General features: G+C 44.7%; 43 protein-coding genes, 1 pseudogene and 1 riboswitch. Of the genes and pseudogenes, 24 read left to right on the top strand and 20 right to left on the bottom strand.

Annotation, left to right across the window (positions count from 1 at the left end; all coding sequences use genetic code 11):
- Nucleotides 1-432: 432 nt before the first annotated feature.
- The 3 genes from AB4517_RS14635 (at nucleotide 433) to AB4517_RS14625 (ending at nucleotide 3,024) form a co-directional block, all read left to right on the top strand.
- Complete coding sequence (locus tag AB4517_RS14635; RefSeq protein WP_017069793.1) at nucleotides 433-1,668, top strand: MerR family transcriptional regulator; 1,236 nt, start codon at nucleotides 433-435, stop codon at nucleotides 1,666-1,668.
- Complete coding sequence (locus AB4517_RS14630; protein WP_017064937.1) at nucleotides 1,669-2,238, top strand: GNAT family N-acetyltransferase; 570 nt, start codon at nucleotides 1,669-1,671, stop codon at nucleotides 2,236-2,238.
- A 237-nt stretch (nucleotides 2,239-2,475) separates the two neighbouring features.
- Nucleotides 2,476-3,024 carry a carboxymuconolactone decarboxylase family protein gene (locus AB4517_RS14625; RefSeq protein WP_372148522.1) on the top strand — a complete coding sequence of 183 codons (549 nt, stop codon included), beginning with the start codon at nucleotides 2,476-2,478 and terminating at the stop codon, nucleotides 3,022-3,024.
- 114 nt (nucleotides 3,025-3,138) lie between these two features.
- Here AB4517_RS14625 and AB4517_RS14620 read toward each other — a convergent pair whose 3' ends face one another.
- Nucleotides 3,139-4,566, bottom strand: coding sequence for a PLP-dependent aminotransferase family protein (locus tag AB4517_RS14620; RefSeq protein WP_372148521.1), 1,428 nt, complete (start codon nucleotides 4,564-4,566; stop codon nucleotides 3,139-3,141).
- Between the two features lie 124 nt (nucleotides 4,567-4,690).
- Here AB4517_RS14620 and AB4517_RS14615 point away from each other — a divergent pair, with 124 nt between their 5' ends.
- Nucleotides 4,691-5,590: a DMT family transporter gene (locus AB4517_RS14615; RefSeq protein ID WP_372148520.1), complete on the top strand. Its 900-nt coding sequence runs from the start codon at nucleotides 4,691-4,693 to the stop codon at nucleotides 5,588-5,590.
- A 104-nt stretch (nucleotides 5,591-5,694) separates the two neighbouring features.
- Here the strand turns inward: AB4517_RS14615 and AB4517_RS14610 are convergent, their stop codons facing one another.
- Nucleotides 5,695-6,120: a DUF3010 family protein gene (locus tag AB4517_RS14610; protein ID WP_017071370.1), complete on the bottom strand. Its 426-nt coding sequence runs from the start codon at nucleotides 6,118-6,120 to the stop codon at nucleotides 5,695-5,697.
- A 259-nt stretch (nucleotides 6,121-6,379) separates the two neighbouring features.
- Between AB4517_RS14610 and AB4517_RS14605 the strand changes: the two genes are divergently transcribed.
- On the top strand, nucleotides 6,380-8,017 hold the full coding sequence (locus AB4517_RS14605; RefSeq protein WP_372148523.1) for a methyl-accepting chemotaxis protein: 1,638 nt from the start codon (nucleotides 6,380-6,382) through the stop codon (nucleotides 8,015-8,017).
- 174 nt (nucleotides 8,018-8,191) lie between these two features.
- On the opposite strand, the gene AB4517_RS14600 is transcribed toward AB4517_RS14605, so the two are convergent.
- Entirely contained in the window at nucleotides 8,192-8,539 is a 348-nt protein-coding gene (locus AB4517_RS14600; protein ID WP_017064934.1) for a DUF3316 domain-containing protein, read from the bottom strand.
- Nucleotides 8,540-8,748: 209 nt separating this feature from the next.
- On the opposite strand from AB4517_RS14600, the gene AB4517_RS14595 reads away from it, so the two are divergent.
- Nucleotides 8,749-9,618, top strand: coding sequence for a LysR family transcriptional regulator (locus AB4517_RS14595; RefSeq protein WP_372148519.1), 870 nt, complete (start codon nucleotides 8,749-8,751; stop codon nucleotides 9,616-9,618).
- 114 nt (nucleotides 9,619-9,732) lie between these two features.
- Here AB4517_RS14595 and AB4517_RS14590 read toward each other — a convergent pair whose 3' ends face one another.
- A complete protein-coding gene (locus AB4517_RS14590; RefSeq protein WP_372148518.1) occupies nucleotides 9,733-11,394 on the bottom strand; it encodes a methyl-accepting chemotaxis protein in 1,662 nt (553 codons plus the stop codon).
- A gap of 275 nt (nucleotides 11,395-11,669) precedes the next feature.
- Between AB4517_RS14590 and AB4517_RS14585 the strand changes: the two genes are divergently transcribed.
- From AB4517_RS14585 to dgcA, 5 genes are all read left to right on the top strand, one after another.
- Nucleotides 11,670-12,182 carry an RNA methyltransferase gene (locus AB4517_RS14585; protein ID WP_017061674.1) on the top strand — a complete coding sequence of 171 codons (513 nt, stop codon included), beginning with the start codon at nucleotides 11,670-11,672 and terminating at the stop codon, nucleotides 12,180-12,182.
- Nucleotides 12,183-12,269: 87 nt separating this feature from the next.
- Nucleotides 12,270-13,106, top strand: a complete 837-nt coding sequence (locus AB4517_RS14580) for an SGNH/GDSL hydrolase family protein (RefSeq protein WP_017061675.1) — start codon at nucleotides 12,270-12,272, stop codon at nucleotides 13,104-13,106.
- Between the two features lie 95 nt (nucleotides 13,107-13,201).
- Nucleotides 13,202-14,107: a LysR family transcriptional regulator gene (locus AB4517_RS14575; RefSeq protein WP_102320893.1), complete on the top strand. Its 906-nt coding sequence runs from the start codon at nucleotides 13,202-13,204 to the stop codon at nucleotides 14,105-14,107.
- 91 nt (nucleotides 14,108-14,198) lie between these two features.
- Nucleotides 14,199-15,206, top strand: coding sequence for an N-acetyltransferase DgcN (dgcN, locus tag AB4517_RS14570; protein WP_017061677.1), 1,008 nt, complete (start codon nucleotides 14,199-14,201; stop codon nucleotides 15,204-15,206).
- A 57-nt stretch (nucleotides 15,207-15,263) separates the two neighbouring features.
- Nucleotides 15,264-16,250: an N-acetyl-D-Glu racemase DgcA gene (dgcA, locus tag AB4517_RS14565; protein WP_017066889.1), complete on the top strand. Its 987-nt coding sequence runs from the start codon at nucleotides 15,264-15,266 to the stop codon at nucleotides 16,248-16,250.
- A 94-nt stretch (nucleotides 16,251-16,344) separates the two neighbouring features.
- Here dgcA and AB4517_RS14560 read toward each other — a convergent pair whose 3' ends face one another.
- The 4 genes from AB4517_RS14560 to AB4517_RS14545 all read right to left on the bottom strand — a co-directional run bounded on the left by AB4517_RS14560 (nucleotide 16,345) and on the right by AB4517_RS14545 (nucleotide 18,496).
- Entirely contained in the window at nucleotides 16,345-17,133 is a 789-nt protein-coding gene (locus AB4517_RS14560; protein ID WP_372148517.1) for an HAD-IIB family hydrolase, read from the bottom strand.
- Nucleotides 17,134-17,211: 78 nt separating this feature from the next.
- The gene (locus AB4517_RS14555; RefSeq protein WP_017061679.1) at nucleotides 17,212-17,367 is read right to left on the bottom strand and encodes a DUF3012 domain-containing protein; all 156 of its coding nucleotides are present in this window, start codon (nucleotides 17,365-17,367) and stop codon (nucleotides 17,212-17,214) included.
- Nucleotides 17,368-17,607: 240 nt separating this feature from the next.
- Nucleotides 17,608-17,964 carry a ribosome hibernation-promoting factor, HPF/YfiA family gene (hpf, locus tag AB4517_RS14550; RefSeq protein ID WP_017061680.1) on the bottom strand — a complete coding sequence of 119 codons (357 nt, stop codon included), beginning with the start codon at nucleotides 17,962-17,964 and terminating at the stop codon, nucleotides 17,608-17,610.
- 337 nt (nucleotides 17,965-18,301) lie between these two features.
- A complete protein-coding gene (locus AB4517_RS14545) occupies nucleotides 18,302-18,496 on the bottom strand; it encodes a hypothetical protein (RefSeq protein ID WP_372148516.1) in 195 nt (64 codons plus the stop codon).
- Nucleotides 18,497-18,616: 120 nt separating this feature from the next.
- Between AB4517_RS14545 and AB4517_RS14540 the strand changes: the two are divergent.
- Together AB4517_RS14540 and AB4517_RS14535 are read left to right on the top strand one after the other, a co-directional pair.
- A pseudogene (locus AB4517_RS14540) lies at nucleotides 18,617-18,844 on the top strand (hypothetical protein); the annotation flags it as partial.
- Nucleotides 18,845-19,258: 414 nt separating this feature from the next.
- Nucleotides 19,259-20,689, top strand: coding sequence for a YfcC family protein (locus tag AB4517_RS14535; RefSeq protein ID WP_102320897.1), 1,431 nt, complete (start codon nucleotides 19,259-19,261; stop codon nucleotides 20,687-20,689).
- 121 nt (nucleotides 20,690-20,810) lie between these two features.
- On the opposite strand, the gene glgC is transcribed toward AB4517_RS14535, so the two are convergent.
- Nucleotides 20,811-22,031 carry a glucose-1-phosphate adenylyltransferase gene (glgC, locus tag AB4517_RS14530; protein ID WP_017064925.1) on the bottom strand — a complete coding sequence of 407 codons (1,221 nt, stop codon included), beginning with the start codon at nucleotides 22,029-22,031 and terminating at the stop codon, nucleotides 20,811-20,813.
- 401 nt (nucleotides 22,032-22,432) lie between these two features.
- On the opposite strand from glgC, the gene ompW reads away from it, so the two are divergent.
- Both ompW and AB4517_RS14520 read left to right on the top strand, forming a co-directional pair.
- On the top strand, nucleotides 22,433-23,080 hold the full coding sequence (gene ompW, locus AB4517_RS14525) for an outer membrane protein OmpW (protein ID WP_017064924.1): 648 nt from the start codon (nucleotides 22,433-22,435) through the stop codon (nucleotides 23,078-23,080).
- Between the two features lie 201 nt (nucleotides 23,081-23,281).
- Nucleotides 23,282-25,093: a choice-of-anchor I family protein gene (locus AB4517_RS14520; RefSeq protein WP_372148515.1), complete on the top strand. Its 1,812-nt coding sequence runs from the start codon at nucleotides 23,282-23,284 to the stop codon at nucleotides 25,091-25,093.
- A 107-nt stretch (nucleotides 25,094-25,200) separates the two neighbouring features.
- Here the strand turns inward: AB4517_RS14520 and AB4517_RS14515 are convergent, their stop codons facing one another.
- On the bottom strand, nucleotides 25,201-25,920 hold the full coding sequence (locus AB4517_RS14515) for an SDR family oxidoreductase (protein WP_004733012.1): 720 nt from the start codon (nucleotides 25,918-25,920) through the stop codon (nucleotides 25,201-25,203).
- 210 nt (nucleotides 25,921-26,130) lie between these two features.
- On the opposite strand from AB4517_RS14515, the gene AB4517_RS14510 reads away from it, so the two are divergent.
- Nucleotides 26,131-27,036: a LysR family transcriptional regulator gene (locus AB4517_RS14510; protein WP_136974130.1), complete on the top strand. Its 906-nt coding sequence runs from the start codon at nucleotides 26,131-26,133 to the stop codon at nucleotides 27,034-27,036.
- A gap of 47 nt (nucleotides 27,037-27,083) precedes the next feature.
- On the opposite strand, the gene AB4517_RS14505 is transcribed toward AB4517_RS14510, so the two are convergent.
- Complete coding sequence (locus tag AB4517_RS14505) at nucleotides 27,084-27,422, bottom strand: helix-turn-helix domain-containing protein (RefSeq protein WP_004741127.1); 339 nt, start codon at nucleotides 27,420-27,422, stop codon at nucleotides 27,084-27,086.
- A 105-nt stretch (nucleotides 27,423-27,527) separates the two neighbouring features.
- Between AB4517_RS14505 and AB4517_RS14500 the strand changes: the two genes are divergently transcribed.
- Nucleotides 27,528-28,295, top strand: coding sequence for an SDR family NAD(P)-dependent oxidoreductase (locus tag AB4517_RS14500; protein WP_065584096.1), 768 nt, complete (start codon nucleotides 27,528-27,530; stop codon nucleotides 28,293-28,295).
- Between the two features lie 135 nt (nucleotides 28,296-28,430).
- Nucleotides 28,431-29,084: a cupin domain-containing protein gene (locus tag AB4517_RS14495; protein WP_081228932.1), complete on the top strand. Its 654-nt coding sequence runs from the start codon at nucleotides 28,431-28,433 to the stop codon at nucleotides 29,082-29,084.
- A 77-nt stretch (nucleotides 29,085-29,161) separates the two neighbouring features.
- Here the strand turns inward: AB4517_RS14495 and AB4517_RS14490 are convergent, their stop codons facing one another.
- Entirely contained in the window at nucleotides 29,162-29,800 is a 639-nt protein-coding gene (locus AB4517_RS14490) for an NAD(P)-dependent oxidoreductase (protein ID WP_017067752.1), read from the bottom strand.
- 154 nt (nucleotides 29,801-29,954) lie between these two features.
- Between AB4517_RS14490 and AB4517_RS14485 the strand changes: the two genes are divergently transcribed.
- A complete protein-coding gene (locus tag AB4517_RS14485) occupies nucleotides 29,955-30,875 on the top strand; it encodes a LysR family transcriptional regulator (protein ID WP_372148514.1) in 921 nt (306 codons plus the stop codon).
- Between the two features lie 106 nt (nucleotides 30,876-30,981).
- Here the strand turns inward: AB4517_RS14485 and AB4517_RS14480 are convergent, their stop codons facing one another.
- Nucleotides 30,982-31,830, bottom strand: a complete 849-nt coding sequence (locus AB4517_RS14480) for a hypothetical protein (RefSeq protein WP_017065871.1) — start codon at nucleotides 31,828-31,830, stop codon at nucleotides 30,982-30,984.
- A 338-nt stretch (nucleotides 31,831-32,168) separates the two neighbouring features.
- Nucleotides 32,169-32,825 (bottom strand): 3,4-dihydroxy-2-butanone-4-phosphate synthase, encoded by a 657-nt coding sequence (ribB, locus tag AB4517_RS14475; protein WP_017054827.1) that lies wholly within the window; start codon nucleotides 32,823-32,825, stop codon nucleotides 32,169-32,171.
- Nucleotides 32,826-33,004: 179 nt separating this feature from the next.
- Nucleotides 33,005-33,155: riboswitch (FMN riboswitch) on the bottom strand.
- 372 nt (nucleotides 33,156-33,527) lie between these two features.
- Between ribB and AB4517_RS14470 the strand changes: the two genes are divergently transcribed.
- A complete protein-coding gene (locus AB4517_RS14470) occupies nucleotides 33,528-34,274 on the top strand; it encodes a phosphatase PAP2 family protein (RefSeq protein ID WP_372148513.1) in 747 nt (248 codons plus the stop codon).
- Nucleotides 34,275-34,327: 53 nt separating this feature from the next.
- On the opposite strand, the gene AB4517_RS14465 is transcribed toward AB4517_RS14470, so the two are convergent.
- The 3 genes from AB4517_RS14465 to AB4517_RS14455 all read right to left on the bottom strand — a co-directional run bounded on the left by AB4517_RS14465 (nucleotide 34,328) and on the right by AB4517_RS14455 (nucleotide 36,927).
- Nucleotides 34,328-34,690, bottom strand: a complete 363-nt coding sequence (locus AB4517_RS14465; RefSeq protein WP_017061695.1) for an MmcQ/YjbR family DNA-binding protein — start codon at nucleotides 34,688-34,690, stop codon at nucleotides 34,328-34,330.
- Nucleotides 34,691-34,768: 78 nt separating this feature from the next.
- Nucleotides 34,769-35,494: a sulfite exporter TauE/SafE family protein gene (locus AB4517_RS14460; RefSeq protein WP_170963358.1), complete on the bottom strand. Its 726-nt coding sequence runs from the start codon at nucleotides 35,492-35,494 to the stop codon at nucleotides 34,769-34,771.
- Between the two features lie 221 nt (nucleotides 35,495-35,715).
- Nucleotides 35,716-36,927 carry an MFS transporter gene (locus AB4517_RS14455; RefSeq protein ID WP_017061697.1) on the bottom strand — a complete coding sequence of 404 codons (1,212 nt, stop codon included), beginning with the start codon at nucleotides 36,925-36,927 and terminating at the stop codon, nucleotides 35,716-35,718.
- Nucleotides 36,928-36,956: 29 nt separating this feature from the next.
- Between AB4517_RS14455 and AB4517_RS14450 the strand changes: the two genes are divergently transcribed.
- Both AB4517_RS14450 and AB4517_RS14445 read left to right on the top strand, forming a co-directional pair.
- Nucleotides 36,957-37,106, top strand: coding sequence for a hypothetical protein (locus tag AB4517_RS14450; RefSeq protein ID WP_017061698.1), 150 nt, complete (start codon nucleotides 36,957-36,959; stop codon nucleotides 37,104-37,106).
- A 460-nt stretch (nucleotides 37,107-37,566) separates the two neighbouring features.
- A complete protein-coding gene (locus AB4517_RS14445) occupies nucleotides 37,567-38,181 on the top strand; it encodes a YitT family protein (protein WP_017065874.1) in 615 nt (204 codons plus the stop codon).
- Between the two features lie 120 nt (nucleotides 38,182-38,301).
- On the opposite strand, the gene sigZ is transcribed toward AB4517_RS14445, so the two are convergent.
- Nucleotides 38,302-38,886 (bottom strand): RNA polymerase sigma factor SigZ, encoded by a 585-nt coding sequence (gene sigZ / locus AB4517_RS14440; RefSeq protein ID WP_229648219.1) that lies wholly within the window; start codon nucleotides 38,884-38,886, stop codon nucleotides 38,302-38,304.
- Complete coding sequence (locus tag AB4517_RS14435) at nucleotides 38,870-39,166, bottom strand: helix-turn-helix transcriptional regulator (RefSeq protein ID WP_004733042.1); 297 nt, start codon at nucleotides 39,164-39,166, stop codon at nucleotides 38,870-38,872. The genes sigZ and AB4517_RS14435 overlap by 17 nt, the downstream gene beginning before the upstream one ends.
- 233 nt (nucleotides 39,167-39,399) lie before the next feature.
- Between AB4517_RS14435 and AB4517_RS14430 the strand changes: the two genes are divergently transcribed.
- Nucleotides 39,400-40,500 carry a permease gene (locus AB4517_RS14430; RefSeq protein ID WP_017070391.1) on the top strand — a complete coding sequence of 367 codons (1,101 nt, stop codon included), beginning with the start codon at nucleotides 39,400-39,402 and terminating at the stop codon, nucleotides 40,498-40,500.
- A gap of 101 nt (nucleotides 40,501-40,601) precedes the next feature.
- Here AB4517_RS14430 and trmY read toward each other — a convergent pair whose 3' ends face one another.
- Entirely contained in the window at nucleotides 40,602-41,201 is a 600-nt protein-coding gene (gene trmY / locus AB4517_RS14425; RefSeq protein WP_017061702.1) for a tRNA (pseudouridine(54)-N(1))-methyltransferase TrmY, read from the bottom strand.
- A gap of 256 nt (nucleotides 41,202-41,457) precedes the next feature.
- Here trmY and AB4517_RS14420 point away from each other — a divergent pair, with 256 nt between their 5' ends.
- A complete protein-coding gene (locus AB4517_RS14420; protein ID WP_372136288.1) occupies nucleotides 41,458-41,982 on the top strand; it encodes a DUF3087 family protein in 525 nt (174 codons plus the stop codon).
- Nucleotides 41,983-42,387: the final 405 nt, after the last annotated feature.

The raw sequence follows: 42,387 nt of genomic DNA, 5'->3' as shown, positions 1-42,387 counted from the left end.
GTTTCCAAGACTAACAAAATACTCAGTAAAGTTAGGGGTTAATTTCTAATAAATTTTGAATTTTTCTAAAAAATTTAAGCAGGAATTTCTGGTGTATATGTGTGGTTGATTTAAGTATTCACTCGGTGAGTTTATTTATCGTTTAGTTAACGTTCGTCCATTATTGAATGATTTAGAAATTGGCAAAATTCAGTTAAAAAGAAGTATGTTTATGAGCTAATTGTTTTCAATTCATCAAGTTTAATACTTCTCCTTTCCTGAATCCCGTTCAGGCAATGTCGATGACTAACCGTTCTATGGGTAAAAGACACGCTCAGATCGCTTTATCAATTTGAAGGTAAATAGGTAAAGAACGAGAAAAGTGTCGAAAATTCTGTTGACCTGACTACAACTTCATAGTTTATCTTTACTACTGAAATGAGGGAGAAGTGGATGTATCGCATATCTGAATTAGCGGAGCTCGTTGGCCTGAGCCGTTCAACGCTTTTGTACTATGGAAAGTTGGGTTTGATAGAAGCTCAACGCACCAATAATGGTTATCGAAGTTATTCCGAACGCGACTTGCAGCGTGTGAAATTGTTGCAGCAGTTACAAGCGGGTGGACTGACGTTGAAAGAGTGTCAGGCGTGTTTGGATGCCAAGGTTGACCGCTCCTTGTTACAAAACCGACTCGAACAATTGGACGAAGAGATCGCTCAGAAACAGCGTTCGAGAGATCTTTTATCGGCCTTGTTAGGCGAGAGTGGTTTGCAAGATTGGCATGAATCGATGGACAAGGTGGCGCCTGATGCGCATCTCGATTGGCTCATTAAGCAAGGCTTTGATGAGAAGCAAGCACTGCGACTGAAATGGCTTTCAAAAGACATGAACGATCATGACCAGTACATGGCGGATTTTGAGGTGATCTTTGAGGGTTTACAGCGTTTAGGGCCAGGAACAGCGGAAGATACTTTAGCGGCGTTGGTACACGTTTCGGTTTCTCCTAAACGTGTGCTTGAGATCGGTTGTGGTAAAGGTATTGCCACCTCTGTGTTAGCGAAAGCCTTAGTAGAACATCAAGTGGATGTGCAAATAACGGCGGTAGATAATGATCAACCGAGTTTAGATGTTCTGACTCAGCAAGCACAGGTTCTTGGCTTAGAAAGCAACGTCAAAACCGTATGCGCGAGCATGATGGATCTGCCGTTTGAAGCTAAGTCGTTTGACCTAATTTGGTCGGAAGGCAGCGCTTACATCATGGGTGTTGAAAAGGCGCTAAAGCAGTGGCGAAATTTACTCAGTGATGACGGCATATTGGTCGTTAATGATTTGGTGTGGAATACCGAACAACCTAACGAATCGAGCAAAGCGTTCTGGCAGAAAGAGTACCCGGACATGACGACGGTTTCCGAGCGTATTAAACAGGCAAAAGCAGCGGGTTATGAAGTTTTGGATCACTTTGCAATGAGTGACGCTGGTTGGCTTGCGTATTACCAGCCCTTTCAAAAGCGAATAGAAGCGCTTAAAGCAACGATGCCGAACTCAAAAGCGCTCGTCGATTGCGACAATGAAGTTAAACAATTTTTCGATAGCAGCACATCAAAGAACGGTTTGGGTCAAGAGCCTTCGAAAGGTTCTGAACAACGTGATTTTGATTATCAGTTCTTTGTGCTCAAGAAATTAAAGTAAATGAGTAACACCATGAAATTTAGGCAATATAATTCAAATGAAATCGAAACGATCACTCAAGTTTTCACTCAAACCTTTACGGATTCAGAAGGTGAGAACGAAGGTAAAACTTTGGGTGAGCTTGCCAACGATCTTTTAACGACCACAGCTCCGACAGAGCTATTTTGCTTTGTTGTTGAAGATGATTCTAGTGAGTCGGATGCGGATAGTACGATTGTAGGCTCGATTATCTTTACGTCGCTTTCATTTGACGATGAAACCAAGGCATATTTGCTTTCGCCAGTCGCGGTGAGCACTCAGGTGCAAAAGCGTGGTATTGGTCAGCGCCTGATTAACTCCGGTTTGCAGCTCCTAAAAGAGCAGGGTATTGAGCTTGCAGTGACGTACGGTGATCCTAACTACTATTCAAAAGTGGGCTTTGAGCAAATTACCGTTGAGCAAGTCCCTGCGCCCTTTGAATTGAGTTTCTCTCACGGTTGGTTGGCTCAATCGTTGACTGGTGGTGAAATTAAAGTAACAAGTGGCAAGTCGAGCTGTGTTAAAGGCTTGGCCCACGCAGAATATTGGTAGCCGCTTGCAAAAAAATTGAGAAAAAGAGAAAGCCCATCAGGTGTTTGCCTGTTGGGCTTTCTTGTTATGAACGAAGACATTCTTCTGGCTTCAATGTATAAATTGAACAACTGTTCAAAATAACACTTGAACGATCGTTCTTGTTTGATCTATATTGTTTTCACACCAACGGAGAACATTCATTAATTGCTCCGTGATTGAATAACTTTAGAACCGAAAATTGATAGGGATAGAGCAATGAGCAACTTCAAAATTCACTCAGTAGAATCCGCGCCAGAGCAAAGCCAACCTATTCTTGAGGGCGCTAAAAAGCAGATGGGCAGAGTGCCGGGCTTGTTTGGTGTGTTGGCTGAATCTCCAAACACACTTAAGGCTTACACTCAGCTTCATCAGGCGTTTAGTGACTCATCTTTCGAGGCTGAAGAGCTAACGGTTGTTTGGCAAACCATCAACGTTGAACACGAATGCCACTACTGCGTTCCTGCACACACTGGCATTGCACATTCAATGAAGGTTGATCCTGCAATCACCGAAGCACTGCGTAATCGCACAGCTTTACCCACTGAAAAGCTGCAAGCCCTGCATGATTTTACGCTGAGCATGGTACGTAACCGCGGCAATGTGCCTGAAAGTGAAATGGCAGCATTTTTCGAAGCGGGCTACGGTCAGCAACAAGTGCTAGAAGTGATTCTTGGCCTGTCTCAGAAAGTGATCAGTAATTACGTAAACCACGTTGCTAAAACGCCAGTCGACAAAGTTTTTGAACAGTTCGCTTGGCAAGGGTAATCGTATTTAACTAACCATCGTATTTAAGCAACTCAAGATATGATAATGATGAAAGCCCCACTCAGTTGAATGGGGCTTTGTTGTTTTGGTCTAAATGGTAATTAGAAAGGTAACCTAACGCACGTGCTTAGCGATTATTTTCGCTAGTGTCACAAGCCCTTCTTTCCACTCTTTGCTCTCTTCAATGTTGGCAACAGTAAAGCGCAAGCAGTGTTTATATTGGTCGTTGGTGCCAAATACTGTTCCGGGTAAAATCCCCAACTTATGCTTTAAACAGTCTCGATAGACTGCGTAGCTATCGACCGATTCAGGCAGTGTTATCCAGTTTAAAAAAGAGCCTTCCGGTTTTGATAGGTGGTATTGCCCGACAAGGTGTGGGTGGCTATCTAGTGCTTGTATTAACAGGCTTTGGAATTGCTTTTGGTTGGTTTGGTAGAGCCGTTTCATTTTGGATAAGTGGCTGCGATATTTACCGGTAGTGAGGAATTGCCCTACCGCGGATTGCATCAGGTTTGAGCTGCCCATGTTGTCGCATAAAAGGTACTTTTCGACTAAAGGTTGGTAGCGCCCCGACAATAACCAACCGATTCGCAAGCGTGAGTCTAAGGTTTTAGACAGTGAGTTGACGTAGATGACTCTATCTTGGTCATCAAGCTCTTTGAGGCTAGCGATTGGTGTATCGAACGCCAAGCTACCGAACACATCGTCTTCGATAATTGGCAAAGATCCGGTGATCTCCAGTAATGCTTTTCGATTCGCCAATGGCATCCGTGAACCGGTTGGATTAGTAAAGTTTGGCGTTAGCAGTAAGGTTTTCACTTCCCATTTGTCCAACGCACTCTGTAGGGATGGTATATCAATACCGTGGCTAACGCTGCTTGGGATTTCAAGGGCTTGCAATCCAAGCGATTCAAGTAAAAGTAGATTGCCGAAGTAACACGGTGACTCGACCGCCACGATGTCACCGGGCTTGGTGAGCGCACGTAAAGCCAAACTGATAGCCTGTTGAGCACCATGAGTAATCGCAATCTCTTTCGATCCCGCAGGCACACCAAGATCATGAGTGATCTTTAACAATTGCTTTACTAATTGCTCGTCGCCGGGGGGTAATTGGTAATAACCGGGAAGCTGAGTTTGTAATCGACTGTGACGGCCAATCTCGGCATACAAGCTACGAATCGCAGGATTGTTGATGTTCGGGTGCGCGGAGCCTGCCAACAGTTTCAGGCGACCTTTTGGACGAGAGAGTACCGATTTGGTGACAGACAACAGATCGACTTTTTGAGGTTGGCTTGATGCATCCCAGCTGGTGGTGTTCGGTGCTTTCACGCGATAGCCAGATTTAGGTACTGAATAAACCCAGCCTGTGGCTTCCAGTTCTTGATAGGCGCGAATTACGGTATTTTTGCTCACGCCAAGCTGTTCGCTTAGTTGACGGATTGAGGGAAGACGATCGTCTGGATGAAAGAGTCCCTTATCGATCTGAGCCTTAATATGTTGTTCGGTAGCAAGGTATTTATTGCCGCTGAGTTCTGCTTCCACGTGTTTCTCCCTCGTTGCACACTCTCAATCTGTAACCATTTAAAGTGTTATATCTGTATCTATATTAGTTATCTGTACCCAACTAAGGTAACAGCATTGATGAAGAGTTGACCAGAGGTTTGTAATGCTGATTAAAATGATTCCGTTTGTGTTTGTAATATTGTGGTCGTCAGGTTTTGTCGGCGCACGTCTTGGTGTTGAATATGCCGAACCCGCAACATTACTTTCATTGAGGATGGTAGCCAACGTGGCGCTGTTCTTGGTTTTGATTGCAATCCTTAAGCGTCGTATTCCTCGTGGTCGAGCATTCTTACACGCAAGTGTGGTTGGCATCTTGATTCATGGTTTCTACCTTGGTGGCACCTATCTGGCGATTGATATAGGTATGCCCGCCGGGTTGAGTTCTCTACTTGTTGGCTTACAACCGATTCTTACCGCATTGATTATGATCAGCTGTACTTCGCAGCGTTTTAATTTTGCACAGTGGTTGGGGTTAGCGCTTGGTTTTGCGGGTATTAGTTTGGTGTTGATGGGCAATATTGAATGGCAGTCAGACGACCAAAAAGGCTTGGCAACGTTATTGTGTTTGGTTTCTTTGGTGGGTATTACCTGCGGCACTTTGTATCAGAAGCGCTTCTGTCAGGGGACAGATATGGTCGGCGGTGCGATGGTGCAATATTTGGCTTCTGCCGCGTTGTTTCTGCCGTTCGCAATGCGTTACGAAACTATGCAAGTAAACTGGACGATAGAATTCACGTTGACTCTAATTTGGCTGGTGGTCGTTCTGTCTTGTGTTGCCATCCTATTGTTGCTTTACATGGTAGAGCACGGTGCATCTTCAAGTGTGGCTTCGGTCTTTTACTTGGTGCCACCGACGACAGCAATCCAAGCGTGGCTTATTTTCGGTGAGTCGTTCGACATGTATGGCGCGATGGGCTTTGCCTTGTCTGCTGCGGCGGTTTATTTGGTGGTGAAAAAGCCTGAGTTAATTAAGGCTCGTAGGCGAACAGTGTTAGAGCGGTAGTTTGTATACCAAACTCATCCTACTAAAAATCGATGACTAGAAACCAAAAAGAGCCTGACAATGCAGGCTCTTTTTTTACTCATTTTTTCGCTAGCGATTGATGACTAGCGTTTCATCAAACAAGCGTAAGCCGTTGTAAACGGTGCTTCTTGGTATTGCTTAAGGCCAGTTTCTTTGAACTTCATCATAAGAGGGTTGCGCTTAAGGCTCTCCTTGATGTCAGCAGGTGATACAACGGTTACGTCTAGGCCGTCGATCAACTGAATTGCTGCTTCTAGTTTGAAGCCGAAGCCACCGCCAGCAAATTTGCCTTTAGTCTGACGTTGGCGAATTACAACTTTTTCTACTTGGTAATCTTCCATTAACTTTGCAAAAGAGAATTGAAAGTCTTTCATATTCTGTGTGTCGTTTGCGTCGCTAATCGCAACCTTAGAAACTCGGCAATCAGGAATGTTAAATACGCCGTCTGACAGAGAAAGAAGACAGATGACTGCATCGTTACCTTTGATTTCAACACCACAAATTTTCATGTTCTTACCTACTTATTTTAGAGCCCTACATTATGGTGTTATTTCTAACACTTCTCCAGTATTTGCGCGTATCAGCAGCAAATAAGTCTAAATCAGAGAGTATTTTAGTCGCCGAAAGTTAACCTTTGATTGAAAAAGCATCACGCGAATTTACGGTATCGTTTGCTATGAGATGAAGCTCACAAAAGCTTAGCGGGATTTTATATGTGTGCTGTATATTGCGCGCGCATCCCTATTTGAAGTGTGGTTATTAATCCCAATGAATATCAATAATCTTTCGATTAAGAGTAAAATCGCGATCCCGCTGTTGGTGATTGTGATTGTTTTTTCTACCGTTACTGTGCTTAATGTCATTAGATCTAATGCTCAGGCTGCGATTAATAACGAGCTCAATAATGTGGTTCAGCCAGTGCTAGATAACCTAGAAGATGGCTACCGAGATATCTACCAAATTATCGCTTCGGCACAAGGTCTGTTGCTTGCGAAAGACCAAGCGGCGGTCGAGTACCAAAAGTTTGAATTTAAAGACAACGCTTACAAAGCGGTTCCTCGTTTTCAAAGTGTCGAAACCTTGTATCAAGCGGGCGTGTTGGACCCATCTTCACGTGGCGAGTTAGCAAAGCTTGTTAACGCGATGAGCAAGTGGGTGGCACTGCACGAGCCAATGTTCGCTGATCCAGCAAACGCAGACCAATACAATATTGATTACTCGCCAGCGCTTGACGCAGAGTTTGCGATCATTCGTACTCAACTGCGCGATATCCGAACTCTGATCGAATTGAAACAGAAAGAGCTTCGCCAGCAAGCCGATGACTCTATTGAATCAAGCAAATTGATCATTGAAGTAGGTATGGCCGTTGCTGTTTTCGCTGCATTTTTCGCTATGTGGTTATCGAATCGCTTTATCGTTCAGCCAATCCAGAACGTAGAGAAAGCGATGAATGAGATCGCATCGGGCGACGGTAACTTGTCTCAACGTATGAAGGTCGAAGGTAATGACGAGATCGCTCGTTTGAGTTCTGTTTTCAACCAGTTTGTTGGCAAGATCCATGTCACCGTGGAGCAAGTTATTCTCACATCGAACGCAGTACGTGGCGAGATGGAAAACATCAAATCACTCACGCAAAGTGTTGCTGAATTTTCATCGAACCAACAGCGTGAAAGTGAAGTAGTCGCGGCGGCGGTTCATGAGATGCAAGCAACCAGTGAAGTGGTGAGTGGTAATGCATTAGATGCGGCAACCGCCAGTAATGTTGCCAATCATGAAGTGGAATCGGCAGACACCACGCTTGGCTTGACCGTGACTTCGATTGAACGCCTTGCGCAAGATATCGAGAACGCGGGCGGTGTGGTTCAAGAACTAGATACAGACGTGAAGAACATCGCCTCAATCCTTGGCGTGATCAAAGGTATTGCAGAACAAACCAACCTACTTGCTTTGAATGCGGCTATTGAAGCGGCACGAGCGGGTGAACAAGGCCGTGGCTTTGCGGTTGTGGCTGATGAAGTTCGAGCGCTTGCGAGTAAAACTCAAGACAGCACTGGCGAAATCCAATCAATGATTGAACGCTTAGAAGTGGGTGCTAAACACGCGGTTGGTGTGATGACTGAAAGCAAAGTGAGTGGCGAGAAAACTATTGTTCAAGCAGGAACTGCAGCATCTTCATTGAGTGAGATTCGTAACTCAATTGGCAAGATGAATGACATGAACACACAAATTGCTACGGCGGCTTCGCAACAGTCTCAAGTGTCTGAAGAAGTGAATAAGAATGTTCAACGCATCGCTGAAAGCACCATGCAAATGGTTGAGATGGCAAGCAGCGCAGAAAATGCATGTATGGCATTGGCTGAACAGTGTGAAGCGCTAGATAGCCTTGTGTCTCAGTTTGAAGTGTAATTTTCAAAATTAGACAGACGAATATGAGCTGATAATGGTTGCTCGTATTGAGTCCCATTAATCAGCGGTGAACGACAAAAAGCCCGCACTCTATGAGTGCGGGCTTTCTTTTTGACTAGGTGATCAGTCTTTTGACTAGGTGATCAGTTTTTAGACCTGATCAATCACTCAGTGTTAGCTGCTAAGACCGTCTTTGTATGTGTAACGGTAGTCCACTTTTACGTTCGCTTGGTAGTGGATGTCGCCGTTCATGTTAGTGATCTTTTTCACTTCCATATTTGCATCATCAATCTTGAACGAATCGTATTTGGTTGTCTGTTGGAACTGTGGCAGTTCTCTTGAAAGCTCAAAAGGTGTTTTTGCGCGTAACTCATCCATAAGGTTGGTGCCTGCATCGTATGCTTCGACTTCACTAGCATATGTGTCAGATTTTAGCGTTGTTTCTTGAATTGTTGTTTTAGTTGCTGCAAACGCAGTGGTGCTGAGTACAAGAGTTGATGCAAGTATGATTAACTTCTTCAAAGGGATACCTTACTTTGTTGTACCAGTGTTTTAGAGATTCTCACCCTAGCAATAGGGGATGAGGTTAATGTTAGGACAAAAATATGGTTCTGTAAGGGAATGACTATAGGTGCCGAAGATTAATGCACAGCGCATATCAAGCAAGGTGACACTGATATCTAACTTCAATACACTGTATGGGTAACCAAAGTTCAGCATAAGGTAAAGGCATGGCCAATTGGGAAGGGGTAAGTGAGTTTGTTGCAGTGGCAGAGCGTGAAAGCTTTACTGGTGCGGCGCAGAAGCTCGCTACGTCGGTGGCTCAAATCAGTCGTAGAGTAGCAAACCTCGAAGAACGACTCGCAGTGAAACTGCTCAATCGAACGACTCGAAAGGTGTCTCTTACAGAGGCTGGGCAACTCTATTACCAACAATGTAAGTTGTTGGTCGAAGGTTTAGAAATTGCTGAGCTTGCGGTCACGCAGATGCAATCCACACCCAAAGGCTTACTGAAAGTCACCGCGCCTGTGACTTATGGTGAGCGCCAACTCGCCCCAATACTGCATCAATTCTTAAAGCTTCACCCGCAAGTAGAGCTTGAGCTGATGCTGACCAATCAAAAGCTCGATCTTATCGATTCGGGTGTTGATGTTGCGATTCGTCTTGGCCGCTTGGAAGACTCAAGCCTTGTGGCAAAGAGGCTGTCTCAACGCCAACTTTATGTATGTGCAAGCCCTGAATATATTGAACGTTATGGCGAGCCGCATACATTATCAGAATTAAATAATCACCAATGTTTAGTCGGTGGATTTGAACATTGGCGTTTTAAAGAAAACAAACGCCCACGAGCAGTGCGAGTTAATGGACGTATCAAGTGCAATAGTGGTTTGGCTTTGCTAGATGCAGCCAAGCAAAGCATCGGTTTAGTGCAATTACCAGAATATTATGTGAGTGAAGACCTTGAGTCTGGTGAGTTGGTTGAAGTGTTGTCTGATTATCGTGATGACAAAGAGGGTATTTGGGCACTTTATCCACAGAATCGTAACTTATCTTCTAAGGTGCGCTTGCTGGTGGACTTCCTTTCTGAGCAGTTGGATTAGTTTATGACCTAAAGCCTCCACCGATAAAAAACGGGCTTCAGAATAGAGATTCTGAAGCCCGATTACTTTAGAGAGGATAGCTTTGAACGTTGAGGAGTGTTCACCTGCTCGACATTAGACTGTGAAGCGATCCACCAAGTGGTACAGCTCATTGGCACGACTGTTGAGGTTTTGGCTACCTGCACGGTTTTGGTTTGCTAGTGCAGCCGATTGCGAGCTTTGATCTGAAATCACCACAATGCGTTGAGATATTTCTTGTCCTACAATATTTTGCTGTTCAGTGGCTGTCGCAATAAGCGAGTTCATGTCCATGATGGTATCAATCGACGCTTGGATCTTCGCCAGTGCTTTGGCTGCGGCATTCGCTTCTTCCACGGTTTGCGCACTTCGGTTTTGACTTGAATCCATCGCTTTCACAGCAGCATCTGAGGCAGCTTTAAGTTGCTCAATCATCTTGTGAATGTCGCCAGTGCTTTCTTGAGTGCGGCTTGCCAGTTTACGAACCTCGTCCGCAACCACAGCAAACCCACGACCTTGTTCGCCTGCACGTGCAGCTTCAATCGCGGCATTCAACGCGAGTAGGTTAGTTTGCTCGGCAATGTCTTGGATGACCGCCAACGAAGAGGAGATATTCTGCACATCACCTTCTAAACGAGACACGACAGTGTTGGCTTCTGATACTTCGCTCGCTAGGCCTGCAACCGAATCTGCAGCGGCGTTTACTATCTGTTGCGCTTCTTTGGCATTGCCCTCTGCAAGTTTAGCGGAATCCGCCGCTTGGCTAGCGTTGCTCGAGATCTCTTGCGCCGTTGTGGTCATTTCAGTCATCGCCGTTGCAACTTGTTCAGTCTCTTCACGTTGCCCAGTAGCAATCTCGTCGACCTGCGCAGCGCGAGAAGACATGCTAGATGTCTCGGCTACGACTTGCTGACCGACATCGCTTACGCTGCGAATGATGGTTTGAAGGCTTGCCACGAAGGCGTTGAAGTTCTCGCTGAGCTTAGTGAACTCAGGCGCTTTAAATGTTTCCATTCGAGCGGTTAAATCGGCTTCGCCACTCGCGAATGCGCTGATTGAACGATCAAACTGCTCGAGTGGTCGCATGATTGTGCGGTTGACGGCAACGGCAAACGCAGCAACTACTAGGGCAATCAAACCACAGAATATAGCGATCGCCGTCAATGAGCTTTGTAACGCGACATTCGAGCTCTCTTTCATCTCTGCGATTACAGCATCGATGTCGTCAGTATAAAAACCTGTGCCTAGCATCAAGTCCCACTGGGGAACGAATATCGAGTAGCTCAGTTTCGGTAGAGCTTCTGATTGACCAAGTTTTGGAAAGTAGTAGGTGGTGAACTCACCAAGCTTTGAGTTCTTGATCAAGTCACGAATCAGGTAGTTGCCTTTTTTGTCTTGCAGGTCGTAGTAGTTTTTACCAATGCCATCGTTATTTTGCCCAACAACTACTCGAACGCCTTTAGAGTCGTAGCCAAAGATGTAGCCAGACTCGCCATATTCGAGAGTTCTTAATGTCGGTAAGGCTTCTTCTAATGTTGCACCTCTTTCCAAGAACGGGCTAATAGAAGATTGAGCCATTTGCAGATACGCTTTAAGTTCCTTTTCTTTCATCGCCATCATATTGCTACGCGTCGATTCTACTTGTTGTGCGGTTAGCTCGGTGCTCTTCATATACGTCACGCTCATCATCCCAATTGCCATCAGTAGCAGTGGAATAAAAGAGAGAATATAAAGGCGGTTTTTGATGGTTAGGGTCATGTCACGCTTCCTGTGTGATTGTCTCATGCAATTTTCAACACATTATTAATGTGGTTTCAAAATGTAAATGGGCTTGTTGTTTAATTGTTATCCTAGAGTGTTTTTGTTTTATAAATATGATGACGGTTAGGTTTTTGGGGTGAGAAGCCTTGCAACTAGAGGCTTAAGCGCGAAAAAGTGAGTTTGTATCGATGCTTTTGAATTCGACGCTGCTTTGTTAGAATGCGACGCTTTGTAGCACCCTGCTATGTCTATTCGTTAAGTGAGAAAGATTCATGAACAAAAGCCATGTGACTATTGGTTTAACTAACCCAAAGAGCCCGACAAACGTTGGTGCTGTTATGCGTGCGGCTGGTTGTTACCAAGTCGACGAAGTTAAATACACAGGGCAACGCTACGAAAAAGCCGCAAAATTCCACACCGATACTAAGAGTGCTGCGCGTACTATCCCGTTGACTGGTGTTGAGTCGTTTTTAGACAATCTTGATCCAGAAACTAAGATCGTTTGCGTAGAACTCGCAGAAGGTGCAACACCACTACCGCGTTTTAAACACCCAGAAAATGCCATTTATATCTTTGGCCCTGAAGACGGCTCTATTTCTCAAGATGTCGCCGACAGAGCCGATCATGTTGTGTACGTACCAACAGTTGGCTGCATGAACTTGGCAGCGACAGTGAATGTGCTGCTTTACGATCGTCTTGCTAAATCTGATGAAATGGATGAGAGCAACGAACTGATTAAGAAAAGCCGTGATAACCGTAACCATCTGCTAATCAAAGAAAAGTAATTCTCTGCTTCTAGTGTTATCTATCCCGTACGCAATCGGATATTATCTTGAGTTCATCATCAGATAATTGAAGGGTTAGATAACACCATGGAAGACAAGCAATTACTTGCCGCGCTACAGCAACACTCTGTCCTCGATCTCTATCAGTTATTCCAAGAAGTTGGTCAAAACCGCTCTTTGTATGCATTACTAGAGAGGTTATCTTCCCTTAAAGAACATCATCAACTGAGTACTCGTCTTAGCCCTTTTAAGCCTCATATCGAAGGATTGCTAGCTCAATTTGATAGCGCCACGCCAGATAGCGAGATCCTCAAGGCAGTCGCTCTTCAGTCTGAGATTCAGCAACGAGGCCACAGTATGAGTCGTTACATCATGACATCAGATAACCATCGCCATTTTTCCCCAAGTGCAGACCTAGTCATGTTTGGTGATTCGATCACCGAATGGGCCCCGTGGGCGGATATCTTTCGCGATGTTTCGATGGTCAACCGTGGCTTAGCGGGTGACACCACAACTGGCATGTTGCGCCGTATTGATACCACGTTGAATGTGAAGCCAAAGCTGGTGTGTTTTATGGCAGGGATAAACGATTTAGCTCAGGGTTATGATGTCGACCATATCTACCAGAACTACATTGATATGCTTAAGGTGTGGCAAGAAAATGAGATTCGCATATTGGTGCAATCAACGCTTTATGTTGGCTCTAAACTGCAAGGTTTAAATCCGTCGGTTGAACTGCTCAATAGCAAGCTAAGCGAGTACTGTACACAGCAAGGCATTGCGTTCTTAGATGTGAATTCAGTATTGTCGCCTAATAAGCTGTTGTCGAACAAGTACTCGTGTGATGATCTGCATTTGAATGCGAAGGCTTATCAAACTTGGGCTGAGATACTTCAACCTACGATAGCTGAGCTACTAAAATAGACTCACGCAAAACGCTAGCTAGACCGATAAACAGCTTAGCTAATACAAGAAAAGCCAAACCCTAGATTTGTTTCGCGAACCATAAGGACATCAATGTGAACCTAAGACAATTGGAAGTCTTTTACGCCATTATGCAGACCGGAACCGTATCTGGAGCCGCGCGCAGCTTGCATGTGTCGCAACCAAACGTGACCCGTATTTTGGCGCACACGGAGCAACAACTTGGGTTTGGCTTATTCGAACGAGTTAAAGGGCGGTTGGTGCCAACGGTTGAGGCAAAAACCTTACTGCCAGAAGCGGAAAAGGTGTATCAGCAATTGGGGCAATTTCGATCTCTGACCAACAAAGTGAAGCAAGGCCATCAGCATTTACGCATTGGTGCGCCGCCGATTTTAGCGACTAAATTACTGACTCCGGTAATCGCCCAAATGTCTCGCGAGCAAAATGGCAGTAAGCAAGATCTCTCTTTTGAGTTGCTGACAGCAAACCGTGATGAACTGTGCGCTGGGCTATTAAAGCATGAGCTTGATATTGCTATCGCGTTTGGCGATGAAGCACCGCCTGCGATATTAAGTGAAACGCTATTAACCGAATCACTAAAGGTTTTGGTTCCTTCCAATACGGTTGATCATTTCCCCGCGGAATTAACGTTAGATGATCTGATCAATTATCCGCTGCCAATCATCGGGCTCGATAGCCGCGATCCATTAGGCCTCCTGTTACATCAACGCCTTATTGCACGTGAGCAGCATTATCACCACCCGATATCTGTACGTGGGTATAGCGCCGCTGCGGAACTGGTCAAGCACCAAGCGGGGTTTGCGATTGTTGATCCGTGGACGGCAGAGCAATATCAAAATGACGATGCGGTCTGTGTGTTGCCGCTTCAACCAGACATCCAATTTTCGGTATCGATGCTTTGCGCAGAGCACACCCCTCAGTCGATTTCCGTTAAGCAATTTATCGCTTCATTGAAAATCCATACTCACCCTATAACTTAAGGTTATAGGCTCGCCATAAATAGGCATTCGGCAGCTTCGAAGTTCTTAATTAAAGTAAACCCATACAAGGGCTTATTAATTAGGAATACTCATGTCGATCGCTCAACCTTACCTTCTTTTTCTTGGGGATGTTACTGACCCACTCGCTGCAAAAACAGCTCGCGGTATTCATCAATGGCGACCAGAAATCTGCCTAGGTCAACTGCGTTTAACGGGTGATACCGTTTCACTGGGCTTAACGGATATGACCCTGCAAGAGGCGCAAGCGCAGGGCGCGAAGACGCTAGTGATTGGTACCGCAAATCCGGGTGGTGTTATTCCTGATTCTTGGCAGTCAACCATTATGGCCGCTGCAGAAATGGGATATGAGATTGCATCTGGCATGCACCAACGATTGAGTGAATTTTCACCGCTTGCTGACATGCAGCAACAAGGATTGACTAAGCTTCATGATGTACGCCATTTTGACGGTGTTCTTAATGTTGGTAACGGTAAGCTTCGTCAAGGTAAGCGCCTGCTTACTGTCGGAACTGATTGCTCAGTAGGCAAAATGTTCTCGGCATTAGCGATTGAAAAGTCGCTTAAACAAGCGGGAACATCCGCTCAGTTTAAAGCGACAGGGCAGACAGGTATTTTGATTGAAGGCAGCGGTATTTCGATTGATGCGGTGGTTGCGGATTTTATTTCTGGCGCAGTTGAAGCGATTAGCCCTGATTTTACCGACCACGATTGGGACATCATTGAAGGGCAAGGCTCTTTGTTCAACCCTTCGTTTGCAGGCGTGAGTTTGGGTCTTTTACATGGCGCACAAGCTGATGCCTTAGTGCTGTGTCATGAAGTTGGGCGACCACATATTCGTAACCTTCCTCATGCTAAATTACCAAGCATAGAACAGACGATTGAAGCCAACTTGCAAGCGGCGCGACTGACTAATCCAGACGCGAAGCTGGTGGGTATCTGCTTGAACACGTCGGCGATTAGCATTGAAGAGGCTGAGACATTGTGCCAAGAATGGACCACACTCTATCAAGTGCCAGTGACGGACCCAGTGCGCTTTGGTGTACAACACATTACTGATCATTTGCGACATTCACTTTAACGACTTCATCATTTCTACGTTTCCATTTGTTAAAGTGAACATCAACCGAGTGAAATTATGAAGATTACAGCTGAACCCATTATTATCGCGATGCAAACGCCTTTTCGCATCTCTCGTGGCAGTCGAACTGAGTGTCACGTTGTTCGTGTTTACATTGAACATGGTGGCAAACGAGCTCAGGGCGAATGCACGCCTTACCCACGATACGGCGAGTCATCGGAGTCTGTGTTAGCGCAAATCCAACAAGCGTCTAGCGCACTTGAAGCTATGTTTGAACGAGGCGTTACTGATCCGGCAGAGCTAAGAGATCATCTTCAGTCTTTATTGACCGGAGGGGCAGCGCGCAATGCGGTCGATTGTGCGCTTTGGGATTTTGAAGCTCAGCAGAACGACCAGACGTTTCCGAATAGCTTGTTTGAGTTGCCTGCTCAAATCGTGACTGCAATGACAGTCTCGATTGGCACGCCAGAAGCCATGGCGACTCAGGCTCGAGACTATGTCGCGAATGGTGCGAAACTTCTGAAAGTGAAGCTTGACGGCGAGCAGGTGGTAGAGCGTGTTCGCGCGGTACGAGAAGCTGCGGCAGATGTTCAAATTGTATTGGATGCGAATGAAGCGTGGACAGGATTGAATCTCGAAGAGTTGTTCAATCAACTGGTAGAATTTGATATTGCGATGATCGAGCAGCCGTTACCCCAACAGCACGATGCCTCATTGGCGCACATCAAGCACCCGATACCACTGTGTGCTGATGAAAGCTGTCATACCACTTCGCAACTTTCATCTTTGTTAGGCAAATATGAAATGGTCAACATCAAGCTCGATAAAACAGGTGGTTTGACCGAAGCATTGGTACTTGCTGAAGAAGCTCAAAGGCTAGGATTTACGCTGATGTCGGGTTGTATGCTCGGTACATCGCTGGCGATGCGTGCAGCTCTGCCTATCGCCGTTCAATCTGAAATCGTCGACCTCGATGGCCCAGTCTTACTTGGTCAAGATGTAGCACCATCACTGACTTATCGAGATGGGATGATTATTCTCTAAGTTCGTTGAGCCCGTTTAATCGATGGACATGACATGAATGAAATCGTATGAGTGAAAACTTGTGCGATTTTTGCTTCAAAGTCTGAGCGATTATCTAAATTACTTCACTTTTAAGCCTCAGCAGCGCATCCACAAATTCTGCAAACCCATAGCCACCAGGCTGCGACATGACCCTGCTTGGATAATGCTCTAGCTTATCCCAATAATGTTGAATGTTTGCCACGCCAACGGTAAGTGGAAGTGATTCGAACATCTGCTGATCATTCATTGAATCGCCGACATAGCAGGCTTGATTGTGGATTTGCTCAAGCGATAAGCCTTTATTAGCCAGGAAACGGTGCACGGCGTTTTTCTTTGAGTGTTCGCCGTACCAAGCGTTGATATGAATCGAACTTGCCGTCGCGTGTGCGCCTAAAGCGTGTATTCTTTCGAGTACCGCTTGAACAGTTTCAGGGTCAACAGGCTTACGGTTTTGGCCGATATCAATCGCGACCTCACACAAGCGGTAAGATTGATCCAAAGTTAGCGATAGGTCGGGGTAACTCAACAAGATCGCTTCAACTTCTTGTTTTAGCTTAGCTTGGTTCTTACGCACTTGTTCTAGCGGTGTTTCAGATGAGAGTTGTAATGCATCATCTTGCTTCTCTAGTAAGAAGGCGCCGTTTTCTCCAAGCACGGCATCGACAGGCCAGAGCTGCGCAATATGGTCACACCAACCAGCACAGGCTCCCGTTACAGCGACCACTTTGATTCCATTGTCTCTCAGCTTTTGTAACACAATCAGGGTTTCTGGAGGGAGTGAACCTTGCCAAGTGAGCGTGTCATCGACGTCGGTTAATACCCATTCGATGTGCTTCCAGTTGTTGTCTAGTTGGTGTTCCATTAAAACTCACTTATTCCATGGATTGTTTTACACAGAGCGTATTAATTCAGCCCAATGTAGAATTAGAAGCTAACGTGATTAGAAAATACAGTGTTTAGCAAAATCGCCCGCTTCATTAGCCGTCCAGTCACCTTTAGGCTTTTCTTTCATATCCGCACACCAAGCTTCACTGCCAACCTCGGTACAAGCCATTAATTGAGTAGCAAGGAAAAGTATCAACGCGATTTTCTTCATAATAAACATTCCGTTGTGGTCTAAATTTCTGCTTATAACTGTATCAAATACCACAAGTGATTGTTATAGCTGCTAAGAACTTAAGGGCGTTAATAATGATGTGGGGTTGAGCTGAATTCGAGAGACGGTAAAGAAGGGAAGGTTTGCTTGGCTTTAAGATCGAAAAAGCCAGCAACATGTGCTGGCTTTGAAATTCTTAATAAGTGTCTATTCGTTATTTCGCTTTAACTACTTATCGATTTATACCAATTTCATCTCTTGGATGATGTCCGAAGCAATCTCTGGCTTCGTGCTTGTTGGTTTCTCGTGTAGGTCGGCTTTCAATTGTCCCTTACGGTTACTTAGGCCAGCTTCAAGTTTCTTGAGTGCTGCAGCGATAGCTGGGTACATAACATCGTCTGTCGATTTTGCTGTTACTCGTACACCTTCGTAGTTGGTGAATACTTCAACCTGATGTTGACCGTGTTCTTTAGTAATGATGATGTCGCAACTGATCAGTGATGGGAAATGGTTAGATATCTTCTCGAATTTACCTTCGATGTCTTTGCGTGACTCGTCGTTAATTGATACATGATGTGTTTGAACATTTATTTTCATAAATCATACCTTTCCAATGACTGTGTCATTTAAACGTAGCAAACATCGGATAGATTAACCAACTGAGAATTAGCACATGTGTGATTGACTTCAGTGTTATCAAATATTCTCTTGTTACTCCCTTGAAAGTCCGATGAACTGATCGCATATTATGTTTCGTGTTTTAAAGACATGTTCAAAAAAACTCCATTCTTGATAATTTGCGCTAACCTACAGCGAATTCCCAGTGAATCTCTCTTTATCGGTTTTATAATTCCGAACTTGTCACTCCATTGATTTTCTTTCCAGCTCACTCACTTTTTCTTCTTTGATTAAAAACTCAGCTTAAGTTACTAATTTATAGACACTCAACTGCCCACTCCATATTGAAGTGAAACTCTCCTGCTGTGAGTTGAGACTCGGGTATGGTAATGCGTGCTCGAATATCGACTTCTTTATTGGATGCCAGTTGATCGACAGGAAATTCGACGCCCTGACGCCAATAATTAATGTCACCTTCATAGCGAACCGGCGTTTCGACTTTGAATCGCACAAGTTCTGAAATGTGAGACTCATCAATTGAGCCTAGATCAATATGTTGCAGTTTGAGCAACAATCGAGAATCTTTGCGATTGGACTCAAGCTTAAGCGTTATCGCTCGGCCATCGTATTCTCGGCCACTGAATTTAAGCCGTTTAAGCGTATTAAAACCATCAAAGCCATTAAGATTGATGCAGAAATGCTGGAGCTGTTAGGCAGTGAAGATGGCAACACGGCGATGATCAAAGTGAGCTGGGATGAGAAGGGAATGAAGGTCTATAAGGATGGCTACTTAGCGGATTATGAGTACGGGATTGCCCCTCATGAGATGCAAGAAAACTACGAATTAGCACCTAAGTAACTCGATTCGATTGCAGAAAAGCGCCTTACTTATTAGTGGGCGCTTTTCTTTTGCTCACCAAAGCATGACGAAACTCACACTTTTCTGACAATTAATGACTCGTTATGCTAGTATGCGCCGCTTGTCTTTGTAATTGATAAAAAACGCATTACCAAAACAGACTTTTCTGTTTACCTGCTTGTAATGACCTCATTCAGTTTGGCCTGACTTGGCTGAACATCTGTATTTTGCTCGGACGCAAAGAGAGTAATACTCACTACTTCACTATGTACATTTGAGAGCACCATCTATCAAAGGCCTTTTTGAAACAACCTAAATTAGCGCGAACTTAGTTCAGCGTGAAGGGTTTCGTTTTTCCAAAAATCCCTATCGGCGGCTAAGTGAACCTTAGTTGCTGACAAATAAGGAGTCTATATGACGACTACGGTATCTACATCCGTACCTACATCTCAAGCTGGTAACGCAGCGCCGACAGAGAAAGAAGTAAACCACCCGTTTCTCTCTTTGGTTATCATGGTGATCGTTGCTGCAATCGCAACTTACTTCATCCCTGCTGGTGAATTCGAGCGAGTGGTCATGAATGGCCGCACGGTTATCGACCCAGACAGCTACACACAATTGACCAGCAACCCAACAACATTAGCCTCTTTTTTCGAATCATTTTTTAAAGGCTTCAAATCCGCTTCTGGCGTGATGGGCGTTGTGGTATTTGTGGGTGGTGCTTTTGGCATTATCAAACACATGGGTCTGTTAGACGCATCCGTTGTTGCACTAACTACTAAGCTAAAGAAGCAAGGCTTATACGTGATTGCGCCTGTGATCATGACGGCGATCTTCTTCAACGTTACCTTCACCGGTATGCGTGAACTTGATGTCATTTTCATCTCTTTGATGATCCCGATCTGTATCAAGCTTGGCTATGACGCGATTACGGCACTTGGCGTTGTTTTACTGGCAAGTTGTGCCGGTTTTGCTGCGGCGTTGGCTAACCCATTCTTTACGGGTATTGCACACACTATCGCTGAACTGCCTATGTATTCAGGCATGTGGTACCGCTTTATTGTTGGTATGTTCATGTTGTTAACGGGTGCATGGTATGTGCTTAACTACGCGCGCAAAGTTAAGCAAGATCCGACCAAAGGCTTGTTACACGGCACGGGTTACCACTATGAATCAAATGTTGAAGCGAAAACACTGACCACACGTGAAAAGCTTGCGGGCATCGCGTTCTTGGGCGTATTCGCATACATGATCTTCGGCACGTTGACGATGGGGTTCGGCTTCACCGAGATTGCGGGTGCATTCGTGGCGATGGCTATTATTCCGGGTTTGGTGGCGGGTTTATCTCCGAACAAGATCTGTGAGTATTGGACCAAAGGTGTTAGCGACGTATTGATCGCGGTACTGATCATCTTTTTTGCTCGTTCAGTGCTAACCATTATGGAAGACGCGAAGATTGTTGATTCTATTATCTTCTATCTTGCACAGATCATTTCTGGTAGCTCTAAACTTGTGGCAGCAGCAGGGATCTACTTCTCGCAGGCTGCGATCAACCTGTTCATTCCATCGGGCAGTGGCCAAGCGGTGATCACCATGCCAATCATTATTCCGTTGGCAGATATTGGTGAAGTGACTCGTCAAGTGGCGGCACTGGCTTCTCAATTGGGTGATGGTATTTCTAACTATATTTACCCAACCAATGGTGGCTTGTTGGCGGTATTGGCTATAGCAAAAGTACCTTACACCAAGTGGGTTCGTTTCTTCTTACCACTGTTCTTGTTCTGGTCGGTAGGCGCTTTGGTTTCTGTTGTGATTGCTCAAATGATTGAGTTAGGGCCTTTCTAAGGTTTCTGTTTAATCGAATACATGGACAGTTAAGGCTTAACTGAAGCTGTGTGAGTAAATAAGAAGGCAGCGAATTCGCTGCCTTTTTTCGTTTAAAGAAAAGCTATTCCAACGTTAAAGGTTACTCTTCAAATTGGTAAGAAGAGGGCACCACAATCACGCCTTGTTTTGATATGTGGAAGCGTTTCGCATCGGCAAGGCCATCAAGACCGATCTGGGTTCCGTCAGGCACCTTAACGTTCTTGTCGATGATGCAGTTTTGTATGTGGCAATTTTTTCCAATCTCAACATCTTCAAACAGAATACTATCAATCACAATCGCGGCATTGCTGACTTTCACTTTCGGGAAGAAGATTGAGTTTTGCGCCGAGCCGCCTTCAATTACAACGCCATTCGCTATCATCGAGTTGATGAATATTCCTTGATTACCTTCAACTGAAGCAATGGTTCGTGCGGGTGGCAGCTGCGGTTCGTAAGTACGAATCGCCCAATCAGGTTGATATAAATCGATAGGCGAAGCTGGCTTTAACAGGTCCATGTTGGATTGGTAATAAGAGTCGATAGTACCAACATCTCTCCAGTACGCATCTTGGGTCACTCGGCCTTCTTCATCCCCAAACTTGTATGCGTAAACACTGTTGTTGCCCACCAATTTAGGAATGATATCTTTACCAAAATCGTGGCTTGAGTTCGGATCTTCGGCGTCCGCCAGTAGCGCTTGTGTTAGTACTTCTTTATCAAAGACGTAAATACCCATTGAAGCCATGCTTCGAGTTGGCCTACCAGGTACACATGCAGGGTAACGTGGCTTTTCGGTAAAGTTATTGATCTCTAGAGATTCATCTATCTCCATCACACCAAACTCTTTGGCTTCGTCAATCGAAACCTCCATGCACGCCACAGTTAGGTCGGCCTCGTTCTTTTTGTGCTGCTTGAGCATTGGTGCGTAATCCATGCGATAGATATGGTCACCGGATAACACCACCACATGCTTGGCTTCACTGCGTGAAAGTAGATACAAGTTTTGATAAATCGCATCGGCAGTACCGCTGTACCAGCTATCACCGGTTCGCATTTGTGGAGGAACATTGGTGATGTATTCGCCGAGCTCAGGGTTAAGCACCGACCAACCATCTCTTAAATGTTTTTGCAAAGAGTGAGATTTGTACTGAGTCAGCACCAAAATTTGGCGTAGCCCAGAGTGTAAGCAGTTCGCGAGTGTGAAATCGATGATTCGATATTTGCCACCAAAGGGTACCGCAGGTTTTGCACGGTTATCGGTGAGAGGGGAAAGCCGAGAGCCAACACCGCCGGCCAGAACGATTGTTAGAGTGTCTTGCATGATCAGAACCTCAATGTATTTATGATTATGAACATAGACTTGCAAGCACTAAGCCAAATGTAACTCATTGAATATTATACGAGGCGAGATTGATTCTTGTTGTTCTGCACCAAAATAATGCGTGCGAGATATTGGCTTGCTCTATTTTGATCCAAAAAAGATCCGAACAGAGTGAAGGGATTGGGTTAACAAAATGACGCACGGAAAAGCTGCATTACAAAACTGTCAATAAAATGAAGAGATAAAGTGATCGGGTCGATATAAATTTACATAAATAATCACAACTTTTCACAAATTGATTTCCATCAATAAAGTAGGGTTATTCTATGATACCTTGCACGCAAAATAAGAAATGATTACTCATTCACCAACAAAGATTAAGCCCCCAAAAGGAAATTATAATGAAAAAAACAGTATGTGGTATTGCGGTTATTGCGGCTCTTATGTCAACCAACGTTCTTGCTCATAAAGAAGGTGATTTCATCATCCGTGCAGGTGCAGCAATGGTATCTCCTAACGATAGCAGTGGAGATGTTCTGGAGACATCGGGGTCAAAATTTGGTGTGGATTCAAACACCCAACTTGGTTTGACATTTGGCTATATGTTTACAGATAACATCAGTCTTGAAATTCTTGCAGCAACGCCATTCTCTCATACAATCTCTACAAATCATGGTGGTCTAGGCGATATCGCTGACACAAAACACCTACCACCTACGCTGATGGTGCAGTACTACTTCGGTGAAGCAAACAGCAAATTCCGTCCTTACGTAGGCGCGGGTATCAACTACACCGTATTTTTCGATGAAGAACTTAATGGTACGGGCAAAGATGCTGGTTTGAGCGACTTGTCTCTTGATGACTCTTGGGGTCTTGCTGCAAACATCGGTATGGACTACATGATCAATGAAGATTGGTTCTTGAACGCATCGGTTTGGTACGCAGATATCGACACTACAGCTAAATACAAAGCGGGTGGTGTTCAGTACTCAACAGACGTTGATATCGACCCATGGGTATTCATGATCGGTGGTGGTTACAACTTCTAACCTACGATTCAGTTTACTAAGGCGCTCAAGCACCAGCCAGCTTGTGCGCCTTTTTTTTGTGTGCTTGTTAATGAAATGCTCATTCTAACCCTCTGTTGTTATGGGTAAAAGAAACCGATTGTCGTCACCTATTGTTAACAAAAGGGAAAGATAACTGTCATAAGCGGCCTCTATGATCGCGATTCAAATTATGGAGGATATATGAATCGTAAATTTAATAAGCTGACTTTATTACTACCTATCGCAGTGAGTTCCGCTCTGGCTGGATGTTCTCAGTCAACATCATCTACGGCGAATACGCTATCTCAAACCTCACTTGATGCTTTGAGCCTCCAGTGCCAATCCAGCCAACAGCCAATCGCAAGCGATGCTGAGGTCACCGTGCTTACTCTGGTTGGCAGTTCCATTGCTGACGCTCCGTTTGATACTTCTGCAGCCGAAATCGTCAGCTACGATTCATGTACCGATAAATTGTATGTCGTAAATGCTCAAGCAAAGAAAGTTGACGTGCTATCGATGAATACCGATAGCTCGCCAAGCTCTGAAGGCTCTATTGATCTTCAATCAGCGGCTGCAGCTTCTGGTATTGATATTGGTGCAGCGAACAGTGTGTCGACTCATCAAGGGTTAGTTGCTGTCGCGATTGAAAATGCTGACAAGCAACAAAACGGCATCATTGCCCTTTATCGTTCAGACACGTTAGAGCTGATTACTACTTATACGGCTGGTGCATTACCGGACATGGTGAGCTTCTCGAAAGATGGTCGCTACATTGCCTCTGCAAATGAAGGTGAGCCGAATGCGGATTACAGCATTGATCCTGAAGGTTCAGTAACGCTGGTGGATTTAACCAATGGTCCTTTGCAAGCGACAGTCACTCAGATTGATTTCAAGGCATTCAATCAAGGTCAGCCTCGCCATGCAGAGCTAACCGACAAGGTTCGAATCTCTGCGCCGAATGCAACGGTTGCTCAAGATCTTGAACCGGAATACCTAACATTTGCGGATAACGGAAAACTCTACGTTGCCCTCCAAGAGAACAACGCGTTGGCAGCGATTGATGTGGCGAGTGCACATGTGGATGCGATTCTTGGACTAGGCGGAAAGCCTTGGGATAACGCTAAGCTAGATGCGTCAAACAAAGACAAAAATATCGGTAATCTGCAAAGCTACGCGATGTTAGAAGGCCTCTACATGCCAGATAGCATCACTAGCTACAGTGTTGATGGCAACACCTACATCGTGACTGCGAACGAAGGTGATGGTCGTGAATATGGCATCAAGACTACGCAAGAAATGTGTGATGAGAAAGGTTTTGAGTGGGACGGTGACGATTATCAAGGCACCGAAAACTACACCACAGAAAAAGACTTTTGTATCGCTTATGTCGATGAAGTACGCGGCAAGAAGTTAGATATTGACGCTAACCACCCATTAGATGGCGCATTGAAAGACAACAAGCAACTTGCACGTCTTAAAGTGATTAAGCCACAAGGGACACTCGCTGCTGACCAAAAGGTTCAAGCATTCGGCAGCCGCTCGTTCTCTATCTGGGATGAGTCAGGCGAGCTAGTGTTTGATAGCGGCGATGATTTTGCTCGAATCGTACTTGAGCAAGATCCTGCAAACTTCAACAGCACCAATGATAACAACCAAAGCGGTGACGATCGTAGTGATGATAAAGGCGTAGAACCTGAAGCGATCGAAGTGGCTGAGATCAACGGCAAGCACTATGCCTTTATTGGACTTGAGCGCCAAGGTGGCATCATGGTTTACGACGTAACACAGCCTAAGAACGCAAGTTTCATCAGCTACTTGAACAACCGAGACTTCACACAACCAGTGTGCACTAAGGTTGATGAAGACGGTGATTGCGACAACGATACTTACAACTTTAAAGCGGGTGACCTAGGTCCTGAATCAATTAAGTATTTTACGCGTTCAGGTAGCCACTTTATCGCTGTCGGCAATGAAGTGAGCGGTAGCACATCAGTTTACCGCGTTGAGTTCTAATCTCGCTTACTGCTAGCAATTAGATTGAATCAAAATAAAAGCGCCACAACTTGTTAAGTCGTGGCGCTTTTTTAGTTCATCGCTGATTTAGTCGCGATAGCAAAGGCCTATGGCTGTTGCTTAGTTGGTGCTAGAGCAATCTCACGGATACATACGTTCTGTGGTTGTTGGTAAGCGAATGATACAGCGCGAGCAATATCGTCAGCTGCCAATACACCGCCCATGTCTTCTTTCCAAGAATCGTAACCGTCTTTGATCTCTTGAGATGTAGTGTGAGACAGAAGCTCAGTCTCAACAGCACCCGGTGCGATAGTAGTAACACGAACATTTGAAGCTGCTACTTCTTCACGAACGTTCTCAGAGATAGCGTGTACCGCGAACTTAGTACCACAGTAAGCAGCGTGGCTTGGGAATGTTTTCTTACCCGCAATTGAGCTGATGTTGATGATAGTACCTGTGTTGCGTTCCATCATAGGAGCAAGTACAGACTGCATGCCGTTTAGAAGACCAATCACGTTTACATCGAACATTGTCTTCCACTCTTGTGCGTCTTGAGTATCAATTTGACCAAGAAGCATTGCACCAGCATTGTTGATAAGTGCATCTACAGGGCCAAACTTCTCTTCACCTTGTGCGATTGCTGCATCAAAAGACGCTTTGTCTGTTACGTCTACTTTTACTGACAGTGAGTTTGGTAGATTCAGCGCTTCAAGGCGATCAACACGACGAGCTAAAAGTAGCAGAGGGTGACCTTCATCGCTTAGACGACGAGCGATTGCTTCACCAATACCAGAGCTTGCACCTGTAATTACGATTAGTTTTTTCATTTTATTTCCTCTGTACTTTTATTGCGTCGGTTGGCTACGACGGGTTGTTTAAGTGCATTCGAATCAAGTGCTTGTTGCCTTGCTTCGTTGCGATGGAGGTATATTAAGGAAAATAGAATTGTTGATATATAGCGCTTTACTTGAAACACTGTTGCTGTGGTGCAACAATAAAAGTGTCTATCTCATAACCTCACTAGTAAGCTGGCGGCCATGCTCAATCAAATTAACCTGTCTGATATTCGTTCTTTCGTGCTGATCGCTCGTTTAGGTAATTTCACCAAAGCGGCGGAGGAGTTGGATGTGTCTCGTTCCCACGTATCACGCCAAGTGAGCAGCCTAGAAAAGCAGATGGGTGTGACACTGTTTATCCGCACCACTCGAACCTTAAGGTTGACTCACGCAGGGCAAGATCTGTACGCGAGATGTGAACAAGCCTTAGATAATATAGACCAAGCCTTGATTGCTGCTGTGGATGACGTCGAAGAAGTACGTGGCGACATAAAAGTAAACTGTGTTGGCGGTTATCTGGGCGAGGTGATCATCGCGGATCTGGTCAATGAGTTCATGCAACTCTACCCAGACATCAGCATCAGCCTTGATTTCAGTAGTAACCGAGTCGACTTGATTGAAGACGCGTTCGATATCGCATTTCGTATGGGAAGCCTTGAAGATGCGGGCTTTATCGCGAGAAAGCTTTTGGACATCGAGATGGGAACGCTCGCAAGCCCTGAATATTTTGCTCGCAAAGGAAAGCCAAACCATCCTAAAGATCTCATTCACCATGACTGCTTAACGGGGTCTGTGCGTAAGTGGAGCTTTCAAGCTTTGGATGACACCAAGAAAACAGTCGATGTTCATGTCACGGGTAGGCTGCAATGTAAGAATGGGCGAGTGTTAGTACAGGGCGCGAAATCGGGCAACGGAATTATTCGTGTACCAACCATCTATTGCTTGCAAGAGATCAATGATGGGCAATTGGAGCAGGTGTTTAATGAGTGGATAGTGCCGAAAGTGGACTTTTCAGCGATCTATCATCGAGACCGCTATCAACCGAGCCGAATTCGAACCTTCATTGATTTTGTGAAAGGCCGTTTTGAGCAAATGCCAGTCAGCTAAATAGTGCGTGCTGTCCATTATTTGGAATAGAGTGGATTTGCTTGGGCTTACATCTCGTCGATTTCGTTTTGTAGACTTTCCAGTTGATCCAGAATCAGTAAGAACTTCTCACCAAAGGGCGTCACTTGATATTCAACTCTTGGTGGGAGTTCGTTGAACATCTGCTTATCCAAAATCCCAAACTCAACATTTCGCTTCAAGCATTCATTCAATACTTTGGTCGATAACCCTTCGACCGAGCGCACCATTTCACCGGGGCGATTAATGCCATTTGCCAGTAATTGGTAAACCGTTAGCGACCATTTACAGCCGTAGATGGTTTCGACCATACGAGCGGAACGCTCTGGTGCCGATTTTCTTGAAAAAAAGTTTTCCTGATTTTTCATAAAGATGTACCAATAAGTACCTACCTAACCGATTTGTACTTACTATTCATAGTGTTAGTTCAAAGCCTAAGATTACCACGTTCACATGACTTAGGAGATAACAAAATGAACTTCACTAAAAATGGTATTGCAGTCGTAATTGGTGGCACAAGCGGCATGGGCTTTGAAACAGCGAAGCAGTTAGTCGCTCAAAACATCCATGTGTTGGTGGTCGGCAATAACCCAACTAAGTTAGATAAAGCGGTGTCAGAGCTGCAATCGCTCGGTCATGCTTCAGGCTGGCAAGCTAACCTTTATGATGATGCAAGTGTGTCTCGTCTTATTACGCATTTAGAGTCGCTCGAAGAAGGTATTGGTTACCTTGTGAATGCGGCTGGTTACTTCAACCCTAAAGCGTTTATTGAACACCAAGAATCTGATTACGAGCAATACATGCAGCTCAATAAAGCAACCTTCTTCATCACTCAAGCTGTCAGCAAGTTGATGATCAAAAACGGTGGCGGAAACGTGGTAAATGTAGGCTCTATGTGGGCCAAACAAGCTATTAGAGCGACACCATCCTCTGCGTATTCAATGGCAAAAGCTGGCTTGCACGCTTTAACACAGCACATGGCGATGGAGCTTGCGGACTACAACATTCGCGTGAATGCGGTTTCTCCTGCTGTTGTTAAAACGCCGATTTACGAATCTTTCATCAAACCTGAAGAAGTGGATCAAGCGCTAGAAGGCTTCAACGCGTTCCATCCTATTGGTCGAGTAGGTTTGCCGAAAGACATCGCTAATAGCATCTCTTTCCTACTGTCAGACAGTGCAGATTGGGTAACGGGTGCAATCTGGGATGTTGATGGCGGTGTGATTGCTGGTCGTAATTAATCAGGATTCTTTTTAGGTGGCTATCGCGCAGGCAAAATAGCAGCGAGATAGCCTCCTTGATCAGTATTCGCGTAGAATAGAAACGAGAAAGACAACAATAATAATTAAAACGATAACAAGAGTAAGGTCGCCATTATGTTCAACATGGACTTTTCAAAGAGACTGGTTATAGAAACCGAGGCATTAGATTGGGTCGCAAGCCCTGCTAAAGGGGTTTGGCGTAAGCCACTTGAAAGAGAAGAGAAAGAATCGGGCCACACGACCAGCGTGGTGAAGTACGATCCTGACTCTTCGTTTTCTGAGCACCCACACCCACAAGGCGAAGAGATCTTTGTATTAGATGGTGTGTTCTCAGATGAAACTGGAGATTTCCCTGCAGGCACTTATATCCGTAATCCCCCGGGCAGTGCGCATTCTCCATCAAGCAAAAATGGCTGCACGATCTTGGTGAAGCTCAACCAGTTTGATGCGAGAGACTTAACTCAAGTTCGCATTAATACTCTAGAAACAGAGTGGCTTCCGGGTATTGGTGGTTTACAAGTGATGCCACTGCATGAATTCGAACACGAGCATGTCGCGTTAGTGAAATGGCCCGTTGGTGAGCGCTTTCAGCCACACCGTCATTTTGGTGGTGAAGAGATCTTTGTGTTGTCAGGCACTTTTAAAGATGAACATGGCGTGTATCCAAAACACACTTGGATGCGTAGCCCTCATATGAGCGAGCATTTCCCTTATGTGGAAGAAGAGACGGTTATCCTAGTGAAAACAGGGCATCTGCCATTGGATTAAAGGAATGCTCAGTAAAAGATGAGAAAGCCGCATTGTTTTGAACAAGCGGCTTTTTTTAGTTTTTATATATGAGCTGACTAGTACGCAACACCAATACGTTGGCGTGGGAATTTGCCAGCTTCGAGTTCATCAATCATCGCAATAGCGTAATCGCTGACTGAAATTTTGCTGTTACCATCCTCGTCGGTGAGCAGTTGATCGCCACCAGTGCGGTAGGTCGATAGTTTCTCGCCCGGGAATATTTCTGCGGCAGGGCTAACGAACGTCCAGTTAACTTCGCTATTAGATTGCTTGAACACTTCAAGAGCTTCGCCCTGTGCTAGCGCTTCGTTTTTGTAATCCGCAGGGAAGTCAGGAACAGTCACTAGCGGTACGTTTGGCGCTACTTCTAATGAGCCAGCTCCGCCAACCCAAAGTAGGCGATCGATACCGATGCTCGGTAATGTTGCCAGCAATTTAGTCGCAGTGTTTTTTACGATGTCGTGATTACCCAGAGCACGTCCGCCAATCGAAGTAATGACTGCATCAACGCCGGATAGTGCGTTTGCTAGACTTGCGGCTTCATCTTGTAAATCAAATGAACGAACCTCAACATCGCTAATCTCTACACGGCTTGCATCTCTTACAACAGCAACGACTTCGTGTCCGCGATCTTGAGCTTCTTGAGCGATGTGACTACCAATCCAACCTGATGCGCCTAATACTGCAATTTTCATAATGTTTCTCCAATTATCTAATTTATTGAGTCTGTTTCTCGACAGCCATTGCAGTCTAATAGCTCACTAGATTGCAATAAATATCGTAAAATGATGTAGATTGTATCTATATGGTTAACTAATAGGCTTGGTTCAGTGGATAAGGGAAAGTGTGATGGATAGATTGACGGCGATGCGTAGCTTTGTTGAAGTCGCAAATTGTGCCAGTTTCACTCAAGCAGCAGAGCATTTGGATATGAGCCGTTTACAGGTTTCACGCCATGTTCAAGAGATCGAAGGGTGGCTAAAACAGCGGTTGTTGCACAGAACCACTCGTAAGGTGAGTTTGACCGCGGCAGGAGAGGTTGCCTTACAGCGCTGCGAGAAAATACTCCATGAAACGGCGGAGTTAGAAGTGACCGCACTGAATCAAACCGATGCTCTTTCAGGTGTGATTCGAATTGCTGCTCCGATTGGTTTAACTCAACACATGTTGTTGGATGTGGTTGAACAGTTCACAGAGCTTCATCCCAATATCACGGTAGAACTTTTTGCTTCTGACCGTTTTGCTCAGCTGGTGGATGACAGAATCGATATTGCGCTGCGTTATACCGACCAACCTGACGATAGCTTGATTGCTCGTAAGCTAATGGAAATTGATTCGGTGGTGTGTGCATCGCAAGCTTATTTAGACAAACATGGTGAACCTAAAACAGTCGACGAGCTTCGACAGCACAATTGTTTTCGCCATTTGAGTGTTTCTAAGTGGGATTTTGTTAAGGACAATCAACACTATTCAGTTGAGGTGTCTGGCACTATCAAGGCTAATGATGTTGGAGTGCTAACTCGCGCCGCACAGCACGGGAAAGGGGTAGTTCGTTTACCTTGTGACTTAGCCAACCCACTGATTGCGAATGGCAAATTGATACGAATATTGGATGAGTTTGTTTCACCGAGTAGTGTGCTGTGGGCGGTGTATTTGTCTCGTAGTTATCAGCTGCCGGTTGTTCGTCAGTTCATTGATTTTGCCGCAGAAGCTTGGTCTAGCGATATCAAATCTGGCGATGTTAGAAACTTCATAGGCAATGATACATAGCGACAAAAATTAAAAGCCCATAAATACAAAAATCCGATATCAATGGTGATATCGGATTTGAACTCAATAATTCAGAGTTCCAGCACGCTCTCCTCTCACGAAGTCTTTACATGTAATGATGTACGGATAATCGGGTATTTATTACCTTTTCGTTTACGTCTGGTAAAGGCTGATACAAGCTTCTCGTAATGTCGGATAATACTTGGTCGTAAACTTGCGATACCACAGTAGATATATCACTGGTTAATTCGTACATGCTATCTGCTGGTTGGGTCGCTTCAGTGCTTGATGCGATCTCGGTGAGTGCATGCATCGCACGCGTGCAAATGGGTGACCCACTGCTGATCGGGCAGATAATCGATAATTGGTTAAGTTTGCGGTGTGTTTGAGATGCGTAGAATTTGAATCTCGCGTACTCCTCAGGCTTCTCCATATCAGGTATGCACATGCGTAACTTGGTCAGGATCTCCATGCAGTCTAAGATCTGTTGCCAATTCATGTGATACTCACGGCTCATGTCTTCTCGCTCAGACTGAATAAGCCAGATGATCATCACTTCATCCATTAAGAACATGCTGTGACGTATCGTTTTGCCATGAATCGATTGGTTACGCACCAAGCTACGGTTTTGCCAGTCGCTGTGCATGGCGATGAGCTTGAGGTGATAGATGCGATACATAGGGCGGCTATCAAACGACACATGGGACTGAAGCAGTTCAGATACTTCAAGTATGTTGTCGTAAATCTCGTTCACTTTGCGAATCGAGTCGCTAGACAACTTATAAGCTAGAGCATAGTGCGTTGCCGCGCGATGTTTGCGTGATAACAACAATAATTCTCTAAGCAGAACTAAGGTTTCAAACCTGTGTGATAGCGCTGTTTGTCTCTTCCTTGAGAAATGAAACAGGGCCGCAAGTACTAATAGGGATAAACCCACTGAAATAACTACAAACATATTCAACTCCTAATATTTGTATACCTACTTAGTGGTAGTGCAGACACCGTGCCAAAATAAATAAGTGTTATATTTCAGTTGCTTATGATTTCCCTGTAATTATGGATGATCAATGATGGTGCATGACTTCACCATTCTAGTGAATGTTTCTCATATTTTGCAGGATTTTTTGAGAGGTTAGTCGTGGGCGATGAGATGGAACTTAGATTTTAGTGTAGGAAATGAAGAAGGCCTCACCCTTTATATACTTTTAACTAGAAAAAGCAGTAAGAGTGAGACCTTTCAATGTTCATTTCTGAGTTTCGTTAGCTTAAGAGCTAAGCGTTTAGCACTAAACGTTACGCAAGCTTAAGGTCGAACTCAGTGCGGTACATCACCATATCTTCAATGGTCAGTACTGGCATGTTGTGAAGTTTGCCGAAAGCAACGATCTCTGGCGCTTTTGCCATTGTGCCGTCTGGGTTGGTTACTTCACATAGTACGCCTGCCGATTGAAGACCAGCCATTTGCATAAGATCCACAGTACCTTCTGTGTGGCCGCGGCGAGCAAGTACGCCACCTTTACGAGCACGTAATGGGAATACGTGGCCAGGGCGAGCAAGGTCAGTAGGCTTAGCTGTTGGGTTTGCAGCTGTCTTGATCGTTGTTACACGGTCAGCGGCAGAAACACCTGTTGTTACGCCAACTTTTGCTTCGATAGTGACGGTGAACGCAGTTTGGTTTGCGCTGTTGTTATCAACAACCATAGGTGGAAGTTCAAGTTGGTTTGCTTGCTCGTCGGTTAGACATAGGCACACAATTCCACTGCATTCGCGGATCATAAGCGCCATTTGAGCATTGGTTAGGTGTTCTACTGAGTAGATGATGTCGCCTTCGTTCTCACGATCTTCATCGTCAAGTAAAAGTACGCCACGACCTTCGCGTAGAGCTTGCAGTGCGTTTTCAACGCGAGTGATTGGTTCGCCAAATTCGGCAAGTAGTGAAGACTGATTCATGGTTAAACTCCTAAAATATCACCAGAATCAGGGCTGTATGAGGGATCTCAACGAGCACAACAAAGCCAACTCATTACAAGTCGGTTCATCATGGTTTTATCCAAAACGAAATGCACACGTCTGAGTTGGAGGCATGAACCCAATAAACAGGTGCGCCTTTCCAACTTAAACGAGTGTGTTTCCATTCTCTCTCATCCGGACTATAACCGTCGGCTCTGGCATCTCACCAGATCTGCTGACCTCGACGAATCGAGCGCTCGCGGGCTTATCTTTAGATTTTGCTAAGGACATACCGCCGGTGGGGAATTTCGCCCCGCCCTGAGAATAAAAATTAATAATTTGTTTTGCTTTGAAAGCAGACCAGATGGTAATCCTTTCGATAGTGGATTTAAAGGACTGACAGCAAAGTTTTTCAGATTCTGGCCTTATAATCCGGTAAGTGTTCACTTTATCGGCAGACCTTAGCGTGTGGTGTATAGCGGTGCGCAGGCTATGTTAGTGGGTTTTGATGTCTATATGTACACAAGTGGATGGTCTGGATTATTGGTGATGGCGTGACAGTTCATCAGCTCAATACTTAAGAGGCCCTTTAATCGATTATTGTTACACCATGACGGCTTACTGACCGTTTTGACATAAAATTGATATTGGCGATGCTAAGCTGCGATAGCATCCGACCACTTTATCTCAAAGATCTTAGCCATGACTTCTCTGTTCTCTAACAAATCCAAAGGCTTATTACTGCTCGTTTTAAGCTTGTATTCTCTAGTGCCTTTTTTGATCTTTGGATCTGACTTCGACCTTGGAAGTGCTGTTTTGCCTTTCTATGGCGCCTTCATAACGTTTGTGACTTACTCTGCGGGCAATCAAGGGTTCTTGGGAACACTAGCGATTTTGTCTTTAGTATTGTTCACGATGAAGTTTTCCAAAGCGAAGTTAGTCAGTCTTTGTCTGCAGCTCGGCTTGTTGTTGGTGCTTAGCTTTGCAGCGAAAACCTTCTTAAAGCATTCCACTGAGAGCCCTCGTCCTTATTCTGAGTATTTGGTGACGCAGGAAGTGGTTGATATGCCGGAAGTGTTTTACGAATTACCATTGGTTGAAAAGAATGCTGCGATTGAGTCTGTACAAGATAAGGTGAGCGAGTGGCGAACGCGTCACTGGTTGGGTGAAACTGACTACTCTTTCCCATCTGGACATATGATTTTCGTCGGTGTGTGTTTGGCGTTCTTTGGTGGTCTTCTCCTAGAGGCGAAACGCTTTTATCTAGTCGGCGGTTTACTGGTTTGGGCTGGTGGTGTCGCCTATAGCCGTGTTTGGCTTGGCATGCATCGACCAGAAGACTTAGCCGGATCTATTGCCTTTGCGGGTTTGATCTATTTATTGGTGCCGCTTATCTCAGAGCAAAAAATAGAACGCTATTTACCTGCATTTTTGAAACAGACTTCTTAGGGATCCGTCCTCACTGCCAAAGAAGGGCTCAGATTAGCAGTACGTAATAAACGCTACTGATTGAGCCCTAGCTCTGCTTGCTTCTTTTTGGTTAGACCTAAGGACACAATTCGGTGTGACTCAATGAGATAGTATCTCAGCTCCTCATCCCTTTGTGGCGTGCTTTCAAACAGCTGAATCCATTTCATACCGCGTGAAGCAAAGTAGGGTGCGGGTTTATAGCCCGGCTCTTCTTTGAGAAAGTCGAAATTCTGATCGGACGCCTTGAAGATAAACGCAGGCTCATCTTTCGGTCCCCAACCACCAATCGCAAACACCTTGCCACCCACTTTCCAAACGTGCGAGTTATTCCACTGCATCACATAACTGGTTGCAGGCAGTGACTCGCAGAATGCGTTGAATTCGTCGTAAGTCATAGAGCGTCCTTTTATCTACTGGGTGTTTGTGTTGGTTTTCTAAGATGTCTTTCTTCTTCTTGTCTTTATCGCCAATAACTAGCCAGCTAAACCCTGCCAGATTGCCGTAAAGCCACTGAGAGAACATAGCAGTAATGAACCAATGCGTATCTTCTCTTTAGGGATGCTTTGTGTCGTCATTAACGCCACTTTGTAACCCAACCAAGCAGCAGGCAGCAAAGGTATAGTGATGATCAAGTGGTGTAGCGTGAAGAAGCCAATTGGGATCTGTACAACCAACGAAATGATCGAACTAAACACGAAAAACGCAGAAAGGTTACCACGAAGCTGATTGGCATCTTGGTGTTGGAGTAGCAGTGCCATCGGTGGACCACCAATACCAGAACTGGTGCCAAAGAACCCAGAGAAGAACCCCGCAATACCCATCTTAGTTGGGGTTGGTTCGAGTCTAAAGGGCAGTAGGCTAACAATCACGGCAAATACTACCAATAAGCCCAACCATAGTGATAACACGCTCGTTGAAACCATCACCAACAAAGCACCACCTGCCAGTGACCCAGGAATACGGCCCAGCAATGCGATTTTTAATCCGCCAATAGAGATATTTGCTCGATGTTTAAAAGCGTTGAATAACGAGATAAACAGACCGATTAAACAGATAGGTGCAGGTACATAATCAGGAGAGACCAAAAACAGCAGTGGAGCTGCAACAATGGCCAAACCAAAGCCGATTGCGGTTTGCACAAATGAGCCGACAAAAATAAGTGCCATTGCGATAAGGACAGTCTGATCCATGTATTCCATAAGCCTGCGGATTAGTTTTAAAGGAGCGGGTGGATACTATAAATGAAAACTAAAATAATAGTCTTATTATTCAGTGAGCTTTATGCCAGTTTCGCTAGTTATAATTTCTACTATAACGACCAACAAAAAAGCGAGTGAGTATCTCAGGATGCTTCCTTTCAATACTCACTCGCTTTATTGGAACGACTTGTTTACGCTAGTGGGGGAGTCAGCATAAAACGTTAAGCCATTGCCAATTTCAGTCGCTCAATGGGCTTGTCATTGATTGGTAAATGGATAAGTGCTGCTGCAAATGCCAGCACCACCGTTGACCACCAGATTGGCTCGTAAGAACCGTAGTAATCGTAAATACGACCACCCACCCAAGCGCCTAAGAAGCTACCCACTTGGTGAGTAAAGAATACCAAGCCGTACAACGTTGATAGGTAACGGGCACCGAAGATCTGACGAACTAAGCCAGACGTTAGCGGAACTGTACCCAACCAACAGAATCCAATGGCCGCACCGAAGATAGCCGCGGTTGATTCAGTCACAGGCAGAGTCACAAACGCACCGATAACCACAGTACGCACTAAGTACAGTGCAGACATAACGTGGCGTTTGCTGAACTTGTCGCCCATTACACCCCAGAAGTAAGACCCGAAGATGTTGAAGATGCCAACGTAAGCCAGTGCCATCGCAGCGCTGCTCGCGGGTAGGTCTTTATCTGCTAAATAGCTCGGTAAGTGCGTTGCGATAAACATTACGTGGAAACCGCACACGAAGAAGCCCGCGTGAATCAACCAGTAACCTTTGTGAGCAAACGCTTCAGACAACGCTTCTTTGAGTGTTTGGTTTTCTTCAGCTTGCGCTTGTTTGTTTGAGGCTGCTTTAGGCGCTCGCATGAACAGCGCAAAAGAGATCATCAAACAACACAGTACGCCAAACACTTGCATCGCACTCTGCCAGTCAAATTCATTCAGCATGTATTGTGCGCCCGGAATTACCGCGAACATACCAAATGAACCTGCAGCCGTGGTTAAGCCAAACGCCTTAGCCGCGTGCTCTGCTGGTACAACTTTCGCTACTGCGCCAAGCACGATCACGTAACTTGTCGCACTCAAGCCAAGACCAACCAGTGCGCCTAACGAAACGTAAAGCATGCTCGATTCGGTAGAAATTGAGGTAAGAAGTAAACCCAAACCGTAAGCACATGCGCCAGCAATAATGATGCGTCTTGCTCCCCATTTGTCAGCGGCCATACCAACAAAAGGTTGGAACACACCGAACAATAAGTTTTGTAGAGCAATAGAGAAGCTGAAAAACTCTCGACCCGTGCCGAAATGCTCTGAAATTGGCATCATGAAAATGCCGAATGATTGTCTGATCCCTAGACTGATAATAAGTGTGCCTATCCCTAGCCATACCAGTAAAGGAAAACGGAAAATGCTCATTCTAATACTCTTAAATTAATGGTGGTGATGTGAGTGGTCTTGCGCTGACATGTGTTGGTCAGTCATCTCATGGTGATGTTCGTGCCCAGAATGATCATGCCCTGACTGCTGGTGGCAACCACTGCTTACGGCATGCTGAGCCAAGAGATCAATCAATGGCTGACTGTGATGCACAATAACCAAACTAATGACGAGGAATAACGTCATTCTGGCAAGTTGGGCAAAAAGAGATTGTGAAAACATACGGTGTTGACATGCGCTCAATGTTGTAAGAAGTCGCGCATCATAGTGATGAGTCGGGTATGTATCAAATGACCATTTGTGATGTAGTCTATGCGTTTTATGCATAGATTGTCGCTTGATTGGAATTGGTATAAAACGCGCTCAATAAATAAGAAAACTTGAAGCTCGTTAGTTAATAGAAACAAGTATCTAATTAAGAATGAAAGTCTAAATTAAGGCTTATAACTAGCTGTTTAATTTAAAGTTTCACAAAGATGTAAAAACTAATATACAAACTAATCACTAAGCAACATTGCTCGTTCACTCGACTTATCTGTCAAACATCGTAAATTTGGGCATAAATCGTTTCAAGACTACTGAAACGCGATGTTAAAAGATTCAGGGAGAGTCATTCACATGGATAAAGATCATAATCTTCGCGAAAACTTACTGGCACTGATCTTAGGTAGCGCATTGGTTTCACTCGGCGTTATCTTTTTCAACCAAGTCGGTTTGCTCACCGGGGGCACGGCTGGTCTAGCGATCTTCATTACCAAAGTAACAGATTTGAGCTTTGGCCAAGTATTCTTCGCACTTAACTTACCTTTCTATATTTTGTCGGTTGCTCGTATGGGCTGGCGCTTCACAATCAATACGTTTATCGCGGTTTCGATTGTTTCGTTCGCCGTGGATCACTTGTATCACGTGATTCAAATTGCCGAAATTCATGCATTGTATGCAGCTTTACTTGGTGGTGGCTTGATTGGTACCGGCATGCTGGTGATTTTCCGTCACAAGATGAGCTTAGGTGGCTTCAACATTCTGGCGTTGTTCTTACAAGAACGTTTTGGAATTCGAGCAGGTAAGGTTCAGATGGCATTAGACTGCACGATTGTTGTGCTTTCTCTGTTCATTGTTGATGTGTCATTGGTTCTTCTGTCTGTGCTTGGTGCGATAGTCACCAACTTGATTCTAGCAATGAATCATAAACCGGGGCGCTATCAACCTGTGGTAAAAGCGGAAGCAGCATAGTTCGGTTCGCTCAAGCTCTAGATTTGCTTAAGTAAAGAGTGATTTGCAGATTATGAAAACAACAAAGCCAGCATTAATTGCTGGCTTTGTTCTATTGAAATAACGGATTCGATGTAACGATTAACACTTGCCGCAGCTGGCGTTCGGCTTAAGCTCGCAATCAATCACATTGCCTTGTTGATCAAGGGACAAGTTACAACACTCTTCAAACAGGTTCTTAAGATCAGCACGGCTTTTTTGCACGCGGGATTTAACCGTTGAATAGCTGACGTTCTGCGCTTCTGCGATCTCTTTTTGGCTTTGGCCTTTGATGTCGACCGCAAGCAGTAGCGATGAACTTTGTTCTGGCAATGCCTGAATAAAAGGTTCAATACACAATGAAAGTTTCTGCTTAAATTCAGAGTCGTGGTCTAAATCGGTAAACCACAGATCTTCAGCATCAATTTGGCTATCACGTTGTTGGCGTGCATGCTTACGGTAGAAGTCGATAATGGTGTTGTTGGCTAACTGGAACAGCCAAGCCTTAACACTGCTAGCATCTTGTACCTTATCTAAGTTCTGATAGGTCTTAATCAAGATATCTTGGAGCAAGTCGTCTACATCCGCAGAGTTGTTGACCTTTGAATGCAGGAATGACTTTAATGCTTGCTGATACTCGGCCCAGACTTGTTCGATCTTCAAAGGTGCATTAGTTGCACTGTTCATTTACGCAACATTCGTCTTGTAAGAAATCAATCACACCTTCTAGGCACTCATACTCCGCCACGCAGAATAGAGTTCTTCCTTCTCGTCTTTGGCTGATTAGGCCCGCAGACGCCAAGCTTGATATGTGGTGAGACAAGGTAGAACCGGGAATGCCTAGCTCTTCTTGTAGGCCGCCAACTGCAATGCCTTGGTAGCCAGCTTTAACGACACTCTTATAAATGGTTAGGCGAATAGGGTGCCCCAACTCTTTCAGTGCTTTCGCAACGACTTCTAAGTTCATATTAACTCCTCAAGATTTAATTTCGATGTTAGTCGAAATGTATGTCGAATTCAAATTTAAAAACGGTGTCTGTGTAAGTTATTGAAAAACTGTGTTTTCGAAAATCATTTCGATTTTTATCGAAATAATGCTTGTTCTGGAGCTGTTTATTTTCATAATTCGAGAATATTCGAAATTAAGGGTTGGTTACTTTTCTCATAGAGCCCGACCTTCAATCCAGTTTGGAGTTAATTATGAGCAATGAAATGTTAACAATGCTGAAAGACGCACTTGATATGTTCGCTTTCTTAGCAGTAGAGCTAATTATCCTTTTCTTAGCGATCAGCTACATTGTTGGGATTCTTCAAGAGTTCCTTACACCAGAAAAGATTCAATCTATCCTGAGCTCACGTAATGGTAAGGGTTATGTAGTAGCAGCACTACTGGGTGCAATTACACCTTTCTGTTCATGTTCGACCATTCCTTTCTTAAAAGGATTGCTGCGTGCAAGAGCGGGTTTCGGTCCAATGATGGTGTTCCTATTTGGTAGCCCACTATTGAACCCAGTGATCATTGGTTTGTTTGTGATTACCTTCGGTTGGCAAGTTGCTGTGTTCTACTTCCTTGTAGCAATGACGGTGTCTGTAGTGGCTGGTTACGCACTTGAGAAGCTTGGCTTTGAGCGTTACGTAAAACCTGAAGCGTATGAATCAACAGGTTCAGCTTCAAGCTGTGGCACTAGCTGTGGTGACTCTGCTCCTAAGAAAGCAGCACCGGTTAAAGCAGAATCTTCATGTGGTACAAGTGCATGTGGCGAACCCGCACCCGTAATGGCGAAAGAGACATCTTGCTGCGATTCTAAAAAAGAAGAGCCACAAGTAACGGTTTCATGCTGTTCAGCGGATGGAAGCGCAACAGCTGAAATCGTAGAGAAGAAAGAACCTAGCCGTTGGATGAGAATTTGGTTCTCAACTTGGAAAGATTTTAAACAAGTTTTCCCTTACCTAATGATGGGTATCGCGATTGGTTCATTCATCTACGGCTTCATTCCTACAGACCTTATTGCACAGTACGCTGGTGAAGGTATGTGGTATGCGATTCCAGTAGCAGCCGTGATTGGTATTCCACTGTATATTCGTGCTGAAGCGGTAATCCCACTAAGTGCAGCTCTAGTACAGAAAGGCATGGCGCTGGGTTCAGTTATGGCATTGATCATTGGTAGTGCAGGTGCAAGTTTGACGGAAGTTATCCTGCTTAAATCAATCTTCAAGAACCAAATGATTGCAGCATTCCTATTCGTTATCCTAAGCATGGCGATGGGTGCAGGCTTCCTATACAGCTTCATCTTTGGTTAATCAGGTCTGATTTCGAGATAACACCATCGATACGAAAATATAGCTAATAAAAAAGAGCTCACCTTGTTGAGCTCTTTTTGTTTAGCTTATCAGTCCGGAGGCTAGAAACCGCGAATATCCAGCTCATTATTGATCAATACAACGCACTGAGAAGCAAACAGCATGTTCGGGCCTAAGCTGATCTTTTCTGTTCCTAAGCGCTTTAAGCTGTTGTAGCTTTTCTTCGGCATTGGGATGTGGTCAGTCAGAAGGAAACATGGGTTTTCCGCAATCTCTGCATCACGGATAAAGTCGCCTTTTTTATCCATCATGTACAGCTGGTGGTCTTCAGCCAGTTCTTTGACTAGTTTTTCAAAGCTCATAGTGCGAACGACGATTCCCGGTTCAACCTGACGAGTCTGCTCTTTGGTCATACCTTGAGAAGCATCAACCGCTCTTACTACCGCTGATAACAATGCCGATTCATGAAAGCCACCAATGTTGGTGATCTCATTTGAATCGAAAGTGATCGTACGTGAAAAGTCTTTAGTACTTTCTAATACAAGGTGTACGGTGACATTCTCACGGTGAGATTGAGCAACGAAGATCGTGTTCATCAGAGTATGAGCCAGAATCTCAGTATGAGCATCTTGCCCAACACCTTCTAAGATAAGTTTGCTCTCTGTAGGGGCTGCGCGAGCGCGTAATACAAATGAACGCATGGAATGTACCTTGTCAGTATGTGATAAAGCGAAACGGGCTTTATCAACATGAATTGATGAATAACCAAAATTGTGGCGGTATGTAACTCTTTTCTATTAATGAAGTCAAATAGAGTTGCGTATAGCGCCAACCAGAAGAACTCTGCGTATTAAATAGAGAATGACCACATTACAAGATGGTAAGGGTTGAAGCGACCCAATGTTTACGTAGATAGTATGCGCAAATTATTAGGTGACTTACATAAGGAAGTAGTCGATGAAGTTACAGAAGATCAATAAAGAAGAATATAGAAAGAAGATGAACCTGCTGTTGGTTTCGTTGGTTGGGTCACTCGCAGTGTTCGCCATTGTATTCGGAACCATACTGATCGAGCTATTCGGTTCAGGGCAATCAATCGCAGGCGAATCGACAGGTAATGTCCACTTGAACGTATTAGGTGTGATCTTATCAGTCGCATTGAATGCATTTATCGCGAGCCGTGTGAAAGGGCATGATTACTTCAAAGAAGCGCTTTATGTATGGAACCTTAAACAAATCCATAATCAAATCTATCGTAAGCTCAAGCGTATTCAACCCAAAGCTGAGCAAGGCGACCGAGACGCGCTGACCATCCTTTATTTCTATTACACCACGCAAAAACAGGTATACGACCTAGACAACAACACATTGACGATAAAAACAGTTCAGCAATCGCTAGATAACATCCTAGAAGTGAGTGAGAAATGGAGCATTGAGCTAGATATAGAGGTATTTTCGAAAGATTTAGTCGCAAAATTTTAAGTGATAAGCCTGTAATTGTATGAGCTTTGACCTGTGAAAGACGCTTTTTGACGTAAAAATAGACACTTAAGCAACTTTTTTGAATTTTTATCAAAAAAGGGGTTGCCATGTTTACGATGATCTCTATAATGCCGCCTCACTGACACGGCAGACGCCACAAGGCTTCAGCGGTAATCAGTAAGACGGAAAGTTCGAAACAAATTAATTTTAAAAGTGTTTGACACTTAAGATTAAATCGCTAGAATTCACGTCCGCTTTCAAGGGTTTCTTTGTAAAAAGAAAGTTTCGATAAGCAAAGCTCTTTAACAATTTAAACCTATCAATCTGTGTGGGCACTCGTTGATGAATATCAAAAATTGATTCTTAGGAATCACATTGATTTCAATGAACTGAGTGACCAATACG

Origin of the sequence: Vibrio sp. 10N.222.52.C3 (genome assembly GCF_041474195.1) — a bacterium.
Classification (GTDB): Bacteria; Pseudomonadota; Gammaproteobacteria; order Enterobacterales; family Vibrionaceae; genus Vibrio; species Vibrio crassostreae_C.
Note: the sequence above shows the minus strand (reverse complement) of the source record. Positions and strands in the feature narration are given on the sequence as shown.

Bases quoted from the DNA above. Each gene is read 5' to 3' on its own strand.
- AB4517_RS14635 (WP_017069793.1), top strand. From the start codon at position 433: ATGTATCGCATATCTGAATTAGCGGAGCTCGTTGGCCTGAGCCGTTCA.
- AB4517_RS14630 (WP_017064937.1), top strand. From the start codon at position 1,669: ATGAGTAACACCATGAAATTTAGGCAATATAATTCAAATGAAATCGAA.
- AB4517_RS14625 (WP_372148522.1), top strand. From the start codon at position 2,476: ATGAGCAACTTCAAAATTCACTCAGTAGAATCCGCGCCAGAGCAAAGC.
- AB4517_RS14615 (WP_372148520.1), top strand. From the start codon at position 4,691: ATGCTGATTAAAATGATTCCGTTTGTGTTTGTAATATTGTGGTCGTCA.
- AB4517_RS14610 (WP_017071370.1), bottom strand. From the start codon at position 6,120: ATGAAAATTTGTGGTGTTGAAATCAAAGGTAACGATGCAGTCATCTGT.
- AB4517_RS14605 (WP_372148523.1), top strand. From the start codon at position 6,380: ATGAATATCAATAATCTTTCGATTAAGAGTAAAATCGCGATCCCGCTG.
- AB4517_RS14595 (WP_372148519.1), top strand. From the start codon at position 8,749: ATGGCCAATTGGGAAGGGGTAAGTGAGTTTGTTGCAGTGGCAGAGCGT.
- AB4517_RS14590 (WP_372148518.1), bottom strand. From the start codon at position 11,394: ATGACCCTAACCATCAAAAACCGCCTTTATATTCTCTCTTTTATTCCA.
- AB4517_RS14585 (WP_017061674.1), top strand. From the start codon at position 11,670: ATGAACAAAAGCCATGTGACTATTGGTTTAACTAACCCAAAGAGCCCG.
- AB4517_RS14580 (WP_017061675.1), top strand. From the start codon at position 12,270: ATGGAAGACAAGCAATTACTTGCCGCGCTACAGCAACACTCTGTCCTC.
- dgcN (WP_017061677.1), top strand. From the start codon at position 14,199: ATGTCGATCGCTCAACCTTACCTTCTTTTTCTTGGGGATGTTACTGAC.
- dgcA (WP_017066889.1), top strand. From the start codon at position 15,264: ATGAAGATTACAGCTGAACCCATTATTATCGCGATGCAAACGCCTTTT.
- AB4517_RS14560 (WP_372148517.1), bottom strand. From the start codon at position 17,133: ATGGAACACCAACTAGACAACAACTGGAAGCACATCGAATGGGTATTA.
- AB4517_RS14555 (WP_017061679.1), bottom strand. From the start codon at position 17,367: ATGAAGAAAATCGCGTTGATACTTTTCCTTGCTACTCAATTAATGGCT.
- hpf (WP_017061680.1), bottom strand. From the start codon at position 17,964: ATGAAAATAAATGTTCAAACACATCATGTATCAATTAACGACGAGTCA.
- AB4517_RS14535 (WP_102320897.1), top strand. From the start codon at position 19,259: ATGACGACTACGGTATCTACATCCGTACCTACATCTCAAGCTGGTAAC.
- glgC (WP_017064925.1), bottom strand. From the start codon at position 22,031: ATGCAAGACACTCTAACAATCGTTCTGGCCGGCGGTGTTGGCTCTCGG.
- ompW (WP_017064924.1), top strand. From the start codon at position 22,433: ATGAAAAAAACAGTATGTGGTATTGCGGTTATTGCGGCTCTTATGTCA.
- AB4517_RS14520 (WP_372148515.1), top strand. From the start codon at position 23,282: ATGAATCGTAAATTTAATAAGCTGACTTTATTACTACCTATCGCAGTG.
- AB4517_RS14515 (WP_004733012.1), bottom strand. From the start codon at position 25,920: ATGAAAAAACTAATCGTAATTACAGGTGCAAGCTCTGGTATTGGTGAA.
- AB4517_RS14510 (WP_136974130.1), top strand. From the start codon at position 26,131: ATGCTCAATCAAATTAACCTGTCTGATATTCGTTCTTTCGTGCTGATC.
- AB4517_RS14505 (WP_004741127.1), bottom strand. From the start codon at position 27,422: ATGAAAAATCAGGAAAACTTTTTTTCAAGAAAATCGGCACCAGAGCGT.
- AB4517_RS14500 (WP_065584096.1), top strand. From the start codon at position 27,528: ATGAACTTCACTAAAAATGGTATTGCAGTCGTAATTGGTGGCACAAGC.
- AB4517_RS14495 (WP_081228932.1), top strand. From the start codon at position 28,431: ATGTTCAACATGGACTTTTCAAAGAGACTGGTTATAGAAACCGAGGCA.
- AB4517_RS14490 (WP_017067752.1), bottom strand. From the start codon at position 29,800: ATGAAAATTGCAGTATTAGGCGCATCAGGTTGGATTGGTAGTCACATC.
- AB4517_RS14485 (WP_372148514.1), top strand. From the start codon at position 29,955: ATGGATAGATTGACGGCGATGCGTAGCTTTGTTGAAGTCGCAAATTGT.
- AB4517_RS14480 (WP_017065871.1), bottom strand. From the start codon at position 31,830: ATGTTTGTAGTTATTTCAGTGGGTTTATCCCTATTAGTACTTGCGGCC.
- ribB (WP_017054827.1), bottom strand. From the start codon at position 32,825: ATGAATCAGTCTTCACTACTTGCCGAATTTGGCGAACCAATCACTCGC.
- AB4517_RS14470 (WP_372148513.1), top strand. From the start codon at position 33,528: ATGACTTCTCTGTTCTCTAACAAATCCAAAGGCTTATTACTGCTCGTT.
- AB4517_RS14465 (WP_017061695.1), bottom strand. From the start codon at position 34,690: ATGACTTACGACGAATTCAACGCATTCTGCGAGTCACTGCCTGCAACC.
- AB4517_RS14460 (WP_170963358.1), bottom strand. From the start codon at position 35,494: ATGGAATACATGGATCAGACTGTCCTTATCGCAATGGCACTTATTTTT.
- AB4517_RS14455 (WP_017061697.1), bottom strand. From the start codon at position 36,927: ATGAGCATTTTCCGTTTTCCTTTACTGGTATGGCTAGGGATAGGCACA.
- AB4517_RS14445 (WP_017065874.1), top strand. From the start codon at position 37,567: ATGGATAAAGATCATAATCTTCGCGAAAACTTACTGGCACTGATCTTA.
- sigZ (WP_229648219.1), bottom strand. From the start codon at position 38,886: ATGAACAGTGCAACTAATGCACCTTTGAAGATCGAACAAGTCTGGGCC.
- AB4517_RS14435 (WP_004733042.1), bottom strand. From the start codon at position 39,166: ATGAACTTAGAAGTCGTTGCGAAAGCACTGAAAGAGTTGGGGCACCCT.
- AB4517_RS14430 (WP_017070391.1), top strand. From the start codon at position 39,400: ATGAGCAATGAAATGTTAACAATGCTGAAAGACGCACTTGATATGTTC.
- trmY (WP_017061702.1), bottom strand. From the start codon at position 41,201: ATGCGTTCATTTGTATTACGCGCTCGCGCAGCCCCTACAGAGAGCAAA.
- AB4517_RS14420 (WP_372136288.1), top strand. From the start codon at position 41,458: ATGAAGTTACAGAAGATCAATAAAGAAGAATATAGAAAGAAGATGAAC.